The sequence below is a fragment of the Ruegeria sp. YTSA144 genome, from assembly GCF_059610125.1.
The window spans coordinates 167724-224671 of the sequence record NZ_JBXWNA010000003.1 but is presented as its reverse complement, the minus strand read 5'-3'; the positions used below and the strand labels follow the sequence as shown (position 1 = coordinate 224671).

The window sequence follows — 56948 nt, the reverse complement described above, 5'->3', positions numbered from 1 at the left end:
CCAACGATCCGGTTCGTGTCGACGGACATACAGTTGGGCCCGGAAGGACGAATATCGGATGGCGCTCGGATCACGGGTGATCTGACGGTCCGCGGCGTGATCCGCCCGATCACGTTGGAGGCCAATCTGTACCGGCAGGCGGGAAGTGAAGTGAACGATCTGAGCCGTCTGACCATTGGCCTGAAGGGCGCCCTGAACCGGCACGACTTCGGCGCTTCAGGCTATCCTGACCTGGTTCATGACACTGTCGGCCTGGACATCCACGCAGAGATTATCCGCGCGACCTGACCGCCGAACTGCAAAAAACGACTCGCGAAAGTCGATTTGATGCGCGCATTGTGCGGCGACCCTGCCAATCTGAGACCACCATGCGCACGATCATTTCATTTGCCGCCCTGTTTCTTTCGGTCATTCTGCTACAGCTTTCGACAGGAGGCGTCGGGCCACTTGATGCCATATCGGGCATCACGCTGGATTTCACGACAGAACAGATCGGCCTGTTGGGATCTTCGCACTTTCTGGGTTTTTTCATCGGCTGCTGGTGGGCACCCCGTCTGATGGGCAATGTTGGTCATTCGCGCGCATTTGCAGTTTGCACCGCGTTGGGCGCGATGGGCCTCATCGGACATACGCTGACCGAAAACCCATACATCTGGGCGGCCTTGCGTGTGGCCTCGGGCACCTGCGTGGCAGGCGCGTACACGGTGATCGAGGCCTGGCTGAACGCAAAGGTCACAAATGAAACCCGGGGGCGTGCGATGGGCACGTACCGGATCGCGGATATGGGCGCGTCCCTGTGCGCCCAGTTGATTATCGCCGTTCTGCCCCCGGCCTCTTACGTCTCGTACAACCTGCTGGCGATCCTGTGCTGTGCGTCGCTGCTGCCGCTGACCCTGACCAAAGCAAGCCAGCCCAAAACACCTGACGCGCCCCGCCTGAAACCCAAGCTGGCTTGGCGCAGCTCACCCTTGGCCGTGGCAGGCGTGATCGTGGCCGCGCTCAGCTCGGCCTCGTTCCGAATGGTGGGTCCGGTTTACGGGCAAGAGGTCGGCCTTGGCGTCGATCAGATCGCATTCTTCCTGGCCTCTTTCGTACTGGGTGGTGCGCTTGCTCAATACCCCGTCGGCTGGCTGGCTGATAAATATGACCGGCGCTGGGTCCTGATCTGGCTGTCGGCTGCCGCGGTACTCAGCTGCGGCGTCACCATGGCGGCAAGCGGCACCGGAACGATCGGCGTCATGTCGGCGGCGGTGTTCTTTGGCCTGACAACCTTCCCGATCTTCTCGGTCTCTTCCGCCCACGCAAATGACTTCGCGACGACCGAGGAACGGGTGGAGCTGTCTGCGGCCCTGATGTTCTGGTTTGCCTTGGGGGCGATTGCATCGCCCTACGTAACCTCGACCCTGATCCAGCAATTTGGGCCCGGTGCCCTTTTTGCCTTCGTGGCGTTCGGGCATGTCTTCCTGATCGTGTTTGGTCTGGCGCGGATGCGGTCCCGCCCCACCCCCGAGGAGCGCACGAATTATGTTTACGCCCCGCGGACCTCATTCACGATTGGTCGTCTTTTGAAACGGTCGCGGGAAAACTCGAAAAACTAGACACCCGCTGGTTTTTGTATGCCTTTCGTGATTGGCCCGGTCTTTTCGGTAGGCCATGCATGAAACAAGGACGGGTCTGTCCATCTCAGATTCAGCGCGTTGCGATTGCCCAGGTCCGGGAACGCGCACCAGACCGCCGGGGCAGCGCGAATTTCGGACCATTCGGCGTCCAAATTGACTTGCAGGTCAATGTCGGGCTTTTGCTGGACGATCACATCATGTAGACGGGCGCGCAGACAGTTACGCGGAAACGGATCATGGCTCGGATTCTCATCACCTCGGCGATCCCCTATATCAACGGGATCAAGCACCTCGGCAATCTGATCGGCTCGCAATTGCCTGCCGACTTGTATGCACGTTACCAGCGCGGCCGGGGGAACGAGGTCATGTTCCTGTGCGCCACGGATGAACACGGCACACCCGCCGAGTTGGCGGCAGCCAGGGCTGGCAAGCCGGTGGCGGAATACTGCGCCGACATGTATGCGATTCAGGCCGATATCGCCAACCGGTTTGGGCTCAGCTTCGATCACTTCGGCCGCTCGTCCAGCGAACAGAACAAGCGCCTGACCCAGCACTTTGCGGGCAAGCTGGATGACGCGGGCCTCATCCGCGAAGTCAGCGAGAAACAGGTTTATTCCAACGCCGATGGCCGCTTTCTGCCTGATCGCTATATCGAAGGCACCTGCCCCAATTGCGGCTATGACCGCGCGCGCGGCGACCAGTGCGAGAACTGCACCAAGCAGTTGGATCCGACAGACCTGATCGAGCCGCGCTCGGCCATTTCCGGATCCACCGATCTGGAAGTGCGCGAGACCAAGCACCTGTATCTGCGTCAATCCGCGATGAAGGACAAGCTGGATGCGTGGATCGACAGCAAGACGGACTGGCCGGTCCTGACCACGTCAATTGCCAAGAAGTGGCTGCATGACGGTGACGGCTTGCAGGACCGTGGCATCACCCGCGATCTGGACTGGGGTGTGCCGGTCAAAAAAGGCGATCAGGATTGGCCGGGGATGGAAGGCAAGGTCTTTTACGTCTGGTTCGACGCCCCCATTGAATACATCGCCTGCGCCAAGGAATGGGCGGACGCCAACGGAAGGGCCGATGCGGATTGGGAACGCTGGTGGCGCACCGACAAGGGCGCGGATGATGTGCGCTATGTCCAGTTCATGGGAAAGGACAACGTGCCGTTCCATACGCTGTCCTTCCCGGCCACCATCCTGGGCACCAATACGCATAATGAAGAGACCGGATCTCCCGAACGCTGGAAGCTGGTCGATTACATCAAGTCGTTCAACTACCTGAATTATGACGGCGGCCAGTTTTCGACCAGCCAGGGCCGTGGCGTGTTCATGGATCAGGCGCTGGACATTCTGCCCGCCGATTATTGGCGTTGGTGGCTGCTGAGCCATGCGCCGGAAAGCAGCGACAGCGAATTCACATGGGAGAACTTCCAGCAATCGGTGAACAAGGACCTTGCAGACGTTCTGGGCAACTTTGTCAGCCGGATCACCAAATTCTGCCGCTCGAAATTTGGTGAGGCCGTGCCCGACGGTGGACAGTTCGGCCCGCGCGAGCAGGCCTTGATCGAAGAGCTCACCAAACGCGTCCGCGCCTATGAAGGCCACATGGAGGCGATGGAAGTTCGCAAATCCGCGCAGGAGCTACGGGCAATCTGGGTTGCAGGAAATGAATATCTACAGGCCGCAGCTCCGTGGTCCACGTTCAAGGAAGACCCCGAGCAGGCCGCCGCGCAGGTACGTCTTGGCCTGAACCTGATCCGGCTTTACGCCGTTCTCAGCGCGCCGTTCATCCCCGACACCTCGGCCCGTATGCTGAGCGCGATGAACACGCTGGATACCAGCTGGCCGGATGATGTCGCCACTGCGTTGAACGCTTTGCCGTCCGGCCACGACTTCACCGTGCCCGACGTTCTGTTCGCCAAAATAACGGATGAACAGCGTGAAGAATGGCAAGAGAAATTCGCTGGGACCCGCGACTGAACCATCCGATACCAAGAACCAGGGGGGGCCATTCCGGCCCCCTTCTCGCTCGGGCCCGATGACCACGCCGGGACCTAAGCCAGCATAAGTGCTGAAATTTTTGACATCGGCCCCGATCGACTCAAGATTCAACACGCTTGAGATATCGGCACAAAAAAGTCATCCTGAGACCAAGTTCCTCCGACTCGGGTCGCCCTGGCGACCGGGTCGGTATCTTTTGTTTCTGCATCGAACGAGGCTTTCGCCATGTCCCCAGCATTCATTTCGCCCAACAAGACCAGCAGGCATTTGGCCGCCGTATTCATGCTGATGTCCTTGGGTTTGGCGCATCCTGCGATCGCGCAAGAAGAAGGGGCACCGCCAAAGGTTTCCATCGCGGCGGCCTATACCGAGGAAATCACCGACGAGGCCACGTTCATCGGGCGCGCCGAGGCAATCAACAAAGTCGATATCGTGGCGCGCGTGAACGGGTTTCTCAACAGCCGCGAAGTCGAGGATGGAGCGACGGTAAAGGAAGGCGACCTGCTGTTCACCATCGAACCCGACCTGTATGAGGCCACGCTTGAGGCCCGAAAGGCCGATCTGAACCGGGCGGAAGCGAATCTTGAGCTGGCAAAGGTTGATCTGGCGCGTAAAGAAGAGCTTTACAAACGTGACGCGACGCCGGAATCGGAACGCGACATTGCCCGCGCCAATGAACTGGTCGCAGAGGCAGAGGTGAAAGCAGCCAAAGCTGCGATCCGGCAGGCCGAGCTTGACCTGAGCTATACGCAGATCCACGCACCATTTGATGGCCGTATCGGCAGGATCACCACAAGCGTCGGCGATGTTGTTGGCCCAAACAACCCTCCTCTGGTCAATATCGTCAGCGAGTCGCCGATCTACGTGAATTTCTCGTTGAACGAAAAGCTCTTTACCTCGGTTTTGCAGACCGTTGGCGAAAACTCAGCCTCTCTTGCGGATAGTCCGCAAAGCCCAAACGTCCATGTCAAACTGCCCAATGGAACAGAGTTGGATGAAACCGGCAGAATTGTATTCGTTGACAACCGTATCGACCCATTGACCGGGGCAATCACGATGCGGGCCCAATTCGACAATACGGACCGGCTGATCCTGGACGGCGCTTTCGTGAATGTGCAGATCGAAGCGCTTGAACCGACCTTGCAGGTTCTGGTGCCGCAAGCCGCCTTGCAGCGCGATCAGCGGGGCGATTTTGTCCTGGTGGTCAACGACAAGCAAATGGTTGAACAGCGCTACATCACAACAGGTGACACTTTTGATACTGCGATTATTGTGCTGGACGGGCTGCGTGAAGGTGAAAGCGTCATTGTCGAGGGCTTGCAGCGGGTCCGCCCCGGTGTCGCTGTTGACGCGGTCGTGGCCTCTGAGCAGCCGGGAGAGTAACAGATGTTCTCAGCCCTGTTCATAAGCCGCCCCAAGCTGGCGCTTGTCATCTCACTGGTGCTGACCATCATGGGCGGCATCGGGTACCTGGTACTGCCGGTCGCGCAGTTTCCGGATATCACACCGCCTGTGGTCAACGTCTCAACCACCTATACCGGTGCAAATGCCGAAACCGTTGAAAACACCGTTGCCGCGCCGATTGAAGCGCAGGTCAACGGTGTGGACGACATGATCTACATGACGTCCAGATCGTCGGACAACGGGTCCTATTCGCTGGATGTGACCTTTGAGGTGGGCACCGATCCTGACATCGCATCGGTCAACGTTCAAAACCGGGTGGCGCAGGCCATGTCGTCATTGCCAGCCGAGGTCACTTCGTCCGGCGTCGTGACACAGAAATCCTCGACCAACATGCTGATGCTGGTCACTCTGACCTCACCCGATGGGACCTATGACAGTGTGTTCCTGTCGAACTATGCCTCGATCAATCTGCGCGATGCGCTGGCGCGTGTGCAGGGCGTCGGCAAGGCCGATGTTCTGACCAACCTTGAATACGCCATGCGGATCTGGATGGACCCGGACAAGATGGCGGCGCTGTCCATCACACCGGGGGATGTCATCAATGCAATCCGGGAACAGAATATCGAAGTGTCCGCCGGTTCGATCGGTGCGCCACCCGTTCCCGAAGGGCAGACGTTTCAATACACGATCAAATCCAAAGGCCGCCTGACATCCGCAGAAGAATTCGGAGACATCGTGATCCGAACCGGTGACGCCGGCGCCATCGTCCGCGTCAAGGACATCGCTCGGGTTGAGCTTGGCGCAGAATATTATGCGGCTTCGGGCTATTTTCAGGCGGTTCCTGCCACGGTCATCGGCATCTATCAGGCCCCCGGTGCAAACGCTTTGGCGGTATCGGAACGTGTGCAGGCGGAATTGGAACGGCTGTCCCGCGCGTTCCCGACGGATGTCGAATATGATGTGCCCTTCAATACGACCGACTTTGTCGAGGCCTCTTTGAACGACGTGGTCTCGACCCTGATCCTGACCTTCATTCTCGTTATTTCGGTTGTGTTCGTCTTCCTGGGAAGCTGGCGCGCAACGATCATTCCGGCGGTGGCAATTCCGGTGTCCCTGATCGGCACTTTTGCCTTCCTGCTGGCATTTGGGATGTCCCTGAACACCATCTCGCTGTTCGCCCTGGTGCTTGCCATTGGTATCGTGGTGGACGACGCCATCGTCGTCGTCGAGAACGTGGAGCGCATCATTGCGGATGAAGGGTTGCCCCCTGCTGAAGCGACCCGAAAAGCCATGGGCCAGATAACTGGTCCGGTCATCGCGACCACTTTGGTTCTTCTGGCGGTGTTCGTGCCGGTGACGTTCATGCCCGGCATCTCGGGGCGGTTGTATTCCCAATTTGCGGTCACGATCTCGACCGCAGTCGTTATCTCATCCATCAACGCGCTGACCCTTTCGCCTGCCCTGTGCGGGTTGGTCCTGCGTGCCAGATCCGGCCCTCCCAAAGGGGTGCTTGCGATGTTCGAAAGCTTCATCGGCACCGTGCGCAACGGCTACGTGGCAATTGTACGAAAACTGCTGGTTTTCCCTGCCATCGCGCTGGCCATCGTTGTCGGTCTTGGTTTTGGTACGGGGACAATCATGTCCAACACCTCTGCCGGGTTTATCCCGCTTGAGGACAACGGGTACTTGTTCGTTGATGTTCAGTTGCCGGATGCTGCCACACTGGAACGGACCGAGGCGGTCACCGCACGTCTGGACGAACAGATAAGCGAAATCCCGGGCGTTGCGAGCACGGTTCTTGTCAACGGCTTTTCGATGCTGAACGGCACGATCACAAACGGCGCTGCGATCTTCGTCAATCTCGACAATTGGAGCGAACGGCAAGAAGACGATCTGAGCGCTGATGCCATTCTGGCCAAGGTACTGGCGATTGCGAATGGTGAATCAGCGGCTTCGATCCTGGCCTTCAACCCACCACCCATCCAGGGTCTTGGTATGTCAGCGGGCGTAGAAATGGAGGTTCAGCAAACCGGCGGTGGCACACCGCAGGATCTGGCCTCGGCCGTGGGTTCGTTCGTGTATTCGGCCAATCAGAGGCCCGAGATCGGGCAGGCCTATACAACCTTCCGCGCCAACGTCCCGCAGCTGTTCGTTGATCTGGACCGCGAAAAAGCCAAAACGCTGAATGTCTCGGTCGCCGAGATTTTTCAGACCATGCAGGCACAACTGGGGTCGTACTATGTCAATGACTTCAACCTGTTCGGCCGCGTCTACCGCGTGATGATTCAGGCCGATGGCACCTATCGGGACAATGTCGAGGATATCGCGAACCTCTATGTCCGCTCTCAAAACGGCGACATGGTGCCGCTGGGCACACTGATCGACGTGGAAAACGTTTTGGGTCCGGTTCTGCTGAAGCGCCACAACCTGTTCCGGTCTGCCACGGTGACGGCGGTCCCTGCACCCGGCTTGTCCAGCGGCGACGCAATCAACGTGATGACCGAAGAATCCGCAACCGCCCTGCCCCCGGGTTATGCGTTCGAATGGACAGGGACGGCGCAGCAACAGCTGGCCTCGGGCAGTCTGGTGATCATCATCCTCGGGCTTGCCATCCTGTTTGGATATTTGTTCCTGGTGGGTCAGTACGAAAGTTGGACCTTGCCTGTTTCAATCCTGCTTTCCGTTGTCGTGGCCTTGTTTGGGGCCGTGGCGGCGGTGGCCATCGTGGGCAGTGACATCAACCTCTATACGCAGATCGGAATGATCATGCTTGTGGGGCTGGCCTCGAAGAACGGTATTCTGATCGTCGAGTTCGCCATGGAACAACGCGCCAAGGGGCTTTCCATCAAAGAGGCCGCCGCAGAGGCTGCGTATCAGCGTTTCCGCGCTGTGATGATGACTGCCTTGTCCTTCCTCCTTGGTGTTGTCCCCCTGCTGGCCGCGAACGGAGCCGGTGCCGCCAGTCAGAAAGCGATCGGTGTCGCGGTGTTCGGCGGGATGCTGGCCGCGACGCTGGTTGGAGTGATCGTGGTGCCCGTGCTCTACGCCCTGATGCAGGGCTTGCGAGAATGGTTGAAGGGCAGCAAAAAGGACCCCGACCCTACGGAAGAAGCCGCCTGAGCAAATAAAAGCCCCACCTGAGCTGGTGGGGCTTTTATGCAATTCCGCTAATCGGCTTCAGACGTTTTTAAGCTGGCTTTCATCCTCAGGCCGTGCGGACATCCATTGACCGATCCGCGAAATCTGCTCGGCTGTCAGCCGCAAGCCCAATTTGTTGCGGCGCCAAACCACATCTTCGGCTGTACGGGCATATTCCTTGTCCATCAGCCAAGCGACCTCTCGCGCGGTCAGGGTCGCGCCGAAGTCCTCTCCCAGATCGGATACCTGTTTCGCATCTCCCAAAACATCCCTTGCTTCTGTCCCGTAAGCTCTGATCAGGCGGGCAGCCCAGGTATCGGTCAAAAAGGGATAGGCCGCCAGAAGATCGCCTTTCAGGGTTTCGACAGCATCCACCGGAAAATCCCCCCCCGGCAGAGCGACACCAGCGGTCCAGGGGCCGGGCAGGTTCGGGAAAAACTCTCCAACCTTCTCAAGCGCGCTTTCTGCAAGCCTGCGATAGGTTGTGATCTTGCCGCCAAACACATTCAAAACAGGCGCCCCGCCCTGCGCATCGACTTTCAACGTGTAATCCCGTGTCGCGGCAGTGGCGCTGCTTGCCCCGTCATCATAAAGCGGCCGTACGCCGGAATAGGTCCAAACGACATCGTCGCGGGTCACGGCGCGTTTGAAGTATTTCGATGCGAAGGCGCACAGGTAATCCTGCTCGGCTTCGGTGCAGACCGGTTTCGTGGCCGGGTCCGGATGGTCCTGATCCGTTGTGCCGATCAGAGTAAAATCCTGCTCGTATGGGATGGCGAAAATGATGCGGCCATCTTCACCCTGGAAAAAGTAGCATTTGTCGTGATCGTAAAGCCTGGGCGTCACGATATGACTGCCCCGCACAAGCCGTACGCCCTCGCGAGAGTTCACGCGGATCTTGGTTTGAATGATGTCGCCCACCCAGGGTCCGCCTGCATTGATCAGCATTTTGGCCCGGACCAAACGTGTCTCACCGCTGCTTCGATCCCGAATGGACACTTCCCAAAGATCACCGACCCGCTCGGCCGAGGTCACCTCGGTCCGCACCATGATCTGCGCGCCGCGTGCCTCGGCGTCACGCGCATTCAGGACCACCAGTCGCGAGTCTTCGACCCAGCAATCGGAATATTCATAAGCCGTTTCGAACTTGTCCTGCAACGGGCCCCCCTCCGGTGCCGACCGCAGGTTCAATGATGTCGTTCCCGGCAGGATTTTGCGCCCGCCCAGATTGTCATACATGAACAGGCCCAACCGGATCAGCCAGGCCGGACGCCGCCCGCGCATCCACGGCATGACCGTGCTGAGCAACCGCGAGGTCGGCGTTTCGGAATCAAACCGCATGTCCTTGTGGTAGGGCAGCACAAAACGCATTGGCCAGCTGATATGTGGCATGGCGCGCAGCAGGGTTTCACGCTCGATCAGGGCCTCACGCACCAGCCGAATTTCAAGATACTCAAGGTATCGCAATCCGCCGTGAAACAATTTGGTTGAGGCCGAAGATGTGGCGGAAGCCAGATCGTTCATCTCGGCCAGCATCACCGAAAGACCCCGCCCGGCGGCGTCCCGAGCAATTCCACAGCCATTGATCCCGCCACCGATGATGAAAAGGTCTGTGATCTGGTTGTCCGTTGACTGCATATCCATTGATTCCCTGCCTGACCCGGTTGCGGGCATTAGCCAGAATGGCTTTCGCTTCGTCAATGTTTATGTTCGTTTATTTTCCTTTTGCAACACTGTTATGATTTTTCAGCGATCCGGCTTGCCTAAATCAACAAAAAGAACAAAAACGAAAACCAATCCCCTGCACCGGAACCGCCCATGTCCTTGTCCTTTCGCCAATCCGACATTCTGGAAATCGCCAGCACCGAAGGGCGCGTTACCGTCGACGGGCTTGCTGAACGCTTTGGTGTCACCGTTCAGACAATCCGGCGCGACCTGACCGAGCTTGCAGATGCGGGCAAGCTGGACCGGGTTCACGGGGGCGCGGTTCTGCGATCAGGCGTTTCAAATATCGGATATGAAGACCGCCGCGCGCTGAACGCGGAGGCCAAGACCCGTATCGCACAGGCATGTGCGGCTGATATCCCCGATGGCGCGTCAATTTTCATGAATATCGGAACCTCGACCGAGGCCGTGGCAAGGCAATTGCTAGACCACAAAAACCTGTTGGTGGTGACGAATAACATGAACGTCGCAAACATCCTTGTCGAAAACCCGGACTGCGAAGTTATCTTGGCCGGTGGCGTTCTGCGCCGGTCTGATGGGGGTCTGATCGGCAACCTGACCGTATCGGCCATCCGGCAATTCAAGTTCGATATCGCTGTCATAGGATGTTCGGCCCTGGACACGGATGGCGATCTTTTGGACTTCGACTTTCAGGAGGTTCAGGTCAGCCAGGCCATCATCGAACAGGCGCGCCGCACTTTTCTGGTTGCCGATCATTCGAAGGTTCAACGCTCGGCCCCGGCGAGAATAGGATCAATCGCCGAACTTGACACGGTCTATACCGACCTTCCCCTGCCCGAAAAGCTGCCAGAGCACTGTCGCGAGTGGCAAACAGACGTCATCATCTGCGACTAGAGGCGGGCAAACAACAACGTTCGGGCAAGTTGCGCGGCTTGCCAGATGGGACCCGGCCTGACACTATCCTTCATACAGGAATTTGTGCACGGGAGGGGAGGACCGGGCCATGATTGCGCTTTTGTTTTCGTTGTTTATTGCCACGATGGGGCTGAACTATTTCAAGTTGACCAGGGCGGGCAACGCCTTGTTTTTCGTCACGTTGGCCATGTGTATCTACTGGCTGAAATTCCACGCAACCACACCGCTGACAATTCAACTTTGAGGGGCTTGCCATGACACCTGAACTGTCCCGCACCCTCAACGCGATCGGTATGCTTGCCGTCTGCCTTGTACTGGCGCTGGCGTTTTTCTATCAGCTTGTCCTGTATGAACTGCCCTGCCCGCTTTGCCTGCTGCAACGTGTTGGGTTCGTTGCCGTCGGCGTGGGGCTTGGTTTGAACCTGCTCTACGGTCCACGGCCGCAACACTATGCCATCGTGCTGATTGCGGCCCTGTATGGCGGCACTGTATCGATCCGCCAAATTCTTCTGCATATCGTACCCGGCACCGGGCACTATGGCTCACCTGTTTTGGGCCTGCACTACTATACCTGGGCCGGGATCGCCTTTTTCCTTGTGTTGCTGGGCACATCGATCATGCTGTTGTTTGATCGCCAATACGCCGACCCTTCTGGTCAGGAACCAAGGTTCGGCGGAAATACTCTGGCCAAGATCGCGTTTTTCGTCATGCTGGCATTGGCGGTGCTGAACGCGGGTTCAACCTTGTTGGAATGCGGACCGGGTATCTGCGCCGACCCGCCGACAAGCTACAAGTTGATTGACGAATTGGACGCCGGCAACTGAAGATACCGTAACCTTCCCCAAAAGGAGGCGCGAGCATGGGATTATTGGGACAGCCGCTTGGCTACTATGACTATCTGACTTTCGTGGCATTGATCCTGCTTCTGGCAGCGGTGATGGCACTGTTTCTCTTTCTCATGGGCCTTCCGGGTCGGATCGCCATCAAACGCAACCATCCCCATGCCGAGGCGGTAAAGATCATGGGCTGGATGGGATTTCTGGCCGTGGTGCCCTGGGTCCATGCCTTTATGTGGGCGTTCCATGATGGCGTTACGGTCGACATTCGCCGTGGCCCTGACGAGGAAAAAGACGCCATTCGTGATGAAATCAAACGTCTGGGTGGTGATGTCCGGCCTGAATATCAAGATCGTCTGGACACAGACGATCCCCAACAAAGCTAAGGCCAAAGGAAGTCACAAAACATGTTCGTCGCCCTTGGCATCACGTTATTTTACATCATTTTCGTCTGGCTTATTTTCTTCAAGCTGGAACTGCTGAAATTCAACATCGCCTGGGGCATCGTATCCTTTTGGGTTGGCGCGCATCTGCTGCTGATTTTTCTGGTCGCATTGCGGTTCTTTCAACCCTTCTCGGCCGACAGCCACGTGGTGCGTTCGACCATACAGATCATTCCCAAACTGACACAGCCGACGATCCTGACCGAAGTTCTTGTGGAACCGAACACACCGGTCACCAAGGGTGATCCGCTCTATCGCTTTGACGACACGGTGTTTTCACTGGCGGTGGACAATGCGAAGGCGCAATTGGTCGCCGCTGAACAGAATGCCAAGATTCTGGAACAGGATGTGATCGCGACGACCGAAGCTGTTGAACGCGCAAACGCGCAACTGGCCTATGCGCAGACTCAGCAAGCGCGCTATGAAACTCTCGTGCCCGCCGGTGGAGCGCGGCAAGACGAACTGGACCGCTGGAACGAGCAGGTGACCGAAGACCTTGCTGCCGTGAAACAGGCCGAAGCAAACCTGGAAAAAGCACAGCTGGCTGTGGAATCCCAGATAGACGGTGTGAACACGGGTATTCTTCAGGCAAGGGCGCAGTTGGCCGAGGCTGAGTATTTTCTCGAAAACACAACGATCTACGCGCCTGAAAACGGCATGATCGTATCGCAGCAAGCCCGCCCCGGGCTGGTCGTGGGCGATGTGCGACTGGGCGCGATCGCCAGTTTTGTGACCGAGGACAGCCCCTATATTCTTGCGACCTTTCGCCAGCAGAACCTGAAATTCGTGGAACCGGGGCAAGAGGTCGAAGTGGCGCTTGATCTTTACCCGGGCGAAATCCTGACGGGCAAGGTCGAGGCGATCTGGTGGGCCACGCGCCAGGGGCAACTGATCCCTTCAGGCCGCCTGCCCGGCTTTGAACTGCCGAAACTGCCCGGTCGAATTGCCGTGCAGATCACCGTCGATGTCCCTGAAGGGCACACTTTCCCGGCTGGCGGCCACGCCGCAGTGGCGATCTACACCGGACAGGGCAAAAGCTTTGAGTTCCTGAGACGCATCAACATCCGTCTCTATTCCTTCGCCAACTTCATCCGACCGCTGGATATCTGAGGATGCGCGCCATGACACTCCGCCGGTTGATGGGAACCGCTCTTTGCGCCGCCACTTTCGCGGCCTGCACGCCCGTGGGGCCCGATTTCGTGCGCCCGAACTCTCCGGTCGTGAAGCAATGGATCGAGGTAAACAGCCCCAGCGTTGGCCAAAGCGGCCTGACATCGCGCAGCGCACCCGTGGTGAAATGGTGGGAGACATTCAATGACCCGACCCTCAACCGGCTGATTGCCGAGGCCTATGCCCAGAACCTGACGCTTCAGGTCGCGGGGGCACGGGTGCTGCAAGCGCGGGCGCAGTTGGGGATCGCTTTTGGAGAGCTTTATCCACAATCGCAAGCGATTGGCGGGTCGTTGCAGAGACGGCAAATCAGCGACAACCTAGGGCCTGTTGCCGATATCAACCGGATCATCCCCCTGGATACCGAGTTTTCGACGTCGCAGGTTGGGTTCGATGCCCAGTGGGAACTGGACGTCTGGGGCGCACAACGGCGCGGTGTTCAGGCGGCTCGGTCAAATCTGGCCTTGCAGGTCGCAAACTATGATGATGCGCTGGTGACACTGACCGGCGACGTGGCCGCGCTCTACGTCAATATCCGCGCGTTGCAGGAATCTTTGGCGGTCGCCCGGGAAAACATCAAATTGCAGCAGGAATCGGCGGACCTGACACAGCTGCGATTCAACAACGGAGTCACGACCGAACTGGACGTTCAGGAATCCACAGCCCTGCTCAACAATACCAAGGCCCTGGTGCCCGAGTTGGAAAGCGACCTGCAACAGACCAAGAATGCCCTGTCCGTGCTGCTGGGAACCACGCCGTCCCGGATGACCAGCCTTCTGGGAAATTCTGGCCGTATCCCGTCTGCGCGAACAAATGTGGCCGTTGGCGTGCCGGCAGAACTTCTGCGCCGCCGCCCGGATGTCCGCGCGGCAGAACTGGCCGCCGCGACTCAATCGGCGCAGGTGGGCATCGCAATGGCTGACCTGTATCCTCAGTTCGTGCTGTCGGGCGCGATCGGTTTGCAGGCATCGGGCGGGCGCGATCTGTTCAGCGGCAACAGCACCACCGGTCTGGCCAGTGCCGGCGTGGTCTGGAACGTGCTCAACTATGGCCGGATCAAAAACAATGTCCGTGCGCAGGACGCTGCCTATCAGGCGCTGATCGCCAATTACCAGAATACCGTACTGACCGCGTATTCCGAGGTGGAAAGCGCAATGGTCGCCTATGCACAGGCGCGCAAACAGGTTGGATTCTATCAGAAAAGCGTCGATGCCTCACGCAAGGCCGCTGATATCGCCGTCAGCCAGTACAGGGACGGTATCGCCAGCTATTCACGCATTCTGAACACCCAGACCGCGCTTTTGCGGTCGCAGGCAAACCTGATCGAAGCGCGGCAGCAGGTGTCCAGCAATCTGGTTGCGGTTTACAAGGGTCTGGGCGGCGGATGGCAGATCCGTCAGAACCAGGAATTTCTGCCTGAAACCGTGCTGGCAGAAATGGCCTATCGCACTGATTGGGGCGATCTGCTTGAAAAAACCCCGACCCGAGCCAGCCTGAACTAAGCGCTACTTGGTCAACCCGCGCAGACCGCCCGAGATCAGGATATTGACCTCGTAAAGGATGCGGGGCGCGGCCAGCCCGCCGGGGCTGGCCAGATAGTTGGGGCTCCATTCCGGATCGAATTTCTGTTTGAAGGCGCGCAGCCCTTCGAAATGATAGAACTGCTCGCCATGCTCATAGACAAAGCCGCCGATGCGGTTCCAAAGCGAGGCAAGTTGACGGTTTTCGATGCCTGAGAACGGCGCCGCACCCAGCGAGAACCAATGGAACCCCTGCTGTGATCCCCAGTTCATCATCTCTGCAAACAGCGCGTCCATGACAAAGCTTGGGCTGTCAGGTTCATAGCGCATCAAATCCAGTGACAGCTCGGATTTGTTGCCGCCCTGAAACAGGTTGGCGAAGGCCATGATCTTGCCTGTTTCACCGTCACGCAGAACCGCATGATCAAAATAAGACAGGTACTGATCGTCAAATCCCCCAAGCGCAAAGCCCTTTTCGGCACCTGCCTTTTGCGCCAGCCAATGATCTGAAATCGCGCGCAATTCCGGCAAGACCGGGGCCAGGTCTTCTTTCGGAATGATCTCGAATACATAGCCCTCCCGCTCGGCCCGGTTCCTGGCCTGCCGGAACCGTTTGCGCGACTTTCCGTCCAGCGAGAAATCCCTGAGCGGCACCCGTGCGACCTCGCCGATCTTCAGGATCGACAGGCCCAGATCCAGAAATGTCGGCAGGTATTTGGTTGAAACACTGTAGAAGGCACACAGCTTGCCTTCTCGGTCCGCCATTTCCCTGAGCTGCCAGATCAATTGCTGCCCCGCGGCTTCATCGCCAACCGGCTCTCCCTTCGAGATCAGAGCGTTGCCCGTGTCTGCATACGCAATGAATGCGGTCTCATCCGGTGAAATCAGGAACTGTTTGTCACCGGTAAGCGAGATTTGGGATTCGGTATCTTCGCTCTCCATCACCAGCCGTTCAACGACCTCGGGGATTTCCGTGCGCACAGGTGTCGGAATCTCTCGCCCGAACAGAGAGTTCACGGCCACGATGCCCACGATCACCGCCACGATGAGGCTGGAGCGCAAAAAGCGCGAAGCATCTCCGTTCCAGGCAAATTCCCACCACAGGGCGTTCTGGTACTCGACATGGGAATAGGCGAACAGTCCGATCCAGAATATCACCGCCAGCAGCGCCACGACACTGACCAACCAGGGAATATTCAGCCTGAAGATCGACGCGCCACTGACCCGGTAAAACGCCCCACGGAACATGGCCAGAAGGCCAATCGTGCCCAGCATCGACAGCGCTTCGTGAGTGTCCAGCCCCTTTGCCAGCGAGGCAAAGAACCCGGCCACCATCAACAGCATTGCCACCACCCATGCGCGGTAGAGCTTTCGAAACAAACCGCGAGACACCAGCAAAAGCAGCACTCCGACAGCACTGCCGGCAAGGTGCGATGCCTCGACGAACGACAGCGGCAAAACCTCTCTCAGAACGCCAAGGTTCTGCGTGCCCGCTGGCAACGCTCCGGACACCAGCAGGATCACTCCGGCCACTGCCGCAACCCCAGCTGCAACCATGGGAACGATAGGGCGGATGACCCGATAGACCCATGTCGCGGCCCCGCCGATCCTGTGCCTCTGCGTCAGTGCCGACGCGACCGCTATGGACACGCTGGCGATACCGAAGGGCAAGAAGGTGTAAACGACCCGATACAGCAACAAGGCTGCGATCACATCCGAACGCCCCGACGCCCCAAGCCCCGCGATCAGCGTGGCTTCGAATACCCCAAGCCCGCCCGGTGCGTGGCTGAGGATGCCAACGGCGATGGCGGCGATGTAGATCGTGAAGAAATAGGGATAGCCGACGCCCAGATCGTCCGGCATCAGGACATAGAGCGCCATGGACGCGCCGACCAGATCTCCGATAGCGGCCAGTGTCAGAAGGCTGGCCAGTTTGCCACCCGGCAAGTCAAATCCGATACCGGCGACGGCCAATCGCCTGCCCCCGCTGGACAACCATATGAACATCGCGACCAATGCCCCCAAAAGGCACAATCCGATGGCGGTTTCCACCGTTTCGCTGACAGGCATCACTTTGGAGATTCCGTCCGGATGCACGGTCAACAACACACCCAGAACCAGAACAAGCCCCATCCAGAACGCAACCCAGGACGTTGCGATGACCCCGGCCACCCGCCCCAGATCCAAACCCAGTGACGCATATATCCGGTATCGGATCGCCGTCCCGGTGATGTAGGAGAAACCCAGGCAGTTCGATACGGCATAGCCGCTGGCCCCTGCCAATCCGGCTACAGGCAAAGGCACTTTGCCGCCTGCCACACTCTGCACGGCAAACACATCATAGAGCGACAGAGAAAGAAAACTGAACGCAGTCCAGAGCAAGGCGAAAAGCATAAGCTTCCACGACGTCATCGCGACATCGGTCTGGACATCCGACCATTTCACATGCGCCGACAAATCATGCAAAACCGTCAGTGCGATCCCGGTCACAAGTACCGGTATTGCAATCCGCAACCAGGGTTTTTCCAACATTGCCGTGAGCTTTTCAACCCAGTGCACGGCCAGAGGTTCACCGTCACTTTCCGCATTGGTCATGCTGCACGTCCCCGCCAGTTTCCGATCACAAATACCACGCCCGGCTCACCCGCCCGTCGGTCATCAAGACTTCACTTGCAGACCAACACTGGCACATTTTGTATTTATCTCAAAGCGCTAGAGCCGCCCCTTGCGTGTTGACAGCAGAAGGTTCGTTTCCGAACGCGTCACGCCGTCGATTTTTCGTATCTGAAACAGAACTTCATCCAGTTCAGCCAGGGTTTCGGTGCTGATCTCGGCGATCAGATCCCAACTGCCATTTGTCGAATGAACCGCCGTCACCTGACGCATGGCTCCGATCCGGGCCATCACGCGTTCCGTACCACGCCCTTCAATCTCGAGCATCATCAACCCGCGCACCGGGCTTTGCGCCAGATCGCGACGCGTCAGGACGGTGAAGCCAACGATTTCACCGGACTGTTTCAGCCGCTGCAACCTGCTGCGCACCGTGGTGCGCGTCACGCCCAGTGTTTCCGACAGCTCTGACAGGCTTGCCCGTGCATCCCGTTGCAACGCATTGAGCAGCCGATTGTCCAATTCGTCCATGGCATCTTCTCATAAAGGATTTTCCGAGACCATTTTGAGCAATTTGCCGACTTCACGCAAGACAGTCCGACGGCCTAAATGAACACATGGAACTCAAGGATATCATACTGGTTGGCGCCCCGATGGACGCCGGGAAACGTCGTCAGGGATGCCGGATGGGCCCTGATGCGTATCGCGTGGCAGGGTTGGATCAAGCGCTGTCTGATCTTGGTCACACCGTTCACGATTGGGGCGACGTGCGGGCCGAGATCGTCGACATTCCCCAACACCCGCACCTGTTCGCCCTGCCCGAATGTGTGGGGTGGACGCGCGCTCTCAGCAAGGTTGCGCAAGACGCGGCAGGTCAGGGAATTCCCATTTTCATGGGGGGTGATCACGCCCTGTCCATGGGGACGGTGGCCGGGATGGCCGCCCATGCTGCTCGGATCGATCGCCCCCTGTTCGTACTATGGCTTGACGCCCACAGCGACTTTCACACTCCGGACAGTACCGGCAGCGGCAACCTGCACGGAACGCCGGTGGCGTATTTCACCGGCAGACCCGGATTCGAGGACTTTCCCCCTTTGCCCGCCGTCATACCGACGGATCGCGTCGGCATGATCGGGTTGCGCTCTGTCGACCCGGCAGAACGGGCGGCGCTGGAACACGACCGCGCCATGCTGGCAGATATGCGCAGCATCGATGAAAACGGCATCAAAGCCCCCCTGTTGGCCTTTCTGGATCGCGTCAGGGCAGAAAACGCTCTGCTACATGTTTCTTTGGATGTCGATTTCCTCGACCCGGCAGTGGCACCCGCAGTCGGCACGACCGTGCCCGGTGGTGCGACCGAGCGTGAAGCCCATTTGGCCATGGAGCTGCTGCACGAAAGCGGGCTTGTCTGCTCGCTGGACCTGGTCGAACTGAACCCGTTTCTGGATGACCGGGGCCGAACCGCAAAACTGATGGTCGATCTGGTCGCCTCTCTGATGGGTCGCCGTATCTTCGATCGCCCAACCCGGAGTTTCTGATGCTGTCACTTCAAGCGCCATCCGCCGTTGTCATGATCCGGCCACACGCTTTTGCATCCAACCCGGAAACACGTGATGACAACGCCTTTCAAACGCTGAGCACCGTATCTGCCGAGGCGACATCGGACGCGGCCAGGGATGAACATGATCGGGCGGTACAGCAATTGCGCGACGCCGGTGTCACTGTTCATGTGTTTGACGATTTCGGCGACCTCAACACACCTGACAGCGTTTTTCCCAACAACTGGTTCTCAACGCATCCCGGCGGCCATGTGGCGATCTACCCGATGTTCGTGCCATCGCGCAGACGCGAACGCAGGACCGATGTAATCGAACTGCTCAAACAGGAATACCGCGTGCAGGATGTCATCGACTATTCCGGGTTGGAACAAGACAACCTGGCTCTGGAAGGGACCGGCGCGATGGTTTTGGATCACGTGGCCCGCATCGCTTACACGGTGACGTCCAATCGCGCCGATCCGGTCCTGTTGGAACGGTTCTGCACACATTTCAACTATGAGCCAATCGCCTTTGAGGCCCGCGATGCCAAGGGCCGGGACGTTTATCACACCAACGTATTGATGGGTATCGGCGCGCATTACGCCTTGATCTGCCTCGATATGATATCGGACCCGGCTCGCCGCGTGACCGTTCGCAACCGGCTGGAGGAATCCGGTCGAACGGTCATTGACCTGACGCACGACCAAATCGCCGAGTTCGCAGGTAACGCCATTGAACTGACCGGGCGTGATGGGTTGGTGCTGGCCCTGTCCAGCAGGGCACTTGCCGCCCTCACACCAGACCAAATCGCAACAATCCAGGACAGTGCAACACCGTTGCCGCTGTCCGTTCCAACAATTGAAACCGCCGGTGGGTCCGTGCGCTGCATGATTGCAGGCGTTCACCTTGCCCGCCGATAGGAGAGCACCATGCAACCTTCAGACAAGGCCCTGGTACCATTCGTTTCCGTCGACAACATGATGCGACTGGTTCACCACATTGGCGTCGAACAGATGATCACGCAGATTGCCGCTCAGATCGAGGCCGATTTCAAACGATGGGAAAGCTTCGACAAGACACCGCGCATTCCAGCGCATTCTCCTCATGGCGTGATTGAGCTGATGCCAACTTCGGATGGCGAGGCGTACGGGTTCAAATACGTAAACGGCCACCCCAAGAACACCTCCGAAGGGCTGCAAACCGTTACTGCATTCGGCCTGCTGGCGGATGTCTACACCGGATATCCGACGCTGTTGACCGAAATGACTATGCTGACTGCGCTGCGCACGGCGGCGACTTCGGCATTGGTCGGGCGCTATCTGGCCCCTAAAAATGCCAGGACAATGGCCATGATCGGCAATGGCGCACAGTCCGAATTCCAGTGCCTCGCCTTCAAGGCAATGTGCGGGATCGACACCGTTCGGCTTTATGACATCGATCCGAATGCCACGTCGAAATGCGCTGCGAACTTGCAGGGCAAGGGCCTGACCGTCATCCCTTGCAAGACGCCGGAAGAGGCCATTGAAGGCGCCCAGATCATCACCACCTGCACGGCAGACAAGAAATACGCAACGATCCTGACCGACAACATGGTCGGGCCCGGTGTGCACATCAACGCCATCGGAGGCGATTGCCCCGGCAAGACCGAGTTGCATCGCGACATCCTGTTACGTTCAGACATCTTCGTCGAGTACCCTGAACAAACCCGGATCGAAGGCGAAATTCAGGCGCTGGATTCAGATCACCCTGTGACTGAAATGTGGCAGGTCATCACTGGCGCGGCCAAGGGGCGCACCGATGAGCGGCAGATCACTTTGTTCGACAGTGTAGGCTTTGCCATCGAGGATTTCTCGGCCCTGCGCTATGTGAAACAGGCGATTGAAGGTACAACCTTCTTTGAACCTCTGGACATGTTGGCCGACCCGGACGATCCACGCGATCTGTTCGGAATGTTGATGCGAGCCGGATAGCACGCAATCTTGGGGGCGCTGCCCCCGCCGCGCTGCGCGCGCCTCCCCCGGGATATTTTCAGCCAGATGAAGCAAGGGGTCTGAACTTCATCTGGCCACAAATATCCCGGAGCGCGAGGCAGAGCCTCGCTTCCGAGCTATCCCGCAAGCGATGGCAGGTAGAGGACAATACCCGGGAAAGCAACGAGCGCTGTGATGGTCAGGGCGTCAGCGATGAAAAAGGGCGTGACGCCTTTGAACACATCTTGAACACTCAGGTCCGGGCGTACACCGGCAACGACAAAGCAATTCAGCCCGATTGGTGGTGTAATCAGGCAAAACTCGGCCATTTTGACAACCAGAATACCAAACCAGATCGCACACATCGGACCGGACATTCCAAACGCGCTGTCGGCGGCACTGACGGTTTCACCACCATTCAAGGCCATCACCGCCGGATAGACCACGGGCAAGGTCAAAAGCAGCATTCCAATTGCATCCATGAACATGCCCAACACCGCGTATGCCAGCAGAATGCAGATGAGGATCATCATCGGCGACATCTCGAGCCCCGTGATCCAATCCGAGAAAGCACCCGGCAGGTCTGCAAAACCAAGAAAGCGCACATAGATCAGAACGCCCCAGATGATCGAAAAGATCATCGCCGTCAGTTTGGCGGTTTCCAACAGCGCGGATTTGAGCTCGGCCCAGCGCATTCCGTGGAACAAGGCGAAACAGAACACGATGAAGGCACCAATGGCACCGCCTTCCGTCGGAGTGCCCCACGCCTTTTCACCAAACGGATTGTAGACAAAGCAGATGATGATCAGGATGACGGCGACAATCGGGAAGGCACCGGGAAGTGCCGCAAAGCGCTGTTTCCAGGTAAACCCCGTGACCGGCGGGCCAACGGATTTGAAGATCACGGCGATCCCGACGATCAGAAGGCCGTATACGATTGCGGAAAACGCGCCCGGAATAAAACCCGCCAACAGCAGCTTCCCGACATCCTGCTCGACGATGATCGCGTAGATCACCAGAATGGCCGAAGGCGGGATCAGGGATGCCAGCGTCCCGCCTGCGGCAACCACACCGGCTGCGAAGCGTTTGTTGTAGCCCACCTTCAGCATTTCGGGAATCGCGATACGGGCAAAGACGGCGGACGTCGCGACCGAAGCACCGGACACCGCAGCGAAGCCGGCCGTGGCGAAAACGGTCGACACCGCCAACCCTCCGGGCACCCATGCGACCCAGCGTTTTGCGGCCTCGAACAAAGCGCGGGTAAGCCCCGCGTAATATGCCAGGTACCCGATCAGGATGAAGGTCGGAATCAGGCTGAGAGTGTGGGACGCGACCTTGGAATGTGGCACCTGCCCCGCGGTCTTGACCGCCACTGTCAGCGCCTTGCCAAACCGTTCCGGATCGTAACCGAACTTGGCCCAGAAAATCCAAAACAGTCCGACAAGTCCCGCCAAACCGGCTGCGAAGGCAACCCGCATGCCCGCCACGACAAGAACCAGAAGGCCGCCTGTGACCCAGAGGCCAATCTCAATCGTGTCCATGTATCAGTCCTGCCCTTCGAACTGTTCGGCCTCGGCCGCTGCCAGCGCCGCTGCATCCTGTATCAACGGAACGGCCGCCGGAGCGTCCAGCCCCAGCCAGAATGCCCGGCCATACCCCCAGACTTGCAGCGCAAGGCGCAGGCAGAGAACGGAAAATGCAACGGGTGCCAGAAGCTTGGCCGGCCACAAGGGAATGCCGATGTCGATCGAACTGTCCCGGCTCCACATTGGGGCGCCGAAATCAAACGACCGGTCGAAATGAGACCAACTGCCCCAAACCAGAGCCAGCATCAGGATCAGGATCAGAACCACCGAGAGCAGTTCAAACAGCCACAACGCTCGTCCGTGCAAGCGGGAAATGACGATATCCATACGGATATGCCCCCCATCGCGCTGAACATATGAAATGCCCAGAAAAGCGATGAGAGGCATCGCCTGTTCTATCCAGTCAACATAGCCCGGCAAAGGAGCATTCAGTGCATTCCGACCACTGACGGACACGACGGCCAACACCATCAGTGAAAAAACCGCCAATCCGCTGATCAGTGCCAGAAACCGTTCGAGCACGAGCAAACGCTGATCCAGCTGGCTCAGACGGCTGCCGTCTACCAGAACCGTGGCTTGTCCTGCCATTCCGGTGATTCCTTGTTGTTTGTTGCCGGGCGCCCTGAAAGCACCCGGCCTTGTGGATCAGTTGCCGCCGCGCTGTTGCTTCAGCGTCGTCTGGACAAGATCGTAAAGGTCCTGCGCCGGCAGACCCTGTGCGGTCATGTCCGCAATCCATTTTTCACGGATCGGATCAGCGGCCTTCGTGCGGAACTCTTCAATTACCGTGTCGTCGATCATGACCTTCTGGACACCCTTTTCTTCCAGGACACTGTCCCATTGTTCGAGCAGGCCGCCATAATTCGCCAGGTAATGGTCGATCGCTTCATCGATCGAGCTGTCCAGAGCTTCACGATGTTCGGCTGGCAGCGCCTCGTAGGCATCGATGTTGACGACAACCGGGCAGTTCACCGTTCCCGGATTCAGGTTCGCGGTCCACCAGTCCGCTTCGTTGATCGTCCCGAATGACAGGTGCGCGTGCTGGGCAAAGGCCACGGTGTCGACGACGCCCGATTCCATCGCATTGAAGGCTTCTGTCGCTGGAACCGATGTGGGCACTCCTCCGACCGCCTCGAAGGCCTGACCAAGGCCACCGGTCGCCCGGACCCGCATTCCGTCAAATTCAGCAAGTTCATCCCGCGGCTCGCCGGTGCCGACAAGGTTATACTGCGGCATTGGCGAGGTCATGATGATGCGGGCATTCCATTGTGCCATCTCTTCCTTGACTGCCGGATGGTCGTATACCGCATGGCTGACCGCAACTTCTTCCTGCAAGTTGTTCACACCCAGAAACGGCAATTCCAATACGGTGATCGCCCGGTTCTTGTCGCGGTGGTAGCCGGCACAGAACTGAGCCATCTCGAAGGCGCCGATTTCGATCCCGTCCAGGTTTTCCTTGGGTTTGGACAACCCGCCATAGCTGACATTGATGGTGAATTCGCCACCGGTTTTCTCGCTGACCAGTTCGGCCAGTTTTTCTACATGTTCCGTAAAGGCGCGGCGCTTGCCCCAGACGGATGCGTTCCATTCCGTTGCGGCGGCTTCGGTCACAAAAGCAACGCCAAGGGCGGCGATTGCGGCACCGCTCAACATCTTTTTCATAGTTTCGTCTCCCATAGGTGCGCCCCCTACCGAGGCGCTTGTCGATCAAGCTAGCGCCAACATTCGATCGTGCCAACCCTGTCCGGGATTTGCGTAATTTTTGGGAAGTAGACCCAAAATGACCTAAAACGACAGAAGCGCTGAGCTCAGCCGTCCTTGCAAACGCAATTGACAGGCAGCACCCACAATTCTCATTACATTCAAGCTTTTGTTTTCACTATATTTTGACGATCTTCTTTCCAAGTTTTTTACAAATCTATCCACATTGCAAAAATTTCTTTACAAAGAAATCCAAGGATTACACCAATTTATTTATTTATTTTCAGAACGCGGTAATATTCAAACTTGGGGAGGAACAGGATCGACATTGCCTGAATGACAGGCAAAAAATCCACATGCAATCCAGTCCAGAGGGAGGAGCCTCAAAGATGACCACCGCTGCCCAGGCAGATGCCAAGACTTATCCGCCATCCGCAGAAACCGTCGCTCGTGCGCATGTCGATGCCGCAAAGTATGCCGACATGTACGCAGCCTCAATCAGCGACCCCGACACGTTCTGGGGCGAGCAAGGCAAGCGCATCGACTGGATCAAGCCCTTCACTCAGGTCAAGGACGTCAGTTACGAATTTGGTTCGGTCAAGATCAACTGGTATGCCGATGGCACGTTGAATGTATCGGCCAACTGCCTGGATCGTCATCTGAAAACCCGCGGCGACCAGACCGCGATCATCTGGGAACCGGATGATCCGAATGACCCGGCCCAGCATATCTCTTACGCAGAATTGCACCGGCGCACCTGCCGGATGGCCAACATTCTGGAATCCCTGGGTGTCCGCAAGGGCGATCGCGTCGTCATCTATCTGCCGATGATCCCCGAAGCCGCTTATGCCATGCTGGCCTGTGCGCGGATCGGCGCAATTCACTCGATCGTTTTCGCGGGCTTCTCGCCCGACGCTCTGGCCGCACGGATCAATGGGTGCGACGCAAAGGTCGTGATTACGGCAGATGAGGCCCCGCGCGGTGGTCGCAAAACGCCTCTGAAATCCAACGCAGACGCCGCCCTGCTGCACTGCAAGGACACAGTGAAATGCCTTGTGGTCAAGCGCACTGGCGGTCAGACCACCTGGATCGACGGTCGCGACTATGACTACAACGAAATGGCGCTTGAGGCGGACGACTACTGTGCGCCGGCCGAGATGAGCGCCGAAGATCCGTTGTTCATTCTTTACACGTCGGGTTCGACCGGTCAGCCCAAGGGCGTTGTGCACACGACCGGCGGCTATCTGGTTTATGCTGCGATGACACACGAGATCACATTCGATTATCACGAAGGTGACGTGTACTGGTGTACTGCGGACGTGGGTTGGGTGACTGGCCACAGCTATATCGTATATGGGCCGCTGGCCAATGGCGCGACCACGCTGATGTTCGAAGGCGTGCCGACCTATCCCGATGCCTCGCGTTTCTGGCAGGTCTGCGAAAAGCACAAGGTGAACCAGTTCTACACCGCCCCCACCGCAATCCGCGCGCTGATGGGTCAGGGCAACGAGTTCGTCGAAAATTGCGACCTGTCCAGCCTGCGCATCCTGGGCACCGTGGGCGAGCCCATCAACCCCGAGGCTTGGACCTGGTACAACGACGTTGTCGGCAAAGGCAAATGCCCCATCGTCGACACCTGGTGGCAGACCGAAACCGGCGGCCACCTGATGACGCCGCTGCCTGGCGCACATGCGATGAAGCCCGGATCGGCCATGAAGCCATTTTTTGGCATCGAACCGGTGGTTCTGGACCCGCAATCCGGTGTCGAAATCGAAGGCAACGGTGTCGAGGGCGTTCTGTGTATCAAAGACAGCTGGCCCGGCCAGATGCGCACCGTCTGGGGCGATCATGAGCGGTTCGAGAAAACCTATTTTTCGGATTACAAAGGCTATTACTTCACGGGTGACGGCTGCCGTCGCGACGAAGATGGCGATTATTGGATCACCGGTCGTGTAGATGACGTGATCAACGTGTCCGGTCACCGCATGGGCACGGCCGAGGTGGAAAGCGCGCTGGTTGCGCATGCTGCTGTGGCCGAGGCTGCCGTGGTTGGATACCCTCATGAAATCAAAGGGCAAGGCATCTATTGCTACGTCACCTTGATGAATGATCGCGAGCCCTCGGACGAGCTGATGAAAGAGCTGCGCACATGGGTCCGCACCGAGATCGGCCCGATTGCGTCTCCGGATGTGATCCAGTGGGCACCCGGCCTGCCGAAGACGCGCTCGGGCAAGATCATGCGCCGTATCCTGCGCAAGATCGCCGAGAACGATTTCGGATCGTTGGGCGACACTTCGACACTGGCCGATCCGTCGGTGGTCGAAGACCTGATCGAAAACCGTGCGAACAAGTGAGGATGTGATGGACGCTGCCACGATCACCACGCCCGCCGTTGTCATCCTTCTCGGCCCTCCGGGTGCCGGGAAAGGTACACAGGCCCGGATGCTGGAAGAGAAATTCGGACTTGTTCAACTCAGCACCGGTGACCTGCTGCGCGAAGCCGTCGCGGCCGGAACCGAAGCCGGCAAAGCGGCAAAGGCCGTAATGGAAGCCGGCGATCTGGTCAGCGACGAGATCGTCATCGCCATCCTGCGCGACCGCATGGCACAGCCGGATTGCGCCAAGGGCGTCATTCTGGACGGTTTCCCGCGCACGACGGTTCAGGCCGAAGCGCTGGACAGCCTGCTGGCCTCCAACGGCCAGAAGATCAACGCCGCGATCAGCCTCGAGGTGGAAGACGCAGAAATGGTGACCCGTATTTCGGGCCGCTACACCTGCGCCGGCTGTGGCGAAGGGTACCACGACCAGTTCAAGAAGCCTGCCGACGAAGGCAAATGCGACAAATGCGGTCATACCGAATTCAAGCGCCGCGCGGATGACAATACCGAAACGGTGGCCTCGCGCCTTGCAGCGTACCACGCGCAGACAGCACCACTGATCGCCTATTATGACGGTCAGGGCGTGCTGAAGCGTGCAAACGCCATGGGCAGGATCGAAGACATTGCCAATGAACTTGAAGGGATCGTTGGCGAAGCAATGAATTAGGGGGTGGATAAGAGCCGCAAGGCTCTGATCCCAAACAGAATACTTCAAAAGACCGCCTTGGCGGACTGGTGAAGTTTTGCCTGACGTCACGTGGCGTCTGGCGCAAGTGAGAAGCGGCCCGACGCACTGGAGGATGTAGGCATCGGGCCGTCCAACGAGGAAGCGAAGGAGGAACCCGCGATGGCGGATCATTCAACAAACTCCGCGCAGACTGCCGAGTCCGACAAGGGCTATTGGCAGGCCAACCTGCGCCTCATCTACATCAGCCTCGCGATTTGGGCGCTGGTGTCGTTTGGATTCGGCATTCTGCTGCGTCCGATGCTGTCGGGGATCGCCGTCGGCGGAACCGATCTGGGCTTTTGGTTCGCACAACAGGGATCGATTTTGGTCTTCCTGGTGCTGATCTTCAACTACGCCTGGCGCATGAACAAGCTAGACGCCGAATACGGTGTTGAGGAGTAAACCCCATGGATCAGTTTACCATCAACCTGCTGTTTGTCGGCGCATCCTTCGCGCTGTACATCGGCATCGCGATCTGGGCCCGGGCGGGGTCCACATCTGAATTTTACGCTGCGGGTCGCGGCATCCATCCTGTCACCAACGGTATGGCAACGGCGGCAGACTGGATGTCTGCGGCTTCGTTCATCTCGATGGCGGGTCTGATTGCCTTCACCGGCTACGACAACAGCTCGTTCCTGATGGGCTGGACCGGTGGTTACGTGCTGCTGGCTCTGCTGCTTGCGCCCTATCTGCGCAAATTCGGCAAGTACACCGTGTCCGAGTTTATCGGCGACCGCTTCTACAGCCAGACCGCGCGTATCGTTGCGGTGATCTGTTTGATCGTTGCCTCGGTTACATACGTGATCGGTCAGATGACCGGCGTCGGCGTGGCCTTTGGCCGCTTCCTCGAAGTGTCAAACACCTCGGGCCTGTTGATCGGTGCAGCGGTTGTGTTTGCCTACGCGGTGTTTGGCGGAATGAAAGGCGTGACCTACACCCAGGTTGCTCAGTACTGCGTGCTGATCACCGCCTACACCATTCCGGCGATCTTCATCTCGTTGCAGCTGACCGGCACGCCGGTTCCGGCGCTGGGTCTGTTTGGTGACACCGCCAGCGGTGAACCCCTGCTGACCAAGCTGGACGCCATCGTGACCGAGCTGGGCTTCAATGAATACACGGCCCACCACTCGAACACACTGAACATGGTGCTGTTCACCTTGTCGCTGATGATCGGTACGGCGGGTCTGCCGCACGTCATCATGCGCTTCTTCACCGTTCCCAAAGTGGCTGACGCACGTTGGTCTGCTGGCTGGGCGCTGGTCTTCATCGCTCTGCTGTATCTGACCGCCCCCGCGGTTGGTGCCATGGCGCGTCTGAACATCAGTGACATGATGTGGCCCAATGGCGGCATCGAAGGCGGAGCTGTGTCTGTTGAACAAATCGACAATGACGCCCGCTATGACTGGATGGCCACGTGGCAGAAAACCGGTCTGCTGGATTGGGAAGACAAGAACGGCGACGGCAAGATCCAGTACTACAACGACAAGAATGCCGACATGCAGGCACTTGCCGAAGAAAAAGGCTGGGTCGGTAACGAGCTGACCAAGTTCAACCGCGACATCCTGGTTCTGGCCAACCCCGAGATTGCCAACCTGCCGGGTTGGGTGATCGGTCTGGTCGCGGCTGGTGGTCTTGCGGCTGCCCTGTCCACCGCAGCGGGTCTGCTGCTGGCAATCTCGTCGGCTGTGTCGCATGACCTGATCAAAGGTGCGATCAACCCGCAGATCTCGGAAAAAGGCGAGCTTCTGTCGGCGCGGATCGCAATGGCTGTTGCCATCGTTGTCGCAACCTATCTGGGTCTGAACCCACCGGGCTTTGCGGCGCAGACAGTGGCGCTGGCCTTCGGTCTGGCGGCGGCTTCGATCTTCCCGGCGCTGATGATGGGGATCTTCTCGACCCGCATCAACAACACCGGCGCGGTCGCAGGCATGCTGGCTGGTCTGACCGTCACCCTGGTCTACATCTTCCTGCACAAGGGCTGGCTGTTCATTCCGGGCACCAACTCGTTCACCGATGCAGACCCCCTGCTGGGTCCGATCAAGTCGACCTCGTTCGGCGCGATTGGTGCCATGGTCAACTTTGCGACGGCCTACATCGTTGCAGGCATGACCAAGGAAACTCCGCAGGAGATCAAGGATCTGGTCGAAAGCGTACGCATTCCCCGTGGTGCGGGCGCAGCTCAGGATCACTGAGTATGATGCGGTTGTCGGCACTTGCCTTCGACCGCGTCTTTCGATCCACTGTTCCCGCCCGGCACACCACCGGGCGGGATTTTTTAACCAGAACACCGGAGACATCAGATGCCCCTGTCCCACGATGAAATTGCCCGGTTTCTGAAATCCGTTCATCCCTATGACGCATTGCCCGCTGACGCGCTGGACCAGATCGTCAAGCAGATCGAGGTCTGGGAGGTTGAGGAAAACGCGTCAGTCTATGAACTCGGCCATACCCTGCCCGGTGTGTTCGTGATCTATGAAGGACAGGTTGAGATCACCGACGAGAACGGTGCAGTTGTTTCTCATCTGGGGTTGCGCAATTCCTTTGGTGAGCGCGGCCTGCTGAGAGACGGCAAGGCCGCCACCAAAGCCCGCGCGCATACACCATCGGTCCTGGTGGTGCTGCCACCGGATTTGGTGCGGAGTTTGATCGACAACCACGACGTCGTCGCCAAATTCTTCAACCGAACCCGAGGTGATCGCAGCGGCCCCCAAAGCCTTGCGACCAGTTCGATTGACGTTCTGATGGCACGCAATCCCGCCACCTGCCCTGCGGACACGTCGGTTCAGGAAGCGGCACGGATCATGCGCGACAAACATATCTCGTCGCTTTGCGTGACCGATGGAGAAAAGTTGCAGGGCATCGCCACCCTGCGGGACATTTCGGGCAAATTTGTTGCCGACGGATTGCCCGCAACCACACGGGTTTCCGAAATCATGACCGCAAACCCCGTGACCCTGTCGCCCAGCGATGTCGGTTCGGATGTTCTTCACATCATGATGGAGCGCGGCATTGGCCACATCCCGATTTCCGAAGGCGGTCGTCTGGTCGGGATCGTGACACAGACCGATCTGACCCATTATCAGGCCGTCAACTCGGCCGAGCTGGTTGGTCGGATCGCAAAGGCCGACAGTGCCGAAGAAATGGCGCGGGTGACGGCGGAAATCCCGCAGTTGCTGGTTCAGTTGGTTGCTGGTGGGAACCGGCATGAGATTGTCACGCGGCTGATCACCGATATTGCCGACACCGTTACCCGCCGCCTGCTGAAACTGGCTGAAACCGAACTGGGGCCGCCCCCTGTACCCTATTTGTGGCTTGCCTGCGGCTCACAGGGGCGGCAAGAACAGACCGGCGTATCCGATCAGGACAATTGCCTGATGCTGGATGACAGCGTCACCGACGCCGATATGTCCTATTTCACCAAACTGGCCAAATTCGTCTCTGACGGGCTGGACGTCTGCGGATATTTTTTCTGCCCCGGCGACATGATGGCCACCAATCCGCGCTGGTGTCAGCCGGTTCGTGTCTGGCGCGACTATTTCAAGGGCTGGATTGCCAAGCCAAACCCCGAGGCGCAAATGCTGGCCTCGGTCATGTTCGACCTGCGCCCCATCGGCGGCGCGTTTGAGTTGTTTGCCGATCTGCAAGCGGACACTCTGGCAGCGGCCAGGGCAAACTCGATCTTCGTCGCGCACATGATTTCGAACTCGCTCAAACATACGCCCCCTTTGGGCCTGCTGCGCGGTTTCGCGACGATCCGCTCGGGCGAGCATCGCAACACGCTGGATCTGAAACACAACGGAGTGGTTCCCGTCGTCGATCTGGCGCGCATCTACGCGCTGCAAGGCGAACTGACCGAGGCCAACACCCGCGCCCGCCTGAAAGCAGCCGAGTCCAGCGGTGTGCTCAGCCCCTCTGGTGCGCGTGACCTGCTGGATGCCTATGATCTGATCGCAGAAACCCGGCTGGAACATCAGGTTCGGCTGGTTAAATCCGGAGCGATGCCCGACAACTACCTGCCACCGTCCGAATTGTCGGACTTTGAGCGAAGTCATCTGCGTGATGCTTTCGTGGTGGTAAAAACGATGCAATCGGCAGTTGGCCACGGCAAGGGAATGCTGGGCTGACATGCGTCTGAGGAACGGAGAGACCACATGTTTCTGGAACTGATCGGCACGGTTTTTGCGGGGATCGCATTTGCAGGCATCGTTCTTCTGTTGAACAAGCTGACCGGAGGACGTTTGCCGAAATGGACCACTCCGGTTGCGGCTGGCCTCGGTATGATCGGAATGACCATCACCAGCGAATATTCCTGGTATGACCGCACGCGCGACCAACTGCCCGAAGAGATGACAATCGTGCAAGAAGTCGAAAGCCGCGCATTTTATCGTCCCTGGACCTACGCGGTGCCATTCGTTGATCGCTTTGCGGCAATCGACACCGTATCTGTGCGGACAAATGAAAACGTTCCGGAACAACGGCTTGTCGATCTTTACTTCTTTGGCCGCTGGGCTCCGGTTTCGAAACTGCCGGTGGCCGTGAACTGTGCAGAAAACCGCCGCGCCAACCTGGCGGATGGTGCCGAATTTGCCGAGGACGGGCGTCTGGTGAACGCTGACTGGATTGCAGCCGGAGCCAATGACCCCGTCATCGCAGCCACTTGCGGGGTGTGATCATGCTGACCGGATTGAGTTTGAGGCTCAGAATTTTTCTGTTCTTCTGCCTCCTTGCTTTTGGAGGGGTTGCGATAAGTGCCACCGCTCTCTGGATCACCTATTCCCGCGCGGGAAATCCTGATCTTTTGAATGATTTCGTCTTTGCTGAAATCCTGATCGGATTTGGATTGCTGGCACTGGTTGCAGGTGTTTGGCTGCTGTTTGACGACAACGTCGCCAAACCGATCGAACGGCTTTCCGCCCAGCTGCGTGCCCGTGCACATGCCGGTGTAAGCACCGACCTGGACATGCAAGCCGCGCGTTATCTGGGCGATCTTGCCCCGGCTGCGGCGGGATTGGCGGAACAACTCGCCTCGAACGCCATGCGCACAGCCGAGGCCGTGGCCGCCGAGACCGCGCATCTGGCCGCAGAAAAACAACGCCTGACCGCCCTGTTGACCGAGATCCCCGTGGCCATGCTGCTGGCCAGTCCGAAGCACCAGATCGTTCTGTACGATGGGCAGGCCGCCGAGGTTCTCGCCCAGATCGCGCATCCTCGTCTGAACGCCTCTCTTTTCGAATATCTCGAAGCCACCGGCCTGACAGACGCTTATGCCAAGATGTGCAAAACCGGAAAGGACGTCTATTGCACCCTGTCCAGCGTGGATGGGCGGCAGACATATTCCGCCCGGATGAAACCTTTGGGGGATGCACCCGGGTATATGTTGGTCTTCGAAGACAGCGCAGCGCAAATGTCACCAGATGATGCCCGCCCGCTGGTCTATGATTTCGAACTTCTCAATACGCCGGGGGATGATGCGTTCGAGAACCGCCCCCTGTCGGATCTGTGCTTCGTGGTCTTCGACACGGAAACAACCGGTTTGCTGCCACACAAGGATGAGATCGTGCAGATCGGCGCAGTACGCGTTCTGAACGGCAAAATCGTTCAGGGTGAGCATCTGGACATGCTGGTTGATCCCGGCATTCCCATTCCACCTGCCTCGACCAAGGTACACAAGATCAGCGATCGCATGGTTCAGGGCGCGCCCGATATTGCCGAAGCCGGGCGCGTATTTCATCAGTTTTCGCGTGACGCGGTGATCGTGGCGCATAACGCCCCGTTCGACATGGCGTTCCTGCGCCGCCATGCCGATCGGATGGGTGTTGAATGGGATCATCCGATACTCGACACGGTCTTGCTGTCTGCGGTGCTGTTCGGGGCAAGCGACACGCACACACTGGATGCCTTGTGTGAACGGCTGGAAATCACGATCCCCGAAACGTTGCGCCATACTGCACTTGGCGATGCGGTCGCCACGGCCGAGGCATTGGTCAAGATGCTGCCGATCCTGCAAGCCCGTGGCCTGACGACTTTTGGAGAGGTGATCATGGAAACCCGCAAACATGGTCGTTTGCTGGAAGATCTGAACTGACGGCATAAATTGCACCCGGCAGTCAGCTTTTCATGGACAATCCGGGCGGCGCATGGCACCTGATGCGCGGCCAAGGATTAAGCGCGCAATGACCGAAAAGACCTTTACACCGACCCCGGATCAAAGCCCCGCCTTTCGGGAAGCGCTGGGATGCTTTGGCACCGGCGTCACGGTAATTACCGCGCAATCCGACAACGGTCCGCGTGCCATTACGGTGAATTCATTTGCCTCGGTCTCATTGGAGCCGCCACTGGTCCTGTGGTGTCTGGCCAAGGAATCATTCCGATTCGATACGTTCAGTACCTGTGATCTCTATTCGATCCACGTCATGGCGCAAGATCAGCAGGAACAGGCGTTGCGGTTTGCACGCGATGGGGCGGATTTCTCACATGCGGACTGGACCGAGGATGAGGCCGGGCGTCCGCATCTGGCCCAGTGTCTGGCCCGGTTCGATTGCCGCCTTCATGCCCGTCATGACGCCGGGGATCATCTGATCATCGTGGGTCAGGTGGAACAGGTCATGTATCGCACCGGCAAAGGGCTGATCTTCAAACGCGGGCAGTTCGGCGGGTTTGTCGACCTGATCTAATCGTCCAGCGAACCGTGAACCGCCAACGCCTCCAGCTCCGCGTCCTGTGGAGTGATGACCCGAAAAGCTTCGTGCACGCCTGTGTCGGTCAATTCCCTTGCGACGGTCAACAGCGTGTTGGCCGTATGGTCTTCGCACAACTCTGACATGTGGTCGATTTCAGCTTGCGCAACGCCCATTGCGGCCTCGACCGAAGGTGCGCCATAGAACTGCACAAAATGTTCGGCCAGATCACGCGTGATCTGGTTTTTCTCTGCGGCTTCGATCTGCGTCACGGCCACAAAAGTTACCCGGCCAAAGGTTTCCAATCCCAGCCAACCGTTCGCAAAGGCCTGTCGCGCCTTGCCTTCAAGATCACCCTGACCCCAGTTCGAAAACTCGAACCCGCCCGAAACGCACCACTCACCGGTGCGCGCCGGGGAATGAAACACGTTCATGTCGCTTTCGTCGAAATGGATCGCTCGGGCCAGTTTCATTCTCGGTTCTCCAACAAGTCGGTCAGGGGGCGCAGATGCGTATCGACCCCGTCGCGGATCAGCATCCCGAAACGTTCATCCGTTCCAAGGAATACGCCACCATCGATCAGCGGTTCGCCCACGCCGCGCAGCAGGCCCATCCATTCGGCGTGCAAGGACGCGTTGCCATCCTCCTGCCAACGGTTGAGCCAGGTCAACATGTGCCGTGACCAACTTTCCACCAGCTGCGTTGCAGAAACCTCGGCACAGCCTTCATCGTACAGCGCGGTGATGTCTGGGGTTTCACCCGGCGCATCACTGGTTTGCAACAGCGTCAGCTCCCAACCGACGACCAGCCAGTCCGGCTCTTCCTCGGGCATTGATGTCGACGCTGCCGCGCGGAGCCGGCCGCACCGCGCCCCGTTCACGCAAATCAGGCCATCCCAACCCAGATGCACCGCAACCTCTGGTGGGGCCAAAGCGCCCAGCGCGTTCTGGAATCCCACAGCGCAGAGTGGCAACATCACCACCGCATCCTGCAACGGCACCTCGGGGGCGAAAACAATTGCCACCCGCAGGAAATCCGCCTGAATATTGTAGACAACCGTCCCCGCATCACAGCCCAGCGCAGCCATGGCTTGCGCGCGCTCGAACGGGTCTTCCCCACCCTGAACCGGGTGGCCCGTCAGCAAGGGTGGGAAAACCGGCTGGCTCATGCGTTGCCTTTGGCAATCATGTCGCGGGCGATCTTGCGGAACGCCTCGGCCTGCGGGCTGTCAGGTTTGCTGACCACGATGGGCGCGCCTCCGTCAGCGGCGACCCGGATGTCCAGATGCAAGGGGATTTCGCCCAGCAGCGGCACGCCCAGCGCCTCTGCCTCGGACTTGACACCTCCATGACCAAAAACGTGTTCTTCATGCCCGCAGTTCGAACAGATATGCGTGGACATGTTTTCGATCATCCCGATGATGGGTGTCTTGAGCTGATTGAACATGTCGATCCCCTTGCGGGCATCGATCAGGGCCACGTCTTGCGGCGTCGAGACGACAATGGCTCCGTCCACCTGGAACTTCTGGCTCAGCGTCAGTTGCACGTCGCCTGTACCGGGTGGCAGATCGACGATCAGAACATCCAACGCGCCCCATTGCACCTGGCTCATCATTTGTTGCAGCGCACCCATCAGCATCGGCCCGCGCCAGACAACCGCCTGACCTTCATTGGTCATCAAACCCATCGACATCATGGTGACGCCGTGGTTGCGCAGCGGCAGGATCGTCTTGCCGTCAGGGCTGGCCGGACGGCCCGAGACACCCAGCATCCGGGGCTGCGACGGCCCGTAGACATCGGCGTCCAGCAGACCCACACGCCGACCTTCTGCGGCCAATGCGCAGGCAAGGTTGGCCGAAACGGTTGATTTGCCTACCCCACCCTTGCCGGACGCAACGGCAATGATCCGATCCACACCCGGCACCGCCTGCGGCCCGGTTTGCGATGGCTTGGGTTTCGGTTTCAGTTCCGGCGGGGCCTTATCGGAATGCGCGGTCATCAAGGCCGAAACATTTGCAACGCCCTCCACCATCTGAGCGGCCTTTTCAGCCGTGGCGCGGACGGGTTCCATCTTTTCCGCGTGCTTCGGGTCGATCTCAAGCACGAAGCGTACCGTGTCGCCATCTACATTCAGGGCGCGCACGATGCCCGCGCTTACGATGTCCTGCCCGGATACCGGGTCGGTGATCTTTTTCAGGTTCGCCAGAACCGCGTCACGAACACTCATGCTTGTTCCCCTTGATGTGCCCTGCTGACAGGGGCGCGCATATCGACTCGCCGCTCATTGCACGTGTCTCCGTCTTTGTCTGTTCATTTGACGCATCCCGCCCCGCGAAGTTACGTTGAGCCATGCGCTTTGTCCTCTTGTGCCTGAGCCTGACGCTCTCTGCCACCCCCTCTTGGTCACAAGAGGCGATTGGCCTTGCGGCCCCGGCCGAGGTTAAAGACTCTGGCCTGTTGCAACATATCCTTCCTCGCTTCTCTCTCAAGACCGGGATCCGTGTTATTGCAGACGACGCCGGGGTTATGGTGCTGGAAACCGCGCCGCCCGGTGATCCGGTCTTTGCCCGCGGCGAGGTGATCTATCACCTGCGTATCGAAGACAGTGACCGCCAGGCCCGTTTTCTGGAATGGCTGAAGTCGGACATCGGCAAGCGCACGGTGGAAAGCTTTGCTCCGGCAGACGGAGAACCCTACTCTGCCAATTTTGATATTGCCGTGGTTGAATCCGGTGACATCGTCGAAGGCGACACCCAACTCGGCGAAGAATTGTCGATGACCCATTGCGGGCGCTGTCATGTCATCGGGCCAAGGAACCGTATGAATGGCCTGGGGTCGACGCCCTCTTTCGCCGTTCTGCGCGCAATGCCTGACTGGTCGCGGCGGTTCGAGGCGTTTTTCGCCCTGAACCCCCACCCTGCATTCACGCAGATCGACGGGCTGACGCCCCCTTTTGATCCCGAACGCCCTTCCCCAATTCACCCGGTTGAGATGACATTGGATGATCTTGACGCGATCCTGGCGTTCGTATCGCGCATCGACGCCGCAGATCTGGGTGCCCCCCTTAAGCTTCAGTGATCCTTTCTGTCCGAATAGTAATCCTCGGTCGTGACGACCCGAGGCCTGGGTTTTGACTGGAACGGATTGTCTTGCTGTTGGAACTGCACGTTCACCCGGCAATCGTCACACATCTGGATCATCCGCGCCTGATCCGAAGTCGCGAACATCGGGTGCGTGCCCGACAGCTTCTCCATGATCCGCTCGACCGTGGATTTCACGCCGAACAGCGCCCCGCATTCCACACAGGCAAAAGGTTCTTCTTCGTTCAGAACCTGCTGTGACAGGGCCGCGTCGCTGAGATCAAGTTGTGGAACAAGCGTGATCGCATCCTCGGGGCAAATGGTCTTGCACATCCCGCATTGCAGACAGGCATCTTGCTGGAAGTTCAGTTGCGGCTTGTCCGGGTTGTCGATCAAGGCACCGGATGGGCATAGCGACACGCAGCTGAGGCACAGGGTGCAGCTGTCGGTATTCACTGCAACCGCCCCGTAAGGCGCATTCTCGGGCAATGGCAAAGGCGCGTCGGCCTGCGGGTTCAGCGCCTGCGCTGCCAGCCGTGCAATTTGCCGGCGATTGCCCATAGGCAGAACCGGATCGGACAAAGGCCGGGGCACCGCTTGCCCGTACAGCAGATCGGACATCGCATCGGGGTCAGCCTCATCAATCAGGCCGGTGCCCTCTGGGCCTGCAATGGCATGTGCCAATTCAAGTTCCCGGTTCAGCGCTTCGCGTTCGGTCGACGGTGCCAAAAGAACATCCACCCGTGCAAACCCATGCGCCAGAGCCGCCAGCATCTCGGCATGGCCAAAGCCGGATATCACGTTCAGTTCCAAAGGGATGACGTCCGAAGGCAATCCACGCCCGAAACGCGCGGCCAACCTAATCATCTCGGCCCCGTGGGCGTCATGGACAAGCAGCCGAGGCGCGGTGCCGCCGGCCCGTCGATAGGTGCGAACCAGAATATGCATCCGCGACAACAGCGCCGAAACAGGTGGGTCTTCATAGGTTATGGCCGTCGAAGGGCACAGCGCGGCGCATGCACCACAGCCTGCACATACCATCGGATCGACGGCAACATACTCGCCCGCCGGGGAAATCGCTCCGGTTGGGCAGATATCCAGACAGTTGGAACAGCCCACCTGCCCGGCCCGGGAATGGGCACACAGGGTTTCTTCCACCCGCACATAAAGTGGCTTTTCGAATGTTCCCACCAATTGCGCGGCTTCAAAAGCCAGCCTTTCCACCGCAACCGCATCCCTGGGATCAGCCCGCAGATAGCCTTCGCGCTTGGCCGGGGCCTGTACGAAAGGCGTTTCTCCTGCCAGGTCAATGACAATGTCGCACGCGGAATGCGCGCCGTCCTTTGGATCGGTCCATGCAAACGCGCCGCGCCCACCGGGCACGACCTGCTGAAGCGCGTCCAGACGCAGCGAAAACCCACCGAGCGCACCGGAAACCGAACGCAACCGCCCCCGCACCACGTCATAGTCCCGCGACAGAGGTTCCGACAGATCAGTCGTCATAACGGTCACTGCCAACGAATCCGCCAGACGCTCAGCCAGATCAAAGGCCACCGCACCGGGCCCGATGATGAAACAAGTGCCTTCACTGAAGACATCCACACTGGGTGTTACCGGTTGCGCCAGAACGGCCTCGGCCGCCAATGCGGCCATCTTGGGGGTCGCATCCGCACCTTGGTCGGACCACCCGGCCCGATCGCGCAGATCGACAAACCCGGGCGCGTCGATATTCAGATCTTCGGCCAGTGACCGAAAAACTTCCTGCTCTTGCAGGCAGGCAATGACTGTTTCGCCTTCCTGCATCAGCTTGGCGGCTGTTTCCAGTTCGGATGTACAAAGCGCGGTATGCACTCTGGAACACCTGATACTGCAAGCGCTCTCAATCACGTCCGGGTCCAGCACCTGAGTACCGGCGCAATCACATAGCAGAAGTTTCGTGGCCATATCCGCTCCTCGGGAAACCGTCCCGGTTCCATGCACACTAGGCTGTACCCCCGGGAAAGCAACTTCAACCCCTTGCCGCATTTCCTGCACAGGGTTGAATTTCGGCAATAAATGCCAGGAAACACAAGCATTCACGGGGCCTGCTCACGCAGTTGCTGCCTTGGACTACGACCAAAGTCGTAGAGCATAGGCTTGGCACAAAGCCAGTTTGTGTACCATAGTGGACGTGGAAAGGCACGTGAGAGCCTTTCGGGGAGGAGCCAGTGGCCAAGGCCGCAAGCCAAAGTGAAATGCCGGTTGGCGTCATCGTGCGCAAGACACCCGGGGTCACACGTTGGGCCCGGTGGAACTGGCGTGCCGTGGCCCTTTTACCCGGCGCGGGGCCGGCCGACTGGCAGGAGTTGCGCCGCGAAGGCGATGCGGTCGAGTATCACGCGGCCACCCTGCCCCTGACGCTCTGGGCGGATGAAACCGAAGCCTACATGGTCAACCTGTCGGATGGGCAGCCTTCGCTGTACCTTGTGCTGCGGGACGAACTGAAGGGCGAAACACCCCTGAACGCAGTGCTGATCACCGCCTCTCCGTTCGAGGGGCAGGACTATGCGGATACCGGCGAAGAAATTGTCGAGAAGATCCCGATGACCGAAGGGTTGATTGCCTGGGTTCGCGATTTCGCTCTGAAACATCATCAGCACGAAGTGTTCGTCAAGCGCCGCCGCGACAAGAAGCGGACAGATCTGGTTGAAGACGGCAAGGGTGACGCGCGCATCCGGCAGACGTCGGACGTGTACCGCGCCCCGAGAAAGGCGCTGCAATGACCCGGCCCGATGATTTCTGGTCTCGCCGAAAGGCCGCCGTTCAGGCCGAAGCCAAAGCCGAAGCGCTGGCCCTTGAAGAACAGGTAATCGCAGAACGGCAAGCGGAGCTGGAAGAAAAGACAGACGCGGACATTCTGGCTGAGTTCGACCTGCCCGATCCGGACATGTTGCAACCCGGTGACGATTTTTCGGGCTTCATGGCCAAGGCCGTGCCCGATCGCCTGCGTCGCCGCGCCCTGCGTCGGCTGTGGCGGCTGAACCCGGTTCTGGCCAATGTCGACGGGCTGGTTGATTACGGCGAGGACTATACCGATGCGGCCTGCGTGATCGAAAACATGCAGACCGCCTATCAGGTTGGCAAAGGTATGTTGGCACATATCGAAGCACTGGCGGCCGACGCGGAAGAGGCCAAAGATGATGCACCCGAAGACGAAGCCGGTACGCGCGCTGAACCCGAGGCCGCGCCGGTCGAACCCGATCCCGTTCCCGAGCCGGTTTCAGTCGCTCGGGTGGAAGAGCCGGAAGAAGTCGACCTTCCCCCGGTGCCACGTCGAATGACATTTGAATTTGAAGGATGACCGAATGACCGCAAGTGACGCGCACGCTCTGGACGTTTCAGCCGAGGATCGCCTGCGCGCGGATTTCTACAACTTTCTGGGCTTGCTGCTCGCCGGCCCGCCCGACCAGATGCTGCTGGATCAAATGGCGGGCCTCAGCGGTGATGACACTGATCTTGGTCAGGCCATCCAAGCCATGGCGCGGGTTGCAAAGGTCACCAAGCCCGCCGCCGCGGAACGGGAATTCAATGCATTGTTCATCGGTTTGGGTCGGGGCGAATTGCTGCCCTATGCCAGCTTCTACCTCACGGGTTTTCTGAACGAGAAACCACTGGCGCAGCTGCGCAATGACATGGCGGTGCGTGGGATCACACGCGCCCAGAACGTGTTTGAGCCCGAGGACAACATCGCCTCATTGATGGAGATGATGGCAGGCATGATCGTTGGGCGTTTTGGCAGCCCGGCATCCCTTGGTGACCAGAAAGCGTTCTGGAACAAGCATATCGGCCCCTGGGCCGCACATTTCTATTCGGATTTGGAAGCTGCCGAGAACTCGGTTCTCTATGCATCCGTCGGCACCGCCGGTCGGGTGTTCATGGAGATCGAGCGCGAAGCGTTCCGGATGACGGCGGGGTAGCCCGCACATCGCCGGTGCCCTGTGGGCACCAAACCGCAATTGGGACAGGAGGAGCCCATGAGCAAGACCAAGGAAGAAGGCGCCACACGCCGCGACTTCCTCAAACTGGCCGGAACCGCAGCACCAGCTGCCGTTGCCGCCGCCAGCCTGACCGGGAAAGCCGAAGCGGCCGAACTGCCGACAGACGATACCCGCATTCAGGATACCGCGCATACGCGCGCCTACATCGAGAGCACCCGGTTTTAGGATCGGACGTTTTCACACCCGACTGACGGTTGCGATTGGCCCCGACGTCGGCTTCAGCAGTACCAAGCCAGCCGTGGCATACACGGCGCGCAAGGGAGGAAACAAATGCTTAGGAAAAAGACCAACGGGGTTGCGAGACGCCCCCAGCGGACAAGTATCCTGTCCCAGGTCGGCGAGAAAACCGTCGATCGCCGCGCATTTCTGCGTGGCTCGGGCCTGACGATCGGCGGCCTCGCCGCGATCAGCGCCACGGGTGGAACCGTGACACCAGCCAGTGCCCAGACAGCGGCAAACCAAGCCGTTGAAAATATCAAATCCGTCTGCACGCATTGCTCGGTCGGCTGTACGGTCGTTGCCGAAGTTCAGAATGGGGTCTGGATCGGGCAGGAACCCGGTTGGGACAGCCCGTTCAACCTGGGTGCACACTGCGCCAAAGGGGCATCGGTTCGCGAGCACGCCCATGGCGAACGCCGCCTGAAATATCCGATGAAAAAGGAAGGCGGAGAGTGGAAGCGCATCAGCTGGGAAGAGGCGATCAACGAGATCGGCGACGGCATGATGAGCATCCGCGAAGAATCTGGGCCAGACAGCGTATACTGGTTGGGTTCCGCCAAGCACAACAACGAACAGGCCTATCTGTTCCGCAAGTTCGCGGCCTATTGGGGCACGAACAACGTGGACCATCAGGCCCGTATCTGCCACTCGACCACCGTTGCGGGTGTTGCGAATACATGGGGCTACGGCGCCATGACCAACAGCTACAACGACATGCACAACAGCAAGGCGATCTTCATCATCGGCGGCAACCCGGCCGAGGCGCATCCCGTCTCGCTGCTGCATATTCTGCGCGCAAAAGAGCAGAACAACGCGCCGCTGATCGTCTGCGACCCGCGCTTTACACGCACTGCGGCTCATGCGGATGAATATGTCCGCTTCCGCCCTGGTACAGATGTGGCACTGATCTGGGGTATCCTGTGGCACATCTTTGACAACGGCTGGGAGGACAAAGAGTTCATCCGCACCCGCGTCTGGGGCATGGATCAGATCCGCGAAGAAGTTGCCAAGTGGAATCCGGACGAGGTGGAACGCGTCACCGGTACTCCGGGGTCGCAGTTGAAGCGTGTTGCCCGCACGATGGCCAACAACCGTCCAGGTACGGTTGTCTGGTGCATGGGCGGCACCCAGCACACCAACGGCAACAACAACACCCGCGCCTATTGCGTACTTCAGCTTGCTTTGGGCAACATGGGAACCTCGGGCGGAGGCACCAACATCTTCCGCGGCCATGACAACGTTCAGGGCGCAACCGACCTTGGTGTTCTGTCCCACACCCTGCCCGGCTATTATGGCCTGTCCGCAGGCGCATGGGGTCACTGGGCCCGCGTCTGGGGAGAAGACCCGGAGTGGCTGGCCGGTCAATTCGCCACGATCAAGGACAAGGACGGCAAGGACAAGCCGTTGCAGAACGAGCGCGGCATCCCGGTTTCCCGCTGGATCGACGGTGTTCTGGAAGACCCGGCGAACATGGATCAGGACAACAATGTCCGCGCCATGGTTCTGTGGGGCCACGCGCCCAACTCGCAGACCCGGATGACGGAAATGAAGACGGCGATGGAGAAGCTGGACATGCTGGTCGTGATCGACCCGTATCCCACCGTTTCTGCCGTTCTGCATGACCGCACCGATGGCGTTTACCTGCTGCCGGCCTGTACGCAGTTCGAAACGCGTGGCTCGGTCACGGCTTCGAACCGTTCGCTGCAATGGCGTGACAAAGTGGTTGACCCGCTGTTCGAAAGTCTGCCGGACGAGGTCATCATGGCCAAGTTCGCCAACAAGTTCGGCTGGGCGGATCGGTTCTTCCGCAATATCGAGATGGAAGACCCCGAAACCCCGAATGTTGAAAGCATCACGCGCGAGTTCAACGCGGGCCTCTGGACCATCGGCTATACCGGTCAGTCGCCGGAACGTCTGAAAAGCCATATGGCCAACCAGCACACGTTCGACAGAACCACGTTGCAAGCCATTGGTGGACCAAACGACGGCGAATACTACGGTCTGCCGTGGCCGTGCTGGGGCACACCGGAAATGGGCCATACGGGGACACCGAACCTCTATGACATGTCCAAACCGGTGGCCGAAGGCGGCCTGACCTTCCGTGCCCGTTTCGGTGTGGAGCGCGACGGCGACAACCTGCTGGCCGAAGGGGTCTATAGCGTTGGATCGGAAATTCAGGATGGATACCCTGAGTTTACGATGCAGATGCTGATGGATCTTGGCTGGGACGGTGATCTGACGGCCGAGGAACGCGCGGCCATCGACGCCGTGGCGGGGCCAAAGACCAACTGGAAAACCGACCTGTCCGGCGGTATCCAGCGGGTCGCGATCGCACATGGCTGTGCGCCCTTCGGGAACGCCAAGGCCCGCGCGGTTGTCTGGACCTTCCCGGATCCGATCCCGCTGCATCGCGAACCGCTCTATACGAACCGGCGCGATCTGGTGGCCGACTATCCGACCTACGAGGACCGTCAGGCCTATCGCTTGCCCACCCTTTACGCATCGATTCAAAAGAACGACTTTTCAAAGGATTACCCGATAATCCTGACGTCAGGTCGTCTGGTCGAGTATGAAGGCGGCGGTGATGAAACCCGGTCGAACCCGTGGCTGGCCGAGCTTCAGCAGGACATGTTCGTCGAGATCAATCCGCGCGACGCCAACAACCTTGGCATTCGGGACGGATCACAGGTCTGGGTCGAAGGTCCCGAGGGCGGAAAGGTCAAGGTGATGGCAATGCTGACCAACAGGGTCGGTGCCGGCGTGGCCTTCATGCCGTTCCACTTCGGCGGCCATTTCCAGGGCGAGGACCTGAGGGAGAAATACCCCGCTGGTGCAGACCCCTATGTGCTGGGTGAAAGCACCAACACCGCCCAGACCTATGGCTATGATTCAGTGACCCAGATGCAGGAGACCAAGGCGACTCTCTGCAAGATCTGGGCAGCGTAAGGAGGACGACAAATGGCTAGAGCAAAGTTTCTCTGCGACGCTGAACGCTGCATCGAGTGCAACGCCTGCGTAACCGCGTGCAAGAACGAACACGAGGTGCCGTGGGGCATCAATCGCCGCCGGGTGGTGACGATCAATGACGGCAACCCGGGCGAACGCTCGATCTCGGTGGCCTGCATGCATTGCTCAGACGCGCCCTGCATGGCGGTGTGCCCGGTCGACTGCTTCTATCAGAACGAAGAAGGGGTCGTGCTGCACTCCAAGGACCTGTGCATTGGCTGCGGCTATTGCTTCTACGCGTGCCCGTTCGGTGCGCCGCAATACCCGCAGGCTGGCAACTTCGGATCGCGTGGCAAGATGGACAAATGTACCTTCTGCGCCGGCGGCCCCGAGGAAACGCACTCGACCGCAGAGTTCGCCAAATACGGTCGCAACCGGATCGCCGAGGGCAAGCTGCCCATCTGCGCCGAGATGTGTTCCACCAAGGCCCTGCTCGCCGGTGACGGCGACGTGGTTTCCGCAGTTTACCGCGAACGCGTCGTGGCGCGCGGTTTCGGTTCGGGCGCCTGGGGTTGGGGCACGGCCTACGACCAGAAAGACGGCTGAAGTCCGGCCTTGAAAAAACAGCCTCCCGCCCTTTGCGGGGGGCCTTTCAGGTGATGTGATCGGGGATCCGTTTCCTGAAACGTCACACCAAACATATTTGAGAGGCACGCATGACCAATGATGTTTACTGGCTGCTGAAACTTGACCTCGATCTGGACAAAAAGGATGAGTTCGAAGCGCTTATGGCCGAAATGGTCGCGGCCACGCAGCACGAGACCGGCGCCAGAAGCTATGAATGGCACATGACCGGTTCGGCCGTCCATATCTTCGAACGCTACGCCAGTTCCGAAGATGCCATGATACATATGCAAAACTTCGGTGCCAATTTTGCTGAACGGTTTCTGGCCCTTCTGACGCCAGTGGGGTTGGACGTGTATGGTCCGGCCAAGGATGATCTTCGCGAAGCGCTCGCACCGGTCGGCGCCGTCTTTCACCAGCAAATTGGCGGGTTTGACCGCTGATATGAAATTGCACAGGAGGATACCCCTATGCGTCTGATCCAGTATCTGCTGGTTTCGATTTTTCTGACCGGAGCCGCATGGGCGCAAGAGACCTCTGAACCCACGGCAGATGAGCGCACCTCGACCGGCGGAGCAACAACCCTGGAAGACATTCTCGCCCGGCAGCGAGGTGAAACCGTCGACAACAGCTATCGTTCCGAGAACACAGGTCAGGGCAATGCCGAGGGGTTGCTGGGTCAGCTTGGCACGCGCGGTGTGGCCTCGGACAGTGACGTGTATCGCGCTTTGCGCTATGGCTCGGCTGATGTGACGGTGTCTTCTCATGGTCCGGCAGACAGCGTGCTGATTCAGGATGGCGGCATGTGGTGGCTGACCTTCCGCACCGGACCGCTGCGCGAATACGGCACCTATGTCATTGCCGGGATGCTGGGCATTATCCTGTTGTTTTTCCTGATCCGCGGCAAGATTCGCATCGACGGCGAGAAAACCGGACGCACGGTCACGCGTTTCAACGGGTTCGAGCGCTTCGGCCACTGGCTGTTTGCCGGGTCATTCCTGATCCTTGGCGTCACGGGCCTGCTGACGCTTTATGGCCGCGACTACCTGATCCCGGTTTTCGGGAAAGAGGGGTTTGCAACCATCGCGCAGGGCTGCAAGTGGTTGCACAACAATCTGGCCTGGGCCTTTATGCTGGGCCTGATCATCGTCACGGTAAACTGGATTGCCCACAACATCCCCAACCGCGTCGATCTGAAATGGCTGGCCGCAGGTGGCGGGTTGTTCACCAAAAACAGCCACCCACCGGCAAAGAAGTTCAACGCCGGACAAAAAATCATATTCTGGGCCTGCATCCTGCTGGGCGTCTCGATCAGCCTGTCGGGTCTGTCGCTGCTGTTCCCGTTCGAGATGCCCTTGTTTGCCAAAACCTTCCAGATCGCCAATTCGACCGGTATTCCGCAAATGATGGGCCTGAACCTGCCGGTGCAGATGTCGCCGCAGGAAGAAATGCAATATGCCCAAGTCTGGCACGTGATGGTGGCCTATGTGTTCATTGCGATCATCGTGGCGCATATCTATCTCGGCTCGGTCGGAATGGAGGGCGCCTTTGACGCCATGGGCACCGGCGAGGTCGAAGAACAATGGGCCCGTGAACACCACTCTTTGTGGCTGGAGGAAGTTCAGGAAAAAGAGGCTGGCAAGACCGCCACCTCGCCCGCTGAATAGATGCGGGGGCTGGTTCTGGCCCTGGCGCTGATCCCTCTGCCCGCCTTGGCCGAATTCTTCACGCTCAAGGGACACGGCGGGCCAATCATGGGAATCGCCACAGCCCCGGACGGGCGGATCGCAACAGCCAGCTTCGACAATTCCGTCGGGCTCTGGGCTGATCGGACCCCCGAATGGCTGGAAGGTCACGAAGCCGCCGTGAACGCCGTTGCCTTCAATGGCACGGCCATCTACTCGGCCGGAGATGATTTCACCCTGCGCAAGTGGCCCGGCGGCGACGTAGTTGGGCGACATCAGGGCAAGATCGTGGGTTTGGCAGCGTCCAAGACCCACGTCGCAACCGCCAGTTGGGACGGAACGATTGGGGTTTGGCCCGTGAACGGAACTGCCCCCACAACTCTTGGGCCGACCGGAAGCGGTGTGAACGCCGTGGTGTTTTCTTCAGACGGCACACAGCTTTATTCAGCGGGCATGGATGGATCGCTGCGCATTTGGGACGTAAGGAGTGGACAAGAGATCACCCGGCTCATCGAACACGGGTTCGGCATCAACGAACTGGTCCTGAATGAACAGGACAACTGGATCGCTTACGGTGCCGTTGACGGAGTGACCCGAATACTGGACCTTTCCACCGGTGAAGAACGCGATTTCACTCTGGATCGTCGCCCGATCCTTGCCTTGGCGCTCAGCCCGGATCGTCGGTTTCTGGCCGTGGGCGACGGTGAAGGCTATATCATGGTCATCGATACCTCGGACTGGCGCATCGCGCAGGACTTTCGCGCAACGTTGCGGGGGCCAGTCTGGGCCCTGGCCTTTTCGGTCGATGGTGAAAACATCCATGCGGGCGGAATTGACGAGGCCATGTACAGTTGGCCAGTCACCACCTTGTCCGATCGGCAACAGATGGCTTCTGCCGAGCCGAGTTTTCTGCAAAACCCCGACGAGATGGACAATGGTGAGCGTCAGTTCGCGCGGAAATGCTCGATCTGTCACAGCCTGACACCCGACAGCCAACGCCGCGCAGGTCCCTCCTTGCACGGGGTTTTCGGCAGACGCGCGGGCACGTTACCGGGATATTTGTACTCGGATACGCTGCAAGGCTCTGATATCATTTGGAATGACGAAACAATAAATGCTCTTTTCGACGAAGGGCCTGACCATTACATTCCAGGGTCCAAGATGCCGATGCAGCGAATTACACAAGCTCAGGATCGTCAGGATCTTATTGCTTTTCTGCGCCGCGCAACAAGCGCCCGGAACTGAACTGGAGGAGACCATGAAAGCCTTTCTTGCCGCGGTCGCCGCAATGGTCGTCATTGCCGTGGCAGCCCCTGCCGTGCTGGATCGGATCGGGTTCACCGCCGCCGATGCCACGTCCGGCTCTGCCGTGCGCCTCGACTGAATGTCGCACTACCTGACCACCCGCGAACTGGCCGATCTGCTGCGCATCGGCGAGCGCAAAGCCTATGATCTTGCCGCCTCGGGCGAGGTGCCCTGTGTACGCGCCATGGGCAAGCTGCTGTTCCCGCGGGCCGAAATCATTGCCTGGCTCAACGCGTCGCGATCCGGTCCGCAGGTCGCCGAACCGCCCCTGCCACAGATTGTTGCCGGCAGCCACGATCCCCTGCTGGATTGGGCACTGCGTGAAAGCGGATCGGGGCTTGCCACCTATTACGACGGCTCCTTTGACGGGCTGACACGGCTGAGCGAACGCAGCGCACAGGCGGCTGTGTTGCACATCCACGAAGACGGAGGGTTCAACGAAAAATCCCTGCGGGACGCCTTGGGCGAAGGGCCGGTGGTGCTGTACGAAGTCGCCCGGCGCAAGCGCGGGCTGCTTCTTGCCCCGGGCATATCGGATATCAAAACGTTCAAGGATCTCAAATCGCGCCGCGTGATCATGCGTCAGGACAGTGCGGCCAGCCAACACCTCTTCGATAGCCAGCTGGAAGCCCATGGCATGAGCCGAGACGATCTGGACGTAACCCCCGGCTGCGCGCGCACCGAAGAAGAACTGGCTATCGCCCTTCACGGCGAAAAGGCCGAGGCCGGCTTCGGGCTGGGTGCTTTGGCAGGGCTTTACAACCTGGGTTTCGTCCCCACCCATTCCGAAAGGTTGGATCTGGCGGTTTGGCGCAGGTCATATTTTGATCCGCCAATGCAAAAACTGATAACTCTGCTGCGCTCGGATCAATTTGCCCAAAGGGCCCGTGAATTCGGTGGCTACGACCTGTCGGGCCTGGGCACGATACACCACAACGGTGCCAGCGGATGACCCCTCGCCCGCCTTTTACCTTGTCAGGATACGCCCGTCACAGGCCGGCTTAGTCGGCGTTCGGAAAGAACACCTGCTGCCCGTCCAGCCTGAACGACGCGATCGCCTCCTGCCCGTCCGGCCCCGTCAGCCAGTCGATGAAACGTTGGCCGGCTGCCGCCCGCACATGCGCGTGCTTGTCGGGATTCACGAGGATCACGCCGTATTGATTGAACAGGCGCGGATCCCCTTCGACCAGAACGTCAAGGTTTCCCCGGTTTCCAAAAGACAACCACGTGGCCCGATCCGTCAGCGTGTAGGCATCCATTCCACCGGCCACATTGAGGGTCGCCCCCATGCCAGATCCGGTTTCTCGATACCACGTACCAGAGGCGTCGGCAGGGTCCAGCCCGGCCGCGGACCAATAGCCCAGTTCGGCCTTGTGCGTTCCGCTGTCGTCACCGCGTGAAGCAAACGGCGCTTCCGCCTCGGCGATTTTCGACAGCGCGGCCAACACATCGGCGCCGCCGCGAATTCCGGCAGGGTCAGACTTGGGGCCGACCAGAACGAAATCATTGTACATCAAATCCTTCCGCTCCACGCCCCAACCGTCAGCAACGAATTTCTCCTCGGCCAGTTTGGAGTGAACCAAAAGAACATCCCCGTCCCCGTTGATGGCGTTGCGAATGGCCTGACCGGTGCCCACTGCCACAACACGGACATCGATACCTGATTCGGCTTCGAACCACGGCAGGATGTAATCCAACAGTCCCGAGTTCTGCGTTGACGTTGTCGACTGCACCACAATAAATGGTTCTTCTGCTGAAACCGCGCTGGTCAACAGGCCCAAAGCTATCACCGCTGCCCGAATTGGTTTCCGGAACATCACACTCTCCTCTTTCTCTTTTTCAGGTTACCAATCCGCCTGCCAAATAGCGGCGCGACGCAACGCTTTGGGGAGATTCCAAAACCTGTTTTGCCGTACCGTGTTCCACGACATGTCCGCCTTGCATCATGACCACGTCCGAGGCCAAACGGCGTGCCTGACCGATATCATGCGTCACCATCACGATCCGCACAGCCCGAGCCGACGCCCGCAATATCATTCGTTCAATCATCTGGGTCGCGCTTGGATCCAGTGCGCTGGTGGGCTCGTCCAGAAACAAAGTCTCGGGGTCCAACGCCAGCGCCCGTAGAATCGCCAATCGCTGCGCCTCCCCTCCGGACAATGACCGGGCGGGTTGTCTGGCCTTGCCGTCCAGCCCTCCTTCGGTCAGCAATTCGGCGATACGGACCTTTCGGGCCCTTCGCCCCATGCCTTGACGCTTGAGAACGAAGTCAAGGTTTGCCGCAACCGATCGACGCAGCAGAACCGGTTTCTGAAATACCATGGCCTGGCGGGCTTTCTGTGCCGCGCCAAGCGGTTTTCCATCCTGGACGACCCGCCCCCGATCCGGCGTGATCAGCCCGTGCAGACAGCGCAGCAACAGGCTTTTGCCTGCACCGTTGGGGCCAAGAATCAAGGTTGGTCCCGGCCCATCCAGATCCAATGACGAGACCTCCAACAACGCCTTGCCATTACTGCGGATTTGCAGGTTCTCGACCTTCAGGCAATTCACCATGTCGCAGAGCAGGTCACGCATGACGCACCCCCTCCTGTTCGGCCCGCAGGCTGACCGCGCTGACCATCGCGTTCACGGCCACCGCGATCCCGATCAGGATTGCCCCCAGCGCCAGAGCCAGCGCCAGATTTCCCTTCGACGTTTCCAACGCGATCGTCGTCGTCATCACGCGCGTCACATGGTTGATGTTGCCGCCCACGATGATCACCGCGCCCACCTCGGCAATGGCGCGCCCGAACCCCGCAAGCAAGGCCGTGATCAATGCCAGCCGTGCATCCCACAGCAGCACAGGGACCGATGCCAGCCGTGACACGCCCAGTGATCGCAGCTGCTCGGAGTATTCCTCGGCCAGCATTTCGACCACCTGCCGGGTCAATGCCGCAATAATGGGAGTGACCAACACGACCTGAGCAATGATCATGGCCGTCGGGGTATACAAAAGCTCGAGCACACCCAACGGGCCGGAGCGGGACAGCATCAGATAGACCAGCAGCCCCACGACCACGGGTGGGAACCCCATCAAGGCATTCATCAGAACGATCAGCATCCGCCGCCCCGGAAACCTCGCCACAGCCAGAGCGGCGCCGACGGGCATGCCGATCAGGGCAGAAATCAGAACCGCAAACACGGATACTTTCAGGGACAACAGCACAATCGCCCACAGCTCTGAGTCTCCCTCAAAGATCAGCGCGATTGCAGAGCTGAATTCTGATGCAAATCCCTGCATTTTTTCCCATTAACTTCACATTTCGTATGAAATGCGTTCGTTTACAGGTAAATACTACTCTGTTTTCAGATCGAGTACAGACACATATCCGGCATTCAAAATGAAAAACGCGGCCCCGTTTGGGACCGCGCTGTAATTTTTCGAATTGACGGCGTGCGTCAGTTCAATGCTGCATCAGTGATCTGATGCGTCCAGGCCCCTTCAGGCGTTTTGGTGATAACCGGATCAGACCCGCCTGCCAGCAATGTGTTGACGGTGCGTTCGAAATCAGCCGGGTCCAGCGCGCCGTTCGACCCTGCGGTCAACTTGGCGATCTCACCCATCATACGCTTTTGGTGCTCTTCCGTCTGAGCACCGGTTGCATCGTTTTCCAGAACGATTTCCGCCGCTTCGTCCGGGTTCTCCTCGGCATATTTCCAACCCTTCATCGACGCGCGAACGAACCGCTCCATCTTGTCGACGAAAGCCGCATCGCTCAGGTTCTCTTCCAGAACGTAAAGACCGTCTTCCAGCGTCGCCACGCCCTGGTCTTCGTATTTGAAGGTCACCAGCTCATCCGGGCTGACACCGGCATCGATGACCTGCCAGTATTCATTGTAGGTCATGGTGCTGATGCAATCCGCCTGACGCTGAAGCAACGGGTCGACGTTGAAGCCCTGTTTCAGAACTTCCACGCCGTTTTCGCTTTTGCCATCGGTGCTGATGCCCAACTGGCTCATCCAGCTCATGAAGGGAAACTCGTTGCCAAAGAACCAGACACCCAGCGTGCGGTTCTTGAGGTCCTCGGGCGACGAGATCCCGGCGTCTTTCCAGCAGGTCAGCATCATGCCAGAGCTTTTGAACGGTTGCGCGATATTCACCAGCGGCAGCCCTTTTTCACGGGCAGCAAGCGCGGCGGGCATCCATTCGACGGTGACATCGGCGCCACCGCCTGCAATCACCTGTGTCGGAGCGATATCAGGCCCGCCGGGCAGAATGGTGACGTCCAGCCCCTCTTCTTCGTAAAAGCCCTTGTCCTTGGCAACGTAATAGCCCGCGAATTGTGCTTGCGTGACCCATTTCAGTTGCAATGTCACCTCATCCGCCGCCAGCGCCGCACTGGCTGCCAGACCAAAGGCGGCAACCGCCCCGCTGAGTAGCTTGTTCATCTTCATTTCTCCTAGTTGCTTGTTGTGCCCCAATTTCGGGGTCTGTTGATTTCTTTGTTTTATCCGCGCTGTGACGGGTGCCAGAAGGTCACCACTTTTTCGATCCCCGCCACCAGCCCATAAAAGGCTGTACCTGCGAGTGCCGCAACAACGATTTCGGCCCAGACCATGTCCAACGACAGTTGCCCGACACTGGTTGATATCCGGAACCCCATACCAAGTGTCGGCGAGCCGAAGAACTCGGCCACGATAGCGCCGATCAGCGCCAAAGTGGTGGAAATCTTCAGCCCGTTGAAAATGAAGGGCATCGCCGCAGGCAGTCGCAGCTTCAAAAAGCTCTGCCAATAGGTTGCGGCATAGGTCTCCATCAGATCGCGTTGCATCGAGGTGGCTTCACGTAGCCCGGCCACGGTGTTGACGAGCATCGGAAAGAACACCATCACAACCACCACCGCCGCCTTGGAGTGCCAGTCGAACCCGAACCACATCACCAGGATGGGGGCGGTTCCGACAATCGGCAGGGCGGCCACGAAATTGCCGACCGGCAACAGGCCCAGGCGCAGGAAATCCCAGCGATCCACGGCAATCGCCATCAGAAAGGCAGCAATGCACCCGATGACATAGCCGCTGAGCGCGCCCTTGATGATGGTCTGCACAAAGTCAGCCCACAGGATCGGAAGGCTGTCCGCAAACCGCACCGCAATCACCGATGGCGCTGGCAGGATAACCAGTGGAACCTCAAGCCCGCGCACCAGAAGCTCCCAGATCCCAATGACCGTCAGGCCAAAGATCAGCGGGGCCAGAAGCCGCACCATTCGGGTGTCGGCGTAAGGCCCGCTGGCCAACCGGCTGTTCAACCACCAGCCAAAGAGCCAAAGCAGGACAGCACAGAAAACCAGTATCATTGCGCCATCCCCATTCGTTTCAGTACGGCCCGTTCAATCAGCCCCAGCAGCCCGACCAGGCACGCCGCCAGAATGGCCGCCGCGAACAGAGCCGACCAGATCTGTACCGTCTGACCGTAATAGCTGCCAGCAAGCAACCGCGCGCCCAGACCGGCAACAGCCCCTGTCGGAAGCTCACCAACAATGGCACCGACCAGCGACGCAGCGATCCCGATTTTCAGCGAGGTGAACAGATACGGCATGGATGCCGGCAGGCGCAGCTTCCAGAAACCCTGAGACCGGCTGGCGTTATACGTCCGCAACAAATCCAGCTGCATCGCATCAGGACTGCGCAATCCTTTGACCATGCCGACGACAACCGGAAAGAAACTCAGATAGGCCGATATGATCGCCTTGGGAATGATCCCTTGAATACCAACGGAATACAGCACCACAATGATCATCGGCGCCAGCGCGATGATCGGAATGGTTTGACTGACAATGGCCCATGGCATGACCGACAGGTCCATCACACGGCTATGCACGATACCCACGGCCAGAAGGATTCCCAGCCCGGTGCCAATCGCAAACCCAAGCATCGTTGCACTCAGCGTGACCCAGCCGTGATAGATCAGTGACCGTTTCGAGGTGATCTTTTTCTGGACCGTCGTTTCCCACATCTCGATGGCGACCTGATGCGGGGCCGGCAGTCGAGGCCGGTCCTGTTCCCATGTGGCCGGGATGGCGAAAGTGTTGTTCAAAACAAGACCAACCTCGGACATGTCACGCCGGTCCTTGGCGGATGGCGGCTGCACGACGGCCCCGGCACGTTCCTGTTCGGTCAACACGCCCTTTATGTTCATCGGAATACAGGCCACGTACCAGAACAGAACAATTGCGGCGATGACTGTGAATACGGCGATGACCTGCTTCATGCACGCCACTCCATTCTGAAGACCGGAACGGTATCCGGTGGCACAGGAGGTTCCTCGGCCGTCACTTCAAACCCTTCACGGCGATAAAAGCGTTGCGCCGCCGTATTGGGCCGATGCGTCGTCAGCCAGAGAAAATCCCGGCCCTCTTTTGCCTTGTCGACAAGGCGCTTGCCGATACCCTGTCCCGTCCGGCTGCAATACAGCGCGCCGATTTTGTTCTGTGTCGGGTCCACTGACATGTAGCAATCGACCGGATCACCTGCGACCCACATTTCACGGTCGTCGAATGCGTCGCTGATCAGTTTTGCCAGTTCATCGACCGGCAGTTCGTCGGGCATCCAGTCTGTTTGCGTGACCCAGTCATGAACAACCCTGGCACAGGCTGGCACATCGCCTGGTGCCGCGCGCCGGATTTTATCCGCATTCAGGTTAGTCGTCATTGGAATGCCCACCCCGCAAACCTTCTCGGACGCGATGCGCGACCTCAATGAATTCCGGAGTATCACGGATATCCAGCGGCCGTTCCTTGGGCAGCGGGCTGTCAATCACATCTGCAATCCGCCCGGGCCGCGGGCTCATCACCACGATCTTGGTGCTCAGGTAAACCGCCTCGGGAATGGAGTGTGTCACGAATCCGATCGTCTTTTCCGTCCGCGCCCAGAGCTCAAGAAGCTGCTCGTTCAGGTGGTCCCGCACGATCTCATCCAGCGCCCCGAACGGCTCGTCCATCAGCAGGATATCCGCGTCAAACGCAAGGGCCCGCGCGATACTGGCCCTCTGCTGCATCCCGCCCGACAACTGCCAGGGAAACTTTCCGCCAAACCCTTCCAGATCAACGAGTTCCAGGACCCTCTTCACCTGCTCATCCTGTTCGACAGCGGTGAATCCCATTATCTCAAGAGGCAGTTTTATGTTCTTGGCAATTGTGCGCCAAGGATAAAGGCCCGCCGCCTGGAAAACATACCCATACGCCCGGTTTCGACGCGCCTCATCAGGCGTCATGCCATTGACGGTCAGCGTCCCGCCCGTAGGTGTCTCAAGGGCTGCGATACAGCGTAGAAAGGTGGTTTTGCCACAACCGGACGGCCCGATGAAACTGACAAAATCGCCCTTTTCAATTGTCAGGTTCACGTCCTTGAGCGCCTGTACTGGCCCATCATTGGTCTGGAATGTCAGGTCCAGCTGCCTTGCCTCGATGACGGGCTGGGTCGTGCTTTCAGTGTTCATTTTATTGCCTTGAGAAGAGTGGTGCCAGGGCCGCCTGCAAGGCCGCCCCGACTGATCAAACACCGGTCGCCGGAATTCCCGTCCGCTCGACAGGCCTTGGGGCCGTCAGCTCTTTCCAGGTGCTCAGCGCCTTGTTGACGGTAGTGTTGGCCTCGCGCGCGACAAAGTCCCCATGACCTTCCTGCGTCCGGATTTCACCGTCATGCACTGCCACCTGTCCCCGTGTCAGGGTAAAGCGTGGCAGGCCCTTGACCGCGTGCCCCTCGAACACGTTGTAGTCGATCGCCGACTGCTGCGTCGCCGCACTTATCGTTTTGGTCTTCTCAGGATCCCAAACGACAAGATCAGCATCCGCCCCGACCAGAATGGCACCCTTTTTAGGATAGCAATTCAATATCTTGGCAATGTTTGTTGAAGTGACAGCCACGAATTCATTCGGTGTCAGGCGTCCAGTGTTGACCCCATAGGTCCACAGCATCGGCATCCGGTCTTCCAGCCCGCCGGTGCCGTTCGGGATCTTGGTGAAATCCCCAACACCAAAACGTTTCTGTTCGGTTGTGAAGGCGCAGTGATCGGTGGCGACCACGCTCAGCGTTCCCGATTGCAGGCCATTCCAGAGGCTGTCCTGATGCTGTTTGTTGCGGAACGGAGGGCTCATGACCCGTCGCGCCGCGTGGTCCCAATCCTGATTGAAATATTCACTTTCGTCCAATGTCAGGTGCTGGATCAGGGGCTCTCCCCATACTCGCTTACCCTGCATTTTTGCCCGGCGGATGGCTTCATGCGCCTCTTCACACGAGGTGTGTACAACATACAGTGGCACACCCGCCATGTCCGCGATCATGATTGCCCGGTTGGTGGCTTCACCTTCAACCTGCGGCGGGCGGGAATACGCATGTGCTTCGGGGCCGGTGTTCCCTTCTGCAAGCAGCTTGGCGCTCAGCTCTGCCACCACATCCCCGTTCTCGGCATGTACCAGGGCGGTACCGCCAAGCTCGGCAAGTCGCTTGAACGAGGCGAACAACTCATCATCATTCACCATCAGCGCGCCCTTGTAGGCCATGAAATGCTTGAAGGTGTTGATACCGCGCGTCTCGATCACGGTTTTGATGTCGTCGAACACCTGTTCCCCCCACCAGGTCACCGCCATATGGAACGAATAGTCACAATTCGCCCGTGTCGACTTGTTGTCCCAACGTTTCAGCGCATCCAGCAGGCTTTCACCCGGGTTGGGCAGTGCAAAATCGACAACCATGGTCGTGCCACCAGCCAGCGCCGCCCGCGTCCCGCTTTCAAAGTCATCGCTGGAATAGGTGCCCATGAACGGCATTTCGAGATGGGTATGAGGGTCAATCCCGCCCGGCATGACAAAACAGCCGGTGGCGTCCAGTTCCTTGTCCCCCGTCAGGTTCATACCGATTTCGGTGATCACGCCACCCTCGACCAATACGTCCGCCTTGTAAGTCAAATCCGCGGTGACAACGGTTCCGTTTTTGATGACAGTACTCATTTTGAACTCCCTGATGCGGTCTGCGCCGCTTGCTTCATCTGGCCAAAAATATCCCGGGGGAGTCGCCCTCGGGGCGACGGGGGCAGCGCCCCCTATTCCACGATTTCGGCGGTCTCGACCACGGCATGCAGCAGAACATCCGCCCCGG

General features: G+C 58.9%; 55 protein-coding genes (2 of these 55 cut by a window edge). 35 read left to right on the top strand and 20 right to left on the bottom strand.

The window, feature by feature from the left end:
- The 6 genes from AC2FF8_RS09905 to AC2FF8_RS09880 all read left to right on the top strand — a co-directional run.
- A protein-coding gene (locus AC2FF8_RS09905; RefSeq protein ID WP_425078125.1) for a YceI family protein crosses the window boundary here: on the top strand, positions 1 to 288 show its 3' end. Its footprint begins 309 nt before the window's first position; the window shows 288 of its 597 coding nt (coding positions 310–597); its start codon lies beyond the left edge, outside the window; it ends in the stop codon at positions 286 to 288.
- An 80-nt stretch (positions 289 to 368) separates the two neighbouring features.
- Complete coding sequence (locus AC2FF8_RS09900; protein ID WP_425078124.1) at positions 369 to 1598, top strand: MFS transporter; 1230 nt, start codon at positions 369 to 371, stop codon at positions 1596 to 1598.
- A 59-nt stretch (positions 1599 to 1657) separates the two neighbouring features.
- Positions 1658 to 1822: a hypothetical protein gene (locus tag AC2FF8_RS09895; RefSeq protein WP_170344629.1), complete on the top strand. Its 165-nt coding sequence runs from the start codon at positions 1658 to 1660 to the stop codon at positions 1820 to 1822.
- Between the two features lie 33 nt (positions 1823 to 1855).
- Positions 1856 to 3601 (top strand): methionine--tRNA ligase, encoded by a 1746-nt coding sequence (metG, locus tag AC2FF8_RS09890; protein WP_496879580.1) that lies wholly within the window; start codon positions 1856 to 1858, stop codon positions 3599 to 3601.
- A gap of 303 nt (positions 3602 to 3904) precedes the next feature.
- Positions 3905 to 5005 (top strand): efflux RND transporter periplasmic adaptor subunit, encoded by a 1101-nt coding sequence (locus AC2FF8_RS09885; RefSeq protein ID WP_374041617.1) that lies wholly within the window; start codon positions 3905 to 3907, stop codon positions 5003 to 5005.
- Between the two features lie 3 nt (positions 5006 to 5008).
- Positions 5009 to 8146 carry an efflux RND transporter permease subunit gene (locus AC2FF8_RS09880; protein WP_170344632.1) on the top strand — a complete coding sequence of 1046 codons (3138 nt, stop codon included), beginning with the start codon at positions 5009 to 5011 and terminating at the stop codon, positions 8144 to 8146.
- A gap of 57 nt (positions 8147 to 8203) precedes the next feature.
- Here the strand turns inward: AC2FF8_RS09880 and glpD are convergent, their stop codons facing one another.
- On the bottom strand, positions 8204 to 9808 hold the full coding sequence (gene glpD, locus AC2FF8_RS09875; protein WP_496879579.1) for a glycerol-3-phosphate dehydrogenase: 1605 nt from the start codon (positions 9806 to 9808) through the stop codon (positions 8204 to 8206).
- 174 nt (positions 9809 to 9982) lie between these two features.
- Here glpD and AC2FF8_RS09870 point away from each other — a divergent pair, with 174 nt between their 5' ends.
- From AC2FF8_RS09870 to AC2FF8_RS09845, 6 genes are all read left to right on the top strand, one after another.
- Positions 9983 to 10744: a DeoR/GlpR family DNA-binding transcription regulator gene (locus AC2FF8_RS09870; protein WP_496879578.1), complete on the top strand. Its 762-nt coding sequence runs from the start codon at positions 9983 to 9985 to the stop codon at positions 10742 to 10744.
- A gap of 109 nt (positions 10745 to 10853) precedes the next feature.
- Entirely contained in the window at positions 10854 to 11009 is a 156-nt protein-coding gene (locus AC2FF8_RS09865; RefSeq protein ID WP_170344634.1) for a DUF5993 family protein, read from the top strand.
- A gap of 10 nt (positions 11010 to 11019) precedes the next feature.
- The gene (locus tag AC2FF8_RS09860; RefSeq protein WP_170344635.1) at positions 11020 to 11589 is read left to right on the top strand and encodes a disulfide bond formation protein B; all 570 of its coding nucleotides are present in this window, start codon (positions 11020 to 11022) and stop codon (positions 11587 to 11589) included.
- Positions 11590 to 11624: 35 nt separating this feature from the next.
- Positions 11625 to 11987: a DUF3302 domain-containing protein gene (locus tag AC2FF8_RS09855; RefSeq protein WP_170344636.1), complete on the top strand. Its 363-nt coding sequence runs from the start codon at positions 11625 to 11627 to the stop codon at positions 11985 to 11987.
- 21 nt (positions 11988 to 12008) lie between these two features.
- Positions 12009 to 13154 carry an HlyD family secretion protein gene (locus tag AC2FF8_RS09850; RefSeq protein WP_170344637.1) on the top strand — a complete coding sequence of 382 codons (1146 nt, stop codon included), beginning with the start codon at positions 12009 to 12011 and terminating at the stop codon, positions 13152 to 13154.
- Positions 13155 to 13165: 11 nt separating this feature from the next.
- Positions 13166 to 14716, top strand: coding sequence for an efflux transporter outer membrane subunit (locus AC2FF8_RS09845; protein WP_254440044.1), 1551 nt, complete (start codon positions 13166 to 13168; stop codon positions 14714 to 14716).
- 3 nt (positions 14717 to 14719) lie between these two features.
- Here the strand turns inward: AC2FF8_RS09845 and mprF are convergent, their stop codons facing one another.
- Together mprF and AC2FF8_RS09835 are read right to left on the bottom strand one after the other, a co-directional pair.
- Positions 14720 to 17329 carry a bifunctional lysylphosphatidylglycerol flippase/synthetase MprF gene (mprF, locus tag AC2FF8_RS09840; RefSeq protein WP_496879577.1) on the bottom strand — a complete coding sequence of 870 codons (2610 nt, stop codon included), beginning with the start codon at positions 17327 to 17329 and terminating at the stop codon, positions 14720 to 14722.
- Positions 17330 to 17446: 117 nt separating this feature from the next.
- The gene (locus AC2FF8_RS09835) at positions 17447 to 17875 is read right to left on the bottom strand and encodes an Lrp/AsnC family transcriptional regulator (protein WP_170344639.1); all 429 of its coding nucleotides are present in this window, start codon (positions 17873 to 17875) and stop codon (positions 17447 to 17449) included.
- An 86-nt stretch (positions 17876 to 17961) separates the two neighbouring features.
- Between AC2FF8_RS09835 and rocF the strand changes: the two genes are divergently transcribed.
- Genes rocF through ocd form a run of 3 tightly spaced genes read left to right on the top strand, consistent with a single transcriptional unit; the run spans position 17962 to position 20852 of the window.
- Positions 17962 to 18882, top strand: a complete 921-nt coding sequence (gene rocF, locus AC2FF8_RS09830; RefSeq protein ID WP_496879576.1) for an arginase — start codon at positions 17962 to 17964, stop codon at positions 18880 to 18882.
- Entirely contained in the window at positions 18882 to 19802 is a 921-nt protein-coding gene (gene ctlX / locus AC2FF8_RS09825) for a citrulline utilization hydrolase CtlX (protein ID WP_480684501.1), read from the top strand. The genes rocF and ctlX overlap by 1 nt, the downstream gene beginning before the upstream one ends.
- Positions 19803 to 19811: 9 nt before the next feature.
- Positions 19812 to 20852 carry an ornithine cyclodeaminase gene (gene ocd, locus AC2FF8_RS09820; protein ID WP_170344642.1) on the top strand — a complete coding sequence of 347 codons (1041 nt, stop codon included), beginning with the start codon at positions 19812 to 19814 and terminating at the stop codon, positions 20850 to 20852.
- Positions 20853 to 20989: 137 nt separating this feature from the next.
- On the opposite strand, the gene AC2FF8_RS09815 is transcribed toward ocd, so the two are convergent.
- The 3 genes from AC2FF8_RS09815 to AC2FF8_RS09805 are packed head-to-tail and all read right to left on the bottom strand — an operon-like array spanning position 20990 to position 24100.
- Positions 20990 to 22393: a TRAP transporter large permease gene (locus AC2FF8_RS09815; protein ID WP_496879575.1), complete on the bottom strand. Its 1404-nt coding sequence runs from the start codon at positions 22391 to 22393 to the stop codon at positions 20990 to 20992.
- 3 nt (positions 22394 to 22396) lie between these two features.
- Entirely contained in the window at positions 22397 to 23026 is a 630-nt protein-coding gene (locus AC2FF8_RS09810; RefSeq protein ID WP_170344644.1) for a TRAP transporter small permease, read from the bottom strand.
- A gap of 57 nt (positions 23027 to 23083) precedes the next feature.
- A complete protein-coding gene (locus tag AC2FF8_RS09805; RefSeq protein ID WP_496879574.1) occupies positions 23084 to 24100 on the bottom strand; it encodes a C4-dicarboxylate TRAP transporter substrate-binding protein in 1017 nt (338 codons plus the stop codon).
- Positions 24101 to 24528: 428 nt separating this feature from the next.
- Here AC2FF8_RS09805 and acs point away from each other — a divergent pair, with 428 nt between their 5' ends.
- The 8 genes from acs to AC2FF8_RS09765 all read left to right on the top strand — a co-directional run bounded on the left by acs (position 24529) and on the right by AC2FF8_RS09765 (position 33918).
- Complete coding sequence (gene acs, locus AC2FF8_RS09800; RefSeq protein ID WP_170344646.1) at positions 24529 to 26493, top strand: acetate--CoA ligase; 1965 nt, start codon at positions 24529 to 24531, stop codon at positions 26491 to 26493.
- A 7-nt stretch (positions 26494 to 26500) separates the two neighbouring features.
- Positions 26501 to 27184 carry an adenylate kinase gene (locus AC2FF8_RS09795; protein WP_496879573.1) on the top strand — a complete coding sequence of 228 codons (684 nt, stop codon included), beginning with the start codon at positions 26501 to 26503 and terminating at the stop codon, positions 27182 to 27184.
- Between the two features lie 180 nt (positions 27185 to 27364).
- Complete coding sequence (locus tag AC2FF8_RS09790) at positions 27365 to 27646, top strand: DUF4212 domain-containing protein (RefSeq protein WP_170344753.1); 282 nt, start codon at positions 27365 to 27367, stop codon at positions 27644 to 27646.
- Between the two features lie 5 nt (positions 27647 to 27651).
- Positions 27652 to 29436: a sodium:solute symporter family protein gene (locus AC2FF8_RS09785; protein ID WP_170344648.1), complete on the top strand. Its 1785-nt coding sequence runs from the start codon at positions 27652 to 27654 to the stop codon at positions 29434 to 29436.
- 108 nt (positions 29437 to 29544) lie between these two features.
- Positions 29545 to 31368, top strand: a complete 1824-nt coding sequence (locus tag AC2FF8_RS09780) for a DUF294 nucleotidyltransferase-like domain-containing protein (protein WP_496879572.1) — start codon at positions 29545 to 29547, stop codon at positions 31366 to 31368.
- Positions 31369 to 31395: 27 nt separating this feature from the next.
- Positions 31396 to 31914 (top strand): hypothetical protein, encoded by a 519-nt coding sequence (locus AC2FF8_RS09775; RefSeq protein ID WP_170344650.1) that lies wholly within the window; start codon positions 31396 to 31398, stop codon positions 31912 to 31914.
- Positions 31915 to 31916: 2 nt separating this feature from the next.
- Positions 31917 to 33329, top strand: a complete 1413-nt coding sequence (locus AC2FF8_RS09770; RefSeq protein ID WP_170344651.1) for a 3'-5' exonuclease — start codon at positions 31917 to 31919, stop codon at positions 33327 to 33329.
- Between the two features lie 88 nt (positions 33330 to 33417).
- The gene (locus AC2FF8_RS09765) at positions 33418 to 33918 is read left to right on the top strand and encodes a flavin reductase family protein (protein ID WP_170344652.1); all 501 of its coding nucleotides are present in this window, start codon (positions 33418 to 33420) and stop codon (positions 33916 to 33918) included.
- Here AC2FF8_RS09765 and AC2FF8_RS09760 read toward each other — a convergent pair.
- Genes AC2FF8_RS09760 through AC2FF8_RS09750 form a run of 3 tightly spaced genes read right to left on the bottom strand, consistent with a single transcriptional unit; the run spans position 33915 to position 36147 of the window.
- A complete protein-coding gene (locus tag AC2FF8_RS09760; RefSeq protein WP_496879571.1) occupies positions 33915 to 34394 on the bottom strand; it encodes a DUF6505 family protein in 480 nt (159 codons plus the stop codon). The two genes, AC2FF8_RS09765 and AC2FF8_RS09760, sit on opposite strands and share 4 nt — an antisense overlap.
- A complete protein-coding gene (locus tag AC2FF8_RS09755; protein WP_496879570.1) occupies positions 34391 to 35089 on the bottom strand; it encodes a biotin/lipoate--protein ligase family protein in 699 nt (232 codons plus the stop codon). Before AC2FF8_RS09755 ends, AC2FF8_RS09760 begins: the two co-directional genes overlap by 4 nt.
- Positions 35086 to 36147 (bottom strand): Mrp/NBP35 family ATP-binding protein, encoded by a 1062-nt coding sequence (locus AC2FF8_RS09750; protein WP_170344655.1) that lies wholly within the window; start codon positions 36145 to 36147, stop codon positions 35086 to 35088. The genes AC2FF8_RS09755 and AC2FF8_RS09750 overlap by 4 nt, the downstream gene beginning before the upstream one ends.
- A gap of 122 nt (positions 36148 to 36269) precedes the next feature.
- Here AC2FF8_RS09750 and AC2FF8_RS09745 point away from each other — a divergent pair, with 122 nt between their 5' ends.
- Complete coding sequence (locus AC2FF8_RS09745; protein WP_496879569.1) at positions 36270 to 36998, top strand: c-type cytochrome; 729 nt, start codon at positions 36270 to 36272, stop codon at positions 36996 to 36998.
- Here the strand turns inward: AC2FF8_RS09745 and AC2FF8_RS09740 are convergent.
- Positions 36992 to 38944, bottom strand: coding sequence for a 4Fe-4S binding protein (locus AC2FF8_RS09740; RefSeq protein WP_496879568.1), 1953 nt, complete (start codon positions 38942 to 38944; stop codon positions 36992 to 36994). The two genes, AC2FF8_RS09745 and AC2FF8_RS09740, sit on opposite strands and share 7 nt — an antisense overlap.
- A gap of 263 nt (positions 38945 to 39207) precedes the next feature.
- On the opposite strand from AC2FF8_RS09740, the gene AC2FF8_RS09735 reads away from it, so the two are divergent.
- The 11 genes from AC2FF8_RS09735 (at position 39208) to AC2FF8_RS09685 (ending at position 48768) form a co-directional block, all read left to right on the top strand.
- Complete coding sequence (locus AC2FF8_RS09735; protein ID WP_257600552.1) at positions 39208 to 39762, top strand: DUF3305 domain-containing protein; 555 nt, start codon at positions 39208 to 39210, stop codon at positions 39760 to 39762.
- Complete coding sequence (locus AC2FF8_RS09730; protein WP_496879567.1) at positions 39759 to 40340, top strand: DUF3306 domain-containing protein; 582 nt, start codon at positions 39759 to 39761, stop codon at positions 40338 to 40340. The genes AC2FF8_RS09735 and AC2FF8_RS09730 overlap by 4 nt, the downstream gene beginning before the upstream one ends.
- Positions 40341 to 40344: 4 nt before the next feature.
- Positions 40345 to 40956 carry a TorD/DmsD family molecular chaperone gene (locus tag AC2FF8_RS09725; protein WP_170344660.1) on the top strand — a complete coding sequence of 204 codons (612 nt, stop codon included), beginning with the start codon at positions 40345 to 40347 and terminating at the stop codon, positions 40954 to 40956.
- Between the two features lie 57 nt (positions 40957 to 41013).
- Positions 41014 to 41202, top strand: coding sequence for a ubiquinol-cytochrome c reductase iron-sulfur subunit N-terminal domain-containing protein (locus tag AC2FF8_RS09720; protein WP_117869254.1), 189 nt, complete (start codon positions 41014 to 41016; stop codon positions 41200 to 41202).
- 105 nt (positions 41203 to 41307) lie between these two features.
- A complete protein-coding gene (locus AC2FF8_RS09715; protein WP_496873009.1) occupies positions 41308 to 44202 on the top strand; it encodes a formate dehydrogenase subunit alpha in 2895 nt (964 codons plus the stop codon).
- Positions 44203 to 44214: 12 nt separating this feature from the next.
- The gene (gene fdh3B, locus AC2FF8_RS09710; protein ID WP_010439472.1) at positions 44215 to 44808 is read left to right on the top strand and encodes a formate dehydrogenase FDH3 subunit beta; all 594 of its coding nucleotides are present in this window, start codon (positions 44215 to 44217) and stop codon (positions 44806 to 44808) included.
- A gap of 110 nt (positions 44809 to 44918) precedes the next feature.
- Positions 44919 to 45269, top strand: coding sequence for a putative quinol monooxygenase (locus tag AC2FF8_RS09705; RefSeq protein WP_496879566.1), 351 nt, complete (start codon positions 44919 to 44921; stop codon positions 45267 to 45269).
- A gap of 27 nt (positions 45270 to 45296) precedes the next feature.
- Positions 45297 to 46493 (top strand): formate dehydrogenase subunit gamma, encoded by a 1197-nt coding sequence (locus AC2FF8_RS09700; RefSeq protein WP_170344663.1) that lies wholly within the window; start codon positions 45297 to 45299, stop codon positions 46491 to 46493.
- Positions 46494 to 47756: a c-type cytochrome gene (locus AC2FF8_RS09695; protein ID WP_257600545.1), complete on the top strand. Its 1263-nt coding sequence runs from the start codon at positions 46494 to 46496 to the stop codon at positions 47754 to 47756.
- Between the two features lie 13 nt (positions 47757 to 47769).
- A complete protein-coding gene (locus tag AC2FF8_RS09690) occupies positions 47770 to 47895 on the top strand; it encodes a hypothetical protein (protein WP_256367494.1) in 126 nt (41 codons plus the stop codon).
- Positions 47896 to 48768 (top strand): substrate-binding domain-containing protein, encoded by an 873-nt coding sequence (locus tag AC2FF8_RS09685; protein ID WP_171725235.1) that lies wholly within the window; start codon positions 47896 to 47898, stop codon positions 48766 to 48768. It abuts the gene before it with no gap.
- A gap of 49 nt (positions 48769 to 48817) precedes the next feature.
- Here the strand turns inward: AC2FF8_RS09685 and AC2FF8_RS09680 are convergent, their stop codons facing one another.
- The 10 genes from AC2FF8_RS09680 to AC2FF8_RS09635 form a co-directional block, all read right to left on the bottom strand.
- Positions 48818 to 49633, bottom strand: coding sequence for an ABC transporter substrate-binding protein (locus AC2FF8_RS09680; protein ID WP_496879565.1), 816 nt, complete (start codon positions 49631 to 49633; stop codon positions 48818 to 48820).
- A 22-nt stretch (positions 49634 to 49655) separates the two neighbouring features.
- The gene (locus AC2FF8_RS09675) at positions 49656 to 50390 is read right to left on the bottom strand and encodes an ATP-binding cassette domain-containing protein (protein ID WP_496879564.1); all 735 of its coding nucleotides are present in this window, start codon (positions 50388 to 50390) and stop codon (positions 49656 to 49658) included.
- On the bottom strand, positions 50383 to 51096 hold the full coding sequence (locus tag AC2FF8_RS09670; RefSeq protein WP_496879563.1) for an ABC transporter permease: 714 nt from the start codon (positions 51094 to 51096) through the stop codon (positions 50383 to 50385). The genes AC2FF8_RS09675 and AC2FF8_RS09670 overlap by 8 nt, the downstream gene beginning before the upstream one ends.
- Before the next feature lie 158 nt (positions 51097 to 51254).
- Positions 51255 to 52244, bottom strand: coding sequence for an ABC transporter substrate-binding protein (locus tag AC2FF8_RS09665; protein ID WP_257600542.1), 990 nt, complete (start codon positions 52242 to 52244; stop codon positions 51255 to 51257).
- Between the two features lie 59 nt (positions 52245 to 52303).
- On the bottom strand, positions 52304 to 53149 hold the full coding sequence (locus AC2FF8_RS09660) for an ABC transporter permease (RefSeq protein ID WP_171168553.1): 846 nt from the start codon (positions 53147 to 53149) through the stop codon (positions 52304 to 52306).
- Positions 53146 to 54063, bottom strand: coding sequence for an ABC transporter permease (locus AC2FF8_RS09655; protein ID WP_170344671.1), 918 nt, complete (start codon positions 54061 to 54063; stop codon positions 53146 to 53148). The genes AC2FF8_RS09660 and AC2FF8_RS09655 overlap by 4 nt, the downstream gene beginning before the upstream one ends.
- The gene (locus AC2FF8_RS09650; RefSeq protein WP_257600540.1) at positions 54060 to 54503 is read right to left on the bottom strand and encodes a GNAT family N-acetyltransferase; all 444 of its coding nucleotides are present in this window, start codon (positions 54501 to 54503) and stop codon (positions 54060 to 54062) included. The genes AC2FF8_RS09655 and AC2FF8_RS09650 overlap by 4 nt, the downstream gene beginning before the upstream one ends.
- Positions 54493 to 55290 (bottom strand): ABC transporter ATP-binding protein, encoded by a 798-nt coding sequence (locus AC2FF8_RS09645; protein ID WP_496873015.1) that lies wholly within the window; start codon positions 55288 to 55290, stop codon positions 54493 to 54495. The genes AC2FF8_RS09650 and AC2FF8_RS09645 overlap by 11 nt, the downstream gene beginning before the upstream one ends.
- 55 nt (positions 55291 to 55345) lie before the next feature.
- Positions 55346 to 56800 (bottom strand): dihydropyrimidinase, encoded by a 1455-nt coding sequence (hydA, locus tag AC2FF8_RS09640; protein WP_496879562.1) that lies wholly within the window; start codon positions 56798 to 56800, stop codon positions 55346 to 55348.
- 92 nt (positions 56801 to 56892) lie between these two features.
- Positions 56893 to 56948: the end of a Zn-dependent hydrolase gene (locus AC2FF8_RS09635; protein WP_170344675.1), read on the bottom strand. 1195 nt of this gene lie beyond the right edge of the window; the window shows 56 of its 1251 coding nt (coding positions 1196–1251); its start codon lies off the right edge, out of view; it ends in the stop codon at positions 56893 to 56895.

Coding starts and splice junctions, on each gene's coding strand:
- AC2FF8_RS09900 (WP_425078124.1), top strand. CDS start 369: ATGCGCACGATCATTTCATTTGCCGCCCTGTTTCTTTCGGTCATTCTG.
- AC2FF8_RS09895 (WP_170344629.1), top strand. CDS start 1,658: ATGAAACAAGGACGGGTCTGTCCATCTCAGATTCAGCGCGTTGCGATT.
- metG (WP_496879580.1), top strand. CDS start 1,856: ATGGCTCGGATTCTCATCACCTCGGCGATCCCCTATATCAACGGGATC.
- AC2FF8_RS09885 (WP_374041617.1), top strand. CDS start 3,905: ATGCTGATGTCCTTGGGTTTGGCGCATCCTGCGATCGCGCAAGAAGAA.
- AC2FF8_RS09880 (WP_170344632.1), top strand. CDS start 5,009: ATGTTCTCAGCCCTGTTCATAAGCCGCCCCAAGCTGGCGCTTGTCATC.
- glpD (WP_496879579.1), bottom strand. CDS start 9,808: ATGGATATGCAGTCAACGGACAACCAGATCACAGACCTTTTCATCATC.
- AC2FF8_RS09870 (WP_496879578.1), top strand. CDS start 9,983: ATGTCCTTGTCCTTTCGCCAATCCGACATTCTGGAAATCGCCAGCACC.
- AC2FF8_RS09865 (WP_170344634.1), top strand. CDS start 10,854: ATGATTGCGCTTTTGTTTTCGTTGTTTATTGCCACGATGGGGCTGAAC.
- AC2FF8_RS09860 (WP_170344635.1), top strand. CDS start 11,020: ATGACACCTGAACTGTCCCGCACCCTCAACGCGATCGGTATGCTTGCC.
- AC2FF8_RS09855 (WP_170344636.1), top strand. CDS start 11,625: ATGGGATTATTGGGACAGCCGCTTGGCTACTATGACTATCTGACTTTC.
- AC2FF8_RS09850 (WP_170344637.1), top strand. CDS start 12,009: ATGTTCGTCGCCCTTGGCATCACGTTATTTTACATCATTTTCGTCTGG.
- AC2FF8_RS09845 (WP_254440044.1), top strand. CDS start 13,166: ATGACACTCCGCCGGTTGATGGGAACCGCTCTTTGCGCCGCCACTTTC.
- mprF (WP_496879577.1), bottom strand. CDS start 17,329: ATGACCAATGCGGAAAGTGACGGTGAACCTCTGGCCGTGCACTGGGTT.
- AC2FF8_RS09835 (WP_170344639.1), bottom strand. CDS start 17,875: ATGGACGAATTGGACAATCGGCTGCTCAATGCGTTGCAACGGGATGCA.
- rocF (WP_496879576.1), top strand. CDS start 17,962: ATGGAACTCAAGGATATCATACTGGTTGGCGCCCCGATGGACGCCGGG.
- ctlX (WP_480684501.1), top strand. CDS start 18,882: ATGCTGTCACTTCAAGCGCCATCCGCCGTTGTCATGATCCGGCCACAC.
- ocd (WP_170344642.1), top strand. CDS start 19,812: ATGCAACCTTCAGACAAGGCCCTGGTACCATTCGTTTCCGTCGACAAC.
- AC2FF8_RS09815 (WP_496879575.1), bottom strand. CDS start 22,393: ATGGACACGATTGAGATTGGCCTCTGGGTCACAGGCGGCCTTCTGGTT.
- AC2FF8_RS09810 (WP_170344644.1), bottom strand. CDS start 23,026: ATGGCAGGACAAGCCACGGTTCTGGTAGACGGCAGCCGTCTGAGCCAG.
- AC2FF8_RS09805 (WP_496879574.1), bottom strand. CDS start 24,100: ATGAAAAAGATGTTGAGCGGTGCCGCAATCGCCGCCCTTGGCGTTGCT.
- acs (WP_170344646.1), top strand. CDS start 24,529: ATGACCACCGCTGCCCAGGCAGATGCCAAGACTTATCCGCCATCCGCA.
- AC2FF8_RS09795 (WP_496879573.1), top strand. CDS start 26,501: ATGGACGCTGCCACGATCACCACGCCCGCCGTTGTCATCCTTCTCGGC.
- AC2FF8_RS09790 (WP_170344753.1), top strand. CDS start 27,365: ATGGCGGATCATTCAACAAACTCCGCGCAGACTGCCGAGTCCGACAAG.
- AC2FF8_RS09785 (WP_170344648.1), top strand. CDS start 27,652: ATGGATCAGTTTACCATCAACCTGCTGTTTGTCGGCGCATCCTTCGCG.
- AC2FF8_RS09780 (WP_496879572.1), top strand. CDS start 29,545: ATGCCCCTGTCCCACGATGAAATTGCCCGGTTTCTGAAATCCGTTCAT.
- AC2FF8_RS09775 (WP_170344650.1), top strand. CDS start 31,396: ATGTTTCTGGAACTGATCGGCACGGTTTTTGCGGGGATCGCATTTGCA.
- AC2FF8_RS09770 (WP_170344651.1), top strand. CDS start 31,917: ATGCTGACCGGATTGAGTTTGAGGCTCAGAATTTTTCTGTTCTTCTGC.
- AC2FF8_RS09765 (WP_170344652.1), top strand. CDS start 33,418: ATGACCGAAAAGACCTTTACACCGACCCCGGATCAAAGCCCCGCCTTT.
- AC2FF8_RS09760 (WP_496879571.1), bottom strand. CDS start 34,394: ATGAAACTGGCCCGAGCGATCCATTTCGACGAAAGCGACATGAACGTG.
- AC2FF8_RS09755 (WP_496879570.1), bottom strand. CDS start 35,089: ATGAGCCAGCCGGTTTTCCCACCCTTGCTGACGGGCCACCCGGTTCAG.
- AC2FF8_RS09750 (WP_170344655.1), bottom strand. CDS start 36,147: ATGAGTGTTCGTGACGCGGTTCTGGCGAACCTGAAAAAGATCACCGAC.
- AC2FF8_RS09745 (WP_496879569.1), top strand. CDS start 36,270: ATGCGCTTTGTCCTCTTGTGCCTGAGCCTGACGCTCTCTGCCACCCCC.
- AC2FF8_RS09740 (WP_496879568.1), bottom strand. CDS start 38,944: ATGGCCACGAAACTTCTGCTATGTGATTGCGCCGGTACTCAGGTGCTG.
- AC2FF8_RS09730 (WP_496879567.1), top strand. CDS start 39,759: ATGACCCGGCCCGATGATTTCTGGTCTCGCCGAAAGGCCGCCGTTCAG.
- AC2FF8_RS09725 (WP_170344660.1), top strand. CDS start 40,345: ATGACCGCAAGTGACGCGCACGCTCTGGACGTTTCAGCCGAGGATCGC.
- AC2FF8_RS09720 (WP_117869254.1), top strand. CDS start 41,014: ATGAGCAAGACCAAGGAAGAAGGCGCCACACGCCGCGACTTCCTCAAA.
- AC2FF8_RS09715 (WP_496873009.1), top strand. CDS start 41,308: ATGCTTAGGAAAAAGACCAACGGGGTTGCGAGACGCCCCCAGCGGACA.
- fdh3B (WP_010439472.1), top strand. CDS start 44,215: ATGGCTAGAGCAAAGTTTCTCTGCGACGCTGAACGCTGCATCGAGTGC.
- AC2FF8_RS09705 (WP_496879566.1), top strand. CDS start 44,919: ATGACCAATGATGTTTACTGGCTGCTGAAACTTGACCTCGATCTGGAC.
- AC2FF8_RS09700 (WP_170344663.1), top strand. CDS start 45,297: ATGCGTCTGATCCAGTATCTGCTGGTTTCGATTTTTCTGACCGGAGCC.
- AC2FF8_RS09695 (WP_257600545.1), top strand. CDS start 46,494: ATGCGGGGGCTGGTTCTGGCCCTGGCGCTGATCCCTCTGCCCGCCTTG.
- AC2FF8_RS09690 (WP_256367494.1), top strand. CDS start 47,770: ATGAAAGCCTTTCTTGCCGCGGTCGCCGCAATGGTCGTCATTGCCGTG.
- AC2FF8_RS09685 (WP_171725235.1), top strand. CDS start 47,896: ATGTCGCACTACCTGACCACCCGCGAACTGGCCGATCTGCTGCGCATC.
- AC2FF8_RS09680 (WP_496879565.1), bottom strand. CDS start 49,633: ATGTTCCGGAAACCAATTCGGGCAGCGGTGATAGCTTTGGGCCTGTTG.
- AC2FF8_RS09675 (WP_496879564.1), bottom strand. CDS start 50,390: ATGCGTGACCTGCTCTGCGACATGGTGAATTGCCTGAAGGTCGAGAAC.
- AC2FF8_RS09670 (WP_496879563.1), bottom strand. CDS start 51,096: ATGCAGGGATTTGCATCAGAATTCAGCTCTGCAATCGCGCTGATCTTT.
- AC2FF8_RS09665 (WP_257600542.1), bottom strand. CDS start 52,244: ATGAACAAGCTACTCAGCGGGGCGGTTGCCGCCTTTGGTCTGGCAGCC.
- AC2FF8_RS09660 (WP_171168553.1), bottom strand. CDS start 53,149: ATGATACTGGTTTTCTGTGCTGTCCTGCTTTGGCTCTTTGGCTGGTGG.
- AC2FF8_RS09655 (WP_170344671.1), bottom strand. CDS start 54,063: ATGAAGCAGGTCATCGCCGTATTCACAGTCATCGCCGCAATTGTTCTG.
- AC2FF8_RS09650 (WP_257600540.1), bottom strand. CDS start 54,503: ATGACGACTAACCTGAATGCGGATAAAATCCGGCGCGCGGCACCAGGC.
- AC2FF8_RS09645 (WP_496873015.1), bottom strand. CDS start 55,290: ATGAACACTGAAAGCACGACCCAGCCCGTCATCGAGGCAAGGCAGCTG.
- hydA (WP_496879562.1), bottom strand. CDS start 56,800: ATGAGTACTGTCATCAAAAACGGAACCGTTGTCACCGCGGATTTGACT.